This window comes from Paracoccus sp. TOH, assembly GCF_030388245.1.
Classification (GTDB): Bacteria; Pseudomonadota; Alphaproteobacteria; order Rhodobacterales; family Rhodobacteraceae; genus Paracoccus; species Paracoccus simplex.
This window is the reverse complement of sequence record NZ_CP098361.1, coordinates 607,534-662,882: the sequence shown is the minus strand read 5'-3', so window position 1 is coordinate 662,882 and position 55,349 is coordinate 607,534. Positions and strand designations below refer to the sequence as shown.

The 55,349-nt window shown below is 61.1% G+C and carries 54 protein-coding genes and 5 pseudogenes (2 of these 59 only partly in view); 22 read left to right on the top strand and 37 right to left on the bottom strand.

Annotation, left to right across the window (positions count from 1 at the left end):
* The 3 genes in view from NBE95_RS13865 to NBE95_RS13855 are tightly spaced (each overlapping or abutting the next) and all read right to left on the bottom strand, a layout consistent with a single transcriptional unit that may run on beyond the window.
* Window positions 1-685, bottom strand: the 5' portion of a protein-coding gene (locus NBE95_RS13865; RefSeq protein ID WP_289894885.1) for an ABC transporter ATP-binding protein. Its footprint begins 125 nt before the window's first position; only the first 685 of its 810 coding nucleotides appear in the window; the start codon lies at window positions 683-685; its stop codon lies off the left edge, out of view.
* The gene (locus tag NBE95_RS13860; RefSeq protein WP_289894884.1) at window positions 682-1,734 is read right to left on the bottom strand and encodes an iron ABC transporter permease; all 1,053 of its coding nucleotides are present in this window, start codon (window positions 1,732-1,734) and stop codon (window positions 682-684) included. Before NBE95_RS13860 ends, NBE95_RS13865 begins: the two co-directional genes overlap by 4 nt.
* Complete coding sequence (locus NBE95_RS13855) at window positions 1,731-2,849, bottom strand: ABC transporter substrate-binding protein (RefSeq protein WP_289894882.1); 1,119 nt, start codon at window positions 2,847-2,849, stop codon at window positions 1,731-1,733. The genes NBE95_RS13860 and NBE95_RS13855 overlap by 4 nt, the downstream gene beginning before the upstream one ends.
* 70 nt (window positions 2,850-2,919) lie before the next feature.
* On the opposite strand from NBE95_RS13855, the gene NBE95_RS13850 reads away from it, so the two are divergent.
* From NBE95_RS13850 to NBE95_RS13840, 3 genes and pseudogenes are all read left to right on the top strand, one after another.
* Complete coding sequence (locus tag NBE95_RS13850; protein WP_289894881.1) at window positions 2,920-3,825, top strand: LysR family transcriptional regulator; 906 nt, start codon at window positions 2,920-2,922, stop codon at window positions 3,823-3,825.
* 49 nt (window positions 3,826-3,874) lie between these two features.
* Window positions 3,875-4,250, top strand: a pseudogene (locus NBE95_RS13845) (IS481 family transposase); the annotation flags it as partial.
* A 62-nt stretch (window positions 4,251-4,312) separates the two neighbouring features.
* Window positions 4,313-4,432 (top strand): annotated as a pseudogene (locus NBE95_RS13840) (IS5/IS1182 family transposase); the annotation flags it as partial.
* 26 nt (window positions 4,433-4,458) lie between these two features.
* Here the strand turns inward: NBE95_RS13840 and NBE95_RS13835 are convergent.
* Window positions 4,459-5,922, bottom strand: a pseudogene (locus tag NBE95_RS13835) (Tn3 family transposase); the annotation flags it as partial.
* A 155-nt stretch (window positions 5,923-6,077) separates the two neighbouring features.
* A pseudogene (locus NBE95_RS13830) lies at window positions 6,078-7,577 on the bottom strand (Tn3 family transposase); the annotation flags it as partial.
* 259 nt (window positions 7,578-7,836) lie between these two features.
* On the opposite strand from NBE95_RS13830, the gene NBE95_RS13825 reads away from it, so the two are divergent.
* Both NBE95_RS13825 and NBE95_RS22420 read left to right on the top strand, forming a co-directional pair.
* A complete protein-coding gene (locus tag NBE95_RS13825) occupies window positions 7,837-8,382 on the top strand; it encodes a recombinase family protein (protein ID WP_289895923.1) in 546 nt (181 codons plus the stop codon).
* A gap of 51 nt (window positions 8,383-8,433) precedes the next feature.
* Window positions 8,434-8,916: a MerR family DNA-binding protein gene (locus tag NBE95_RS22420; protein ID WP_354670368.1), complete on the top strand. Its 483-nt coding sequence runs from the start codon at window positions 8,434-8,436 to the stop codon at window positions 8,914-8,916.
* Here the strand turns inward: NBE95_RS22420 and NBE95_RS13820 are convergent.
* Window positions 8,801-9,568 carry a DsbA family protein gene (locus NBE95_RS13820; RefSeq protein WP_289895922.1) on the bottom strand — a complete coding sequence of 256 codons (768 nt, stop codon included), beginning with the start codon at window positions 9,566-9,568 and terminating at the stop codon, window positions 8,801-8,803. The two genes, NBE95_RS22420 and NBE95_RS13820, sit on opposite strands and share 116 nt — an antisense overlap.
* 805 nt (window positions 9,569-10,373) lie before the next feature.
* Here NBE95_RS13820 and NBE95_RS13815 point away from each other — a divergent pair.
* Window positions 10,374-11,039: a L,D-transpeptidase gene (locus NBE95_RS13815; RefSeq protein ID WP_289895921.1), complete on the top strand. Its 666-nt coding sequence runs from the start codon at window positions 10,374-10,376 to the stop codon at window positions 11,037-11,039.
* A 48-nt stretch (window positions 11,040-11,087) separates the two neighbouring features.
* Here NBE95_RS13815 and NBE95_RS13810 read toward each other — a convergent pair whose 3' ends face one another.
* Entirely contained in the window at window positions 11,088-11,360 is a 273-nt protein-coding gene (locus tag NBE95_RS13810) for a hypothetical protein (protein WP_289895920.1), read from the bottom strand.
* A 185-nt stretch (window positions 11,361-11,545) separates the two neighbouring features.
* Between NBE95_RS13810 and NBE95_RS13805 the strand changes: the two genes are divergently transcribed.
* Window positions 11,546-12,205 (top strand): L,D-transpeptidase, encoded by a 660-nt coding sequence (locus NBE95_RS13805; RefSeq protein ID WP_289895919.1) that lies wholly within the window; start codon window positions 11,546-11,548, stop codon window positions 12,203-12,205.
* Window positions 12,206-12,311: 106 nt separating this feature from the next.
* Here the strand turns inward: NBE95_RS13805 and NBE95_RS13800 are convergent, their stop codons facing one another.
* From NBE95_RS13800 to NBE95_RS13760, 9 genes are all read right to left on the bottom strand, one after another.
* Window positions 12,312-12,842, bottom strand: coding sequence for a L,D-transpeptidase family protein (locus tag NBE95_RS13800; protein ID WP_289895918.1), 531 nt, complete (start codon window positions 12,840-12,842; stop codon window positions 12,312-12,314).
* Window positions 12,843-12,876: 34 nt separating this feature from the next.
* On the bottom strand, window positions 12,877-13,308 hold the full coding sequence (locus NBE95_RS13795; RefSeq protein WP_231564794.1) for a DUF411 domain-containing protein: 432 nt from the start codon (window positions 13,306-13,308) through the stop codon (window positions 12,877-12,879).
* Window positions 13,309-13,337: 29 nt separating this feature from the next.
* Window positions 13,338-13,949 carry an SCO family protein gene (locus NBE95_RS13790; protein WP_036743560.1) on the bottom strand — a complete coding sequence of 204 codons (612 nt, stop codon included), beginning with the start codon at window positions 13,947-13,949 and terminating at the stop codon, window positions 13,338-13,340.
* Window positions 13,931-14,407 carry a copper chaperone PCu(A)C gene (locus tag NBE95_RS13785; protein WP_052081727.1) on the bottom strand — a complete coding sequence of 159 codons (477 nt, stop codon included), beginning with the start codon at window positions 14,405-14,407 and terminating at the stop codon, window positions 13,931-13,933. The genes NBE95_RS13790 and NBE95_RS13785 overlap by 19 nt, the downstream gene beginning before the upstream one ends.
* On the bottom strand, window positions 14,404-14,991 hold the full coding sequence (locus tag NBE95_RS13780) for an SCO family protein (protein ID WP_036743561.1): 588 nt from the start codon (window positions 14,989-14,991) through the stop codon (window positions 14,404-14,406). The genes NBE95_RS13785 and NBE95_RS13780 overlap by 4 nt, the downstream gene beginning before the upstream one ends.
* Window positions 14,992-15,003: 12 nt before the next feature.
* Window positions 15,004-15,666, bottom strand: coding sequence for a thioredoxin domain-containing protein (locus tag NBE95_RS13775; RefSeq protein WP_036743562.1), 663 nt, complete (start codon window positions 15,664-15,666; stop codon window positions 15,004-15,006).
* Entirely contained in the window at window positions 15,663-16,109 is a 447-nt protein-coding gene (locus NBE95_RS13770) for a disulfide bond formation protein B (protein WP_231564792.1), read from the bottom strand. The genes NBE95_RS13775 and NBE95_RS13770 overlap by 4 nt, the downstream gene beginning before the upstream one ends.
* A gap of 63 nt (window positions 16,110-16,172) precedes the next feature.
* Window positions 16,173-17,357, bottom strand: coding sequence for a M23 family metallopeptidase (locus tag NBE95_RS13765; protein WP_052081728.1), 1,185 nt, complete (start codon window positions 17,355-17,357; stop codon window positions 16,173-16,175).
* 506 nt (window positions 17,358-17,863) lie between these two features.
* Window positions 17,864-18,298: a helix-turn-helix domain-containing protein gene (locus tag NBE95_RS13760; RefSeq protein WP_036743563.1), complete on the bottom strand. Its 435-nt coding sequence runs from the start codon at window positions 18,296-18,298 to the stop codon at window positions 17,864-17,866.
* A gap of 89 nt (window positions 18,299-18,387) precedes the next feature.
* Between NBE95_RS13760 and NBE95_RS13755 the strand changes: the two genes are divergently transcribed.
* Genes NBE95_RS13755 through lspA form a run of 4 tightly spaced genes read left to right on the top strand, consistent with a single transcriptional unit; the run spans window position 18,388 to window position 21,745 of the window.
* The gene (locus tag NBE95_RS13755) at window positions 18,388-20,643 is read left to right on the top strand and encodes a heavy metal translocating P-type ATPase (RefSeq protein WP_197056014.1); all 2,256 of its coding nucleotides are present in this window, start codon (window positions 18,388-18,390) and stop codon (window positions 20,641-20,643) included.
* Window positions 20,644-20,647: 4 nt separating this feature from the next.
* Window positions 20,648-20,875: a hypothetical protein gene (locus NBE95_RS13750; protein WP_289895917.1), complete on the top strand. Its 228-nt coding sequence runs from the start codon at window positions 20,648-20,650 to the stop codon at window positions 20,873-20,875.
* Between the two features lie 25 nt (window positions 20,876-20,900).
* A complete protein-coding gene (locus NBE95_RS13745; RefSeq protein WP_289895916.1) occupies window positions 20,901-21,272 on the top strand; it encodes a methyltransferase in 372 nt (123 codons plus the stop codon).
* Complete coding sequence (lspA, locus tag NBE95_RS13740; protein ID WP_052081730.1) at window positions 21,269-21,745, top strand: signal peptidase II; 477 nt, start codon at window positions 21,269-21,271, stop codon at window positions 21,743-21,745. Before NBE95_RS13745 ends, lspA begins: the two co-directional genes overlap by 4 nt.
* A gap of 45 nt (window positions 21,746-21,790) precedes the next feature.
* Here lspA and mntR read toward each other — a convergent pair whose 3' ends face one another.
* Window positions 21,791-22,243 (bottom strand): manganese-binding transcriptional regulator MntR, encoded by a 453-nt coding sequence (gene mntR, locus NBE95_RS13735; protein WP_289895915.1) that lies wholly within the window; start codon window positions 22,241-22,243, stop codon window positions 21,791-21,793.
* A gap of 97 nt (window positions 22,244-22,340) precedes the next feature.
* Between mntR and NBE95_RS13730 the strand changes: the two genes are divergently transcribed.
* A complete protein-coding gene (locus tag NBE95_RS13730; RefSeq protein WP_289895914.1) occupies window positions 22,341-22,814 on the top strand; it encodes an Nramp family divalent metal transporter in 474 nt (157 codons plus the stop codon).
* Here NBE95_RS13730 and NBE95_RS13725 read toward each other — a convergent pair.
* Window positions 22,811-25,702 (bottom strand): Tn3 family transposase, encoded by a 2,892-nt coding sequence (locus NBE95_RS13725; protein ID WP_289895913.1) that lies wholly within the window; start codon window positions 25,700-25,702, stop codon window positions 22,811-22,813. The two genes, NBE95_RS13730 and NBE95_RS13725, sit on opposite strands and share 4 nt — an antisense overlap.
* Window positions 25,703-25,879: 177 nt before the next feature.
* On the opposite strand from NBE95_RS13725, the gene NBE95_RS13720 reads away from it, so the two are divergent.
* Both NBE95_RS13720 and NBE95_RS13715 read left to right on the top strand, forming a co-directional pair.
* A complete protein-coding gene (locus NBE95_RS13720; RefSeq protein ID WP_354670371.1) occupies window positions 25,880-26,458 on the top strand; it encodes a recombinase family protein in 579 nt (192 codons plus the stop codon).
* Complete coding sequence (locus tag NBE95_RS13715; protein WP_088233790.1) at window positions 26,458-26,766, top strand: hypothetical protein; 309 nt, start codon at window positions 26,458-26,460, stop codon at window positions 26,764-26,766. The genes NBE95_RS13720 and NBE95_RS13715 overlap by 1 nt, the downstream gene beginning before the upstream one ends.
* Before the next feature lie 25 nt (window positions 26,767-26,791).
* Here the strand turns inward: NBE95_RS13715 and NBE95_RS13710 are convergent.
* Window positions 26,792-27,549: pseudogene (locus NBE95_RS13710) on the bottom strand (IS5-like element ISPso2 family transposase).
* 118 nt (window positions 27,550-27,667) lie between these two features.
* Window positions 27,668-28,186 (bottom strand): CYTH domain-containing protein, encoded by a 519-nt coding sequence (locus NBE95_RS13705; RefSeq protein ID WP_198590225.1) that lies wholly within the window; start codon window positions 28,184-28,186, stop codon window positions 27,668-27,670.
* A 126-nt stretch (window positions 28,187-28,312) separates the two neighbouring features.
* Between NBE95_RS13705 and NBE95_RS13700 the strand changes: the two genes are divergently transcribed.
* The 8 genes from NBE95_RS13700 (at window position 28,313) to NBE95_RS13665 (ending at window position 35,101) form a co-directional block, all read left to right on the top strand.
* Entirely contained in the window at window positions 28,313-29,146 is an 834-nt protein-coding gene (locus NBE95_RS13700) for a helix-turn-helix domain-containing protein (protein ID WP_088233789.1), read from the top strand.
* Window positions 29,143-30,141, top strand: a complete 999-nt coding sequence (locus tag NBE95_RS13695; protein WP_088233788.1) for an ArsJ-associated glyceraldehyde-3-phosphate dehydrogenase — start codon at window positions 29,143-29,145, stop codon at window positions 30,139-30,141. The genes NBE95_RS13700 and NBE95_RS13695 overlap by 4 nt, the downstream gene beginning before the upstream one ends.
* A gap of 71 nt (window positions 30,142-30,212) precedes the next feature.
* On the top strand, window positions 30,213-31,415 hold the full coding sequence (arsJ, locus tag NBE95_RS13690) for an organoarsenical effux MFS transporter ArsJ (protein WP_232816667.1): 1,203 nt from the start codon (window positions 30,213-30,215) through the stop codon (window positions 31,413-31,415).
* The gene (arsB, locus tag NBE95_RS13685) at window positions 31,412-32,431 is read left to right on the top strand and encodes an ACR3 family arsenite efflux transporter (protein WP_289895911.1); all 1,020 of its coding nucleotides are present in this window, start codon (window positions 31,412-31,414) and stop codon (window positions 32,429-32,431) included. Before arsJ ends, arsB begins: the two co-directional genes overlap by 4 nt.
* Window positions 32,428-32,850: an arsenate reductase (glutaredoxin) gene (gene arsC / locus NBE95_RS13680; RefSeq protein ID WP_088233785.1), complete on the top strand. Its 423-nt coding sequence runs from the start codon at window positions 32,428-32,430 to the stop codon at window positions 32,848-32,850. The genes arsB and arsC overlap by 4 nt, the downstream gene beginning before the upstream one ends.
* On the top strand, window positions 32,843-33,553 hold the full coding sequence (gene arsH, locus NBE95_RS13675) for an arsenical resistance protein ArsH (RefSeq protein ID WP_088233784.1): 711 nt from the start codon (window positions 32,843-32,845) through the stop codon (window positions 33,551-33,553). Before arsC ends, arsH begins: the two co-directional genes overlap by 8 nt.
* A 58-nt stretch (window positions 33,554-33,611) precedes the next feature.
* Window positions 33,612-33,914, top strand: a complete 303-nt coding sequence (locus NBE95_RS13670; RefSeq protein WP_088233783.1) for a metalloregulator ArsR/SmtB family transcription factor — start codon at window positions 33,612-33,614, stop codon at window positions 33,912-33,914.
* Window positions 33,911-35,101 (top strand): MFS transporter, encoded by a 1,191-nt coding sequence (locus NBE95_RS13665; RefSeq protein WP_088233782.1) that lies wholly within the window; start codon window positions 33,911-33,913, stop codon window positions 35,099-35,101. Before NBE95_RS13670 ends, NBE95_RS13665 begins: the two co-directional genes overlap by 4 nt.
* 511 nt (window positions 35,102-35,612) lie before the next feature.
* Here the strand turns inward: NBE95_RS13665 and NBE95_RS13660 are convergent.
* The 17 genes from NBE95_RS13660 to parA all read right to left on the bottom strand — a co-directional run.
* Complete coding sequence (locus tag NBE95_RS13660; protein ID WP_078527637.1) at window positions 35,613-36,968, bottom strand: IS1380-like element IS1247 family transposase; 1,356 nt, start codon at window positions 36,966-36,968, stop codon at window positions 35,613-35,615.
* 108 nt (window positions 36,969-37,076) lie between these two features.
* Complete coding sequence (locus tag NBE95_RS13655; protein WP_289895910.1) at window positions 37,077-38,411, bottom strand: phospholipase D-like domain-containing protein; 1,335 nt, start codon at window positions 38,409-38,411, stop codon at window positions 37,077-37,079.
* Between the two features lie 281 nt (window positions 38,412-38,692).
* Window positions 38,693-40,048, bottom strand: coding sequence for an IS1380-like element IS1247 family transposase (locus NBE95_RS13650; RefSeq protein WP_078527637.1), 1,356 nt, complete (start codon window positions 40,046-40,048; stop codon window positions 38,693-38,695).
* A gap of 54 nt (window positions 40,049-40,102) precedes the next feature.
* Entirely contained in the window at window positions 40,103-40,399 is a 297-nt protein-coding gene (locus NBE95_RS13645) for a hypothetical protein (RefSeq protein ID WP_289895909.1), read from the bottom strand.
* A 119-nt stretch (window positions 40,400-40,518) separates the two neighbouring features.
* Window positions 40,519-43,899, bottom strand: coding sequence for an ATP-binding protein (locus tag NBE95_RS13640; RefSeq protein ID WP_289895908.1), 3,381 nt, complete (start codon window positions 43,897-43,899; stop codon window positions 40,519-40,521).
* A 388-nt stretch (window positions 43,900-44,287) separates the two neighbouring features.
* The gene (locus NBE95_RS13635; RefSeq protein ID WP_058096994.1) at window positions 44,288-45,256 is read right to left on the bottom strand and encodes an IS110 family transposase; all 969 of its coding nucleotides are present in this window, start codon (window positions 45,254-45,256) and stop codon (window positions 44,288-44,290) included.
* 172 nt (window positions 45,257-45,428) lie between these two features.
* Window positions 45,429-46,997: an AAA family ATPase gene (locus tag NBE95_RS13630; protein WP_185968599.1), complete on the bottom strand. Its 1,569-nt coding sequence runs from the start codon at window positions 46,995-46,997 to the stop codon at window positions 45,429-45,431.
* A gap of 279 nt (window positions 46,998-47,276) precedes the next feature.
* Window positions 47,277-47,720, bottom strand: a complete 444-nt coding sequence (locus NBE95_RS13625; RefSeq protein ID WP_058096996.1) for a CopG family transcriptional regulator — start codon at window positions 47,718-47,720, stop codon at window positions 47,277-47,279.
* A gap of 4 nt (window positions 47,721-47,724) precedes the next feature.
* A complete protein-coding gene (locus tag NBE95_RS13620) occupies window positions 47,725-49,710 on the bottom strand; it encodes a conjugal transfer protein TraG (protein WP_088233777.1) in 1,986 nt (661 codons plus the stop codon).
* Window positions 49,711-49,735: 25 nt separating this feature from the next.
* Window positions 49,736-51,490 (bottom strand): VirD2 family relaxase/mobilization nuclease, encoded by a 1,755-nt coding sequence (locus NBE95_RS13615; protein ID WP_088233776.1) that lies wholly within the window; start codon window positions 51,488-51,490, stop codon window positions 49,736-49,738.
* Between the two features lie 243 nt (window positions 51,491-51,733).
* Window positions 51,734-52,498 (bottom strand): lytic transglycosylase domain-containing protein, encoded by a 765-nt coding sequence (locus NBE95_RS13610; protein ID WP_088233775.1) that lies wholly within the window; start codon window positions 52,496-52,498, stop codon window positions 51,734-51,736.
* Window positions 52,499-52,500: 2 nt separating this feature from the next.
* The gene (locus tag NBE95_RS13605) at window positions 52,501-52,836 is read right to left on the bottom strand and encodes a DUF736 domain-containing protein (RefSeq protein WP_058096765.1); all 336 of its coding nucleotides are present in this window, start codon (window positions 52,834-52,836) and stop codon (window positions 52,501-52,503) included.
* Between the two features lie 67 nt (window positions 52,837-52,903).
* On the bottom strand, window positions 52,904-53,449 hold the full coding sequence (locus NBE95_RS13600; RefSeq protein WP_058096764.1) for a S26 family signal peptidase: 546 nt from the start codon (window positions 53,447-53,449) through the stop codon (window positions 52,904-52,906).
* On the bottom strand, window positions 53,446-53,931 hold the full coding sequence (locus NBE95_RS13595; protein WP_058096763.1) for a DUF2840 domain-containing protein: 486 nt from the start codon (window positions 53,929-53,931) through the stop codon (window positions 53,446-53,448). Before NBE95_RS13595 ends, NBE95_RS13600 begins: the two co-directional genes overlap by 4 nt.
* Window positions 53,928-54,182, bottom strand: coding sequence for a hypothetical protein (locus NBE95_RS13590; protein WP_058096762.1), 255 nt, complete (start codon window positions 54,180-54,182; stop codon window positions 53,928-53,930). Before NBE95_RS13590 ends, NBE95_RS13595 begins: the two co-directional genes overlap by 4 nt.
* On the bottom strand, window positions 54,179-54,922 hold the full coding sequence (locus tag NBE95_RS13585) for a site-specific DNA-methyltransferase (RefSeq protein WP_058096761.1): 744 nt from the start codon (window positions 54,920-54,922) through the stop codon (window positions 54,179-54,181). Before NBE95_RS13585 ends, NBE95_RS13590 begins: the two co-directional genes overlap by 4 nt.
* Window positions 54,919-55,349: the 3' portion of a ParA family partition ATPase gene (parA, locus tag NBE95_RS13580; protein ID WP_058096760.1), read on the bottom strand. Its footprint extends 223 nt past the window's final position; the window shows 431 of its 654 coding nt (coding positions 224-654); its start codon lies off the right edge, out of view; it ends in the stop codon at window positions 54,919-54,921. Before parA ends, NBE95_RS13585 begins: the two co-directional genes overlap by 4 nt.

The following is a 55,349-nucleotide window of genomic DNA, read 5'->3' as shown; positions in this document are numbered from 1 at the left end:
GGGTGACGTTGTAGAGGCGCGAAAGCTCGGCCTCGGTCAGCATTTCGTCGGCGGTGCCGAAACGGATGGTGCGGGCATGCATCAGCAGCGCCTTGTCGGCGAGGTAGAGCGCATGCTGCGGCTGATGCGTGGTGAAGATCACCGAATGGCTGCGCTGGCGGCGAAGCTCGGCCAGAACGCCAAGAAGCAGGTCCTGATTGGCAAGGTCCAGCGCGGCGGCGGGTTCGTCCAGCACCAGCAGGTCTGCGCCGGTCGCCAGCGCACGGGCCAGCAGGACGATCTGGCGTTCACCCCCCGACAGCGTGCCGTAAAGCCTTCCAGCAAAGGCGCCGGCGCCTACGCGCTCCAGCGCCTCCAGCGCCAGCACGCGGTCGCGGCGCGACGGCAGCGAGAACATTCCCAGCAGCGCCGCGCGGGCCATCAGCACTACGTCAAGGCAACTGTGGTTCTCGCTGCCCTGCTGGTATTGGGGAACATAGCCGATCAGGCGCGGCACCTCGCGCCGGCCGCTGACAAGCGGTTGCGACCCCAGAAGCGATTTCAGAAGCGTGGTCTTGCCGCGCCCGTTTGGGCCGAGGATGACCAGCGTCTCGCCCTTGCGCATGGTAAAGCTGAGATCGCTGAAGATCGTCCGGGGGCCAAAGCGGACTTCGGCGCCGGTCATGCGCACATGGGGGGTCGTCATCTGCTGTCCCTCCCCCGCCGGGTGCAAAGCAGATAGACGAAGATCGGGGCGCCGATCAGCGCGGTCAGCACACCAAGCGGGATCTCGGCCGAGGTCAGGCTGCGCGCCAATGTATCGGTCAGGATCATGAAGCTGGCTCCCAGCAGCAGGCAGGTCGGGTAAAGCCGGGCGTGATTCTCGCCCACGATCATGCGGGCGATATGCGGGATCACCAGCCCGACCCAGCCCACCACGCCCGAGGCGGTGACGCCGGCCCCGATCACCACCGAAATCAGCATGACGATGACCATGCGCGAACGCGCGACATTGATGCCGAAGGACTGCGCCTCGTCATCGCCCATCGCCAGGACCGCGATGCGGAAACGCAGGCGGTTCAGCAGCAGGATCCCGATCGCCAGCGCCGGGGCGACCTGCGCCAGCTTGTCCCAGCTTGCGGCGGCAAAGCTGCCCATCAGCCAGAACACGATGGCCGGCAGGCTTGTCTCGGGGTCGGCGGCATATTGCACCAGCGACACCCCGGCGGCGAACAGCGCATCAATGACGATGCCGGCCAGCACGATGGTCATCAGCGAACGACCGGCGATGTTGGAAATCAGCACGACCAGGAACAGCGCCCCGAAGGCGGACAGGAAGGTCGCGCCCATCAGCAGCGCGCCGCTGAATCCCAGGAGGATCGCCAGCGTCCCGCCCAGTGCCGCGCCCGAGGACAGGCCCAGCACCTTGGGCGAGACCAGCGGGTTGCGAAACAGCGCCTGCAGGGCGACACCGCAGATCGCAAGCCCCGCACCGGTCGCCCCGGCCATCAGGATGCGCGGCATGCGCACATTCAGCACCACCAGGGCCTCGATACTGTCCTGCGCCACGCCGCGGACGGCGTCAAACAGGATGGTGACGATCTGCCATTTTGCCAGATCGTAGCGTCCCACCGTCAGCCCGACCAGGATCGAGCCCAGCAGCAGCCCACCCAGCCACAGCCAGTGAAACACCCGGACCGTTCCCCCGGCGGATATCGCCGGGGTGGTGGTCGAGATCGTGCGCGTCCCGCTCATTTCGCCGCGAAGACCTGATAGCCCTGCTGCTTGCCATTCACGTCCAGACGCAGGATGCGGTCGATCTGATCCTCGGACAGGTCATAGGCGTAAAGGAGGCCGAAGCCGTCGCGAAGTTCCTGCCGCAGGTCGAAATGGAACAGATCCGGATGGGCAAGGTTCGCCAGCCACATCCACGTGAACGGGCTTTCATGCGAGGCGCTGTCCCAGATATAGCCGCCCTGCGGGGTCTTGTAGACGCGCCTGTTCTTTGCGGCGTCCAGCTTGGACAGCAGCGAATCGTCATATATCGCCTCAAGCCCAGCATCGCCTTCCGCAGCCGACAGCAGGATGATGTCGGGGTTCCATTCCAGGATCTGTTCGGCGCTGACCGTCCCGTCCACCCCAAGGCCCGCGGCGCCATTCTGCCCGCCGACAAGTTCGATGAAGACGTTCTGATAGCTGCGTTCGCCCGTCGCGGTCAGCTTGGTCTTGGCGGAACGAAGGTGCAGGATGCGCGGCTTGTCGATCTCGCCCGCCTGCTCGAAACCGGCGGCCAGTTCGTCCATCACGCGGTCGCGCCATGCGATCAGCTGGTCGAACTTCTCCATCTGGCCGGTGATTTCGGCGGCCATGCGCATGTTTTCGCGCGCCAGTTCCTCGGTGCCGCTATTGCCGCCGCCGACCATCAACGCGACCGGCAGCCCGGCATTGCGCAGCGGCGCCACGATATCGTCACCTCGCTGCCCCCATTGGATGACCAGATCGGGATGCAAGGCGGCGATGGCTTCGACATTGGGCATCCAGCCGCCGCTTTCGGCCAGGATATCGCTGGTGATACCGGCGGCTTCCGGGAACATGACGCCCATCATCCCGCCCGCGAAGGCACGTTTCGACCCCTCGTTCATGCCGACAATGCGATCGGCCTTGCCGTCCAGCGCGATCACCGTCGAGGCGGCCGGGTTCGGCAGCGTGACGATGCGCATGGGCGGCGCCGGCAGCGTGATGGTCTGGCCGGTAACATCGGTAAAGGTGATTGGCTCGGCCGAAAGGCTGCTGGACAGCAGGGCCGTGGCTAGAAGGCTTGCGACACAGGTAAGCTTGAGCGTCACGATAGGTCCTTTCAGCAACCACAAATCTGACTATTATAATCGAGAACTCTTTATCCCACCGATCTCCCTCAGGGCAAACCGAACAAACAGGACCATGCGTGAAGTGATTTCGAACAGGCTCTCGGCGATTTCGATCCGTGATCTGCTGCTGGTCGAGGCCGTGGCCCAACGCGGCAGCTTTCGGCAGGCGGCCGAGGCGATTGGTATTTCGACCTCTGGCCTGTCGCATCAGATCAGGAAGGTCGAGGACATCTTCGGTGCCGCCATCTTCGAACGGGGCACCCGGGTCACCCTGACGACAAGCGGAAAGATGGTGCTGGAGGCGATCGCCGACACGCTGGCCAGCGCCACCCGGCTTGAGGCGCTGCGCGACCAGCCCAGCATGCCCCTTGGCGCGGTGCTGCGCATCGGCGTGATCACGTCGCTGGCGCCGGGCGATCTGGTGCGGATTGTCGAAGCCTGCCGCCGCAATTCGCCCCAGACCCGGCTGGAAATCGTCAGCGGCAAGCATCAGGGGTTGCTGCGCCGCCTTCAGCATCGCGAGATCGACCTGCTGATCACGGCCGAGGACGAATTGCCCGTCGGGCTGTGCCAGACCGAACTGATCGCCGAAGGGTTCGTGCTGCTGGTCAATCCGGCGATCGGGGTGCCGGAACTGTCTTGTCCGGGATCCTGCCAGCCGAGTCTGCTGCCGATCAGCGAGGATGATTTCGTCCCGCCGCGGATCTCGACCGGCCTCAGTGCCCTGATCAATTCCAGCCTGACTCGCGCCTTCGGTCTGAGCGTTGAGCATCGGATCGCCTTGGTGTCGGCCGGCTACGGCCATGCGCTGCTGCCCAAGGGTTGGGTTCAGGGAATCCCTGCCCGCCACACGACCGCTATCATGGATCTGCCCGCGGCGCTGTCGGACAAAAGAACGCTCCGCAGCATTTGGAGAAACTCCTTCGCGATCGGTGCCGAAGTCGCGGCGCTGTTCCACGCAGAGTTGAATATTGTTTGATCCCAGGATTTTATGGTGCGATCCTTTCGCAGGAATTGAAGGAAGCAGCATGGGACAAGTTCGTCACGGAAGCGCCACGACCACGCACGCCGTCAGAGCTGCAATAATGAGGGCTGGCTCGCCATCGGTCCGAGGGTCAGCCCGAATGATCGCAAGCTGCGCTCGCGCAGCTGAGCCGGGAACTGGGCATCAACCCCAAGACGGTGGCGAAGTGGCGCAAGCGCGCGACGGTCGAGGACATGAAGACCGGGCCGTCGGAACCGCGGTCCACCGTCCTGACCGAGGCCGAAGAGGCGGCGGTCGTAGCGTTCCGGCGCCATACGCTGCTTCCGCTCGATGACTGCCTCTATGCCCTGCAGCCGTCGATCCCGCACCTGACCCGTTCGGCGCTGCATCGATGCCTGCAACGACATGGCATCTCGCGGGCTCTGTTGCGCAAATCCCTGCGGGGATTCATCTCGTGAATCCAGTATAGTAGCTGGGCGTCATGATCAGACCCACACCCCCGACCTACCACACCATGAACTGGCCGGCCTACAATGAAGCGCTCAAGCGCCGGGGCTCGCTGACGATCTGGCTTGACCCTGAGATGACCTGGGAGGGGTCTGATGCCGGAGGGGGCAGAATCCTACGCTAAGCCCTTTTCGGCCACCTGTATTCGCCAGTGAGGAGGATATGGGCCCAACCGAGTGGCGAGGTGTGCGCCAGAAGGTTTGGTGAGCATCTCAGGCCTTCGCGTCGGCGGCCAGCGACGGCCTGGCCGAGATGTTTGGTGTTCCAGTAGATGACGATCGCGGCGAGGAGGTTCAGCCCGGCTATGCGGAAGTGCTGGCCTTCGGAGGTGCGATCACGGATTTCACCTTGGCGGCCGATGCGGAGTGCGTTCTTCAAGGCGTGGTGAGCCTCACCCTTGTTGAGGCCGATCTGGGCGCGGCGTTGCATGTCGGCATCGAGTAACCAGTCGATGATGAAGAGCGTCCGTTCGACCCGTCCTATTTCCCGCAAGGTCACCGCCAGCTCGTGCTGTCTGGGATAGGATGCGAACTTCCGCAGCAGCTGGCTGGGCGGCATGGCCCCTGACGCCATGGTCGCCACGCTGCGCAGTATATCCGGCCAGTTTGCCACAATGAGACGTTCCTTGATCTTGCCCCCGATCAGCCCCTTCAGCTCTTTCGGGCAGGAGGCCGGATCGAAGAGGTAGAGGCGCTTTGATGGCAGGTCGCGGATGCGGGGAATGAACTGGAACCCCAGCAGCGCGGTCACCGCGAAGACGTGGTCGGTGAAGCCGCCGGTATCGGCATACTGCTCGCGGATTTTCTGACCGGCGTCGGTCAGAAGCAAGCCATCGAGGATGTAGGGCGCTTCGTTCACGGTGGCCGGGATGGTCTGTGTGGCGAAGGGTCCGAACTGGTCGGAGACGTGGGTATAGGCCTTCAGCCCGGGTTCATGGCCGTACTTGGCGTTGATCAGGTTCATCGCCTCGCCCTGACGCGTTGTCGGGAAGAACTGGCCGTCGCTCGAAGCGCTCTGCCCGCCGCCCCAGAACCGCGCCATCGGCAACCTCGACTGCCCTTCGATCACCGTGGCCAGGGCGCGCGCCATTGCTTCGCTTTCGACGTGCCATCGCGACAGGCGTGAGAGTTGGAAAAAGTCGTGCGTGTTCGTGGCCCCGGCCATCTTGCTGAGGCCGAGATTCAGCCCCTCGGAAAGCAACACGTTCAGCAGGCCGATCCTGTCCTTGCAGGGCACGCCGGTGCGCAGATGGGTAAAGGCCTCGGTGAAGCCAATCTCATCGTCCACCTCCAACAGAAGATCGGTGACCCTGACTTCCGGCAGGCGGCGATAGAGATCGAGAACCAGCGCATCGGCTTCCTCGGGAACCGCGGCGGTCAGCCGGTCGATTTTCAAGGTGCCGTCCTCGATAGAGCCACCGGGGATTGCCCCGGCCTTTGCCGAACGCGCCAGGCGATGCGCGGCGTCAGCCATTCTGGCTTTGCGGTCGGCCAGCCAGGTTTCCGGCTCGAACGGCATGGCCAGCCTCGGGGTGACGCGGGCAATCTCTACCGGGACCAGCGCTTCCTTCAGATCGCCATACCTGGGGTAGGTTCCGGTAGGGGGCAGGATCGTATCACAAGACCCTGACCCTCCCTTCTTTCCTCCATTTTGAACTCTGCGGCCGCCTTCGTGGTGGCGATGATCGCGGTGCGCCCGTTTGGGAGCCGTGACGGCCGCAAGAAATGGGGCTGCATACTTCACAAGCTGGTCCTCTGGCTTCCGCGCCACCTGTATTCGCCGGTGAGCAGGATGTGGGCCCACCCGAGCGGCGAGATATGCGCCAGCAGATCGGGCGCGCAATTCAGGCCGGCCTGCTGCCGCGCGTCCACGGCATGACCGAGGTGCTTGGTGTTCCAATAGATGATGATTGCCGCGAGCAGGTTGAGGCCCGCCATGCGGTAGTGCTGGCCCTCGGTGGTGCGATCCCGGATTTCACCCTGGCGCCCGATGCGCAGGGCGTTTTTCAAGGCGTGGTGTGCCTCGCCCTTGTTCAACCCGACCTGAGCCCTGCGCTGCATGTTGGCGTCGAGTAACCACTCGATGATGAACAGCGTGCGCTCGATGCGGCCGATTTCGCGGAGTGCCACAGCTAGGTCGTGCTGGCGTGGATAGGCGGCGAACTTCTTGAGCAGCTGACTGGGCGGCATGACGCCGGTCGCCATGGTGGCCACGGAACGCAGGACGCCTGGCCAGTTCTGGACGATGACGCCTTCGCGGATCTTGCCGCCGATCAAACCGCGCAACTCGTTCGGCGCGGTGGCGGGATCAAAGAGATGGAGCCGCGTTGACGGCAGATCCCGGATGCGCGGGATGAACCGGTAGGACAGCAGCGCGGTCACGGCAAAGACCTGGTCTGTAAAGCCACCGGTGTCGGCATACTGCTCCGAGATCTTCCGCCCGGCGTCGTTCATCAGCAGCCCGTCCAGGATGTAGGGCGCTTCGCTGACGGTGGCCGGAATGTTCTGGGTGGCAAAGGGGCCGAACTGGTCGGAGACATGGGTATAGGCCTTGAGGCCCGGCTCGGAGCCGTATTTCGCGTTGATGAGGTTCATGGCTTCGCCCTGCCGGGCGGCGGGGAAGAATTGCCCGTCACTGGACGCGGTGACGCCGCCACCCCAAAACTGGGCCATGGGCAGCCAGGCTTGTGCCTCAATCACCATGGCGAGGGCTTGGTTGATTGCATCGCTCTCCACGTGCCAGCGGGACAGGCGGGAGAGCTGGAAGTAGTCGTGTGTGCTGGTCGCCTCTGCCATCTTGCTGAGACCAAGGTTCAGGCCTTCAGCCAGCAGCACGGTCAACATCCCGATCTGATCCTTGCAGGGCGCGCCGGTATGCAGATGGGTGAAGGTCTCCGTGAACCCGATATCCGCATCGACTTCCTGCATCAGCTCCGTGATCCGTATGGCGGGCAGCCTGTCGTAGAGATCGAGCACCAGCTCGTCCGCCTCTTGCGGCACCGCCGCGCTCAGGCGCTCGATCTTCAAGACGCCGTTCTCGATCGACCCGCCCGGAATGGCCCCTGCGCGGGCCGCCTTTGCCAGTCGCGCCAGCCCTTCGGTCATGCGCGCCTTGCGATCGGCAAGCCAGGTCTCCGGGTCGAGCGGCACCGTCAGCCTTGGCGCGCCCTCTACCGCTTCCGCAGGAACCAGGGCCTGCTTCAGATCAGCGTAGCGCCGGGAATGGGGGAGCCAGATGTCATCGTCCGCCAGTGTGTAGTGGTAGAGGATGGTGGCTTCGTCGGTAGGGAGGTCGAACAACGCCGCACGTTGGCGGGCGGTCAAAATGGAACGTCTTGGCATGCGTGACTGTCATTGTTAATCATTAGTCTGTTCAGGACAAAATCCGCACCAGCAAAATCAACAGCTTGCAAGGCCAAAATCCGAGGTGGTTCAACTGGGACAGCGTGCTGCCATTTACGCCCGAGTTTCGACCTCGGACCAATCCTGTGAGCGGCAGGTGGCGGAACTGTCCGCCTTCGCGGAACGCGGCGGTTATGACGTCGTCGGCGTGTTCAAGGAAACGGCCTCCGGGACTTCAGCCAATCGGGCCGCACGCAACCGTATCCTTGATCTCGCTCAGGCCAGACACATCGACGCCATCCTGGTCAGCGAACTCTCTCGGTGGGGGCGTTCCACTCAGGACCTGCTCGATACCCTCAATCGGCTCGCAGGCTGGAAAGTCTCGGTCGTGGCCATGAACGGCATGACGTTCGAACTCGACACGCCACACGGCCGAATGATGGCCACCATGCTCGCCGGGATCGCTCAGTTCGAGCGCGACCTCCTCAGCGAGCGGGTGAAATCCGGCCTGGCCGCTGCACGGGCGCGCGGCAAAAAACTAGGTCGCCAGCACGGCCAACGCCCGAAATCCGACAAGCTCGCTCCAAAGGTCATTCAGGCCGTGGAAGACGGTCGATCATACCGATGGATCGCAAGAGACCTTGGGATCTCGAAAAACACCGTCACAGACATCGTCAAACGCCACCGCCAAAATGCCTTGTGATACGATCCTGCCCCCTACCGGAATCTACCCCACTATGAGCGCATCGGGGTTTTGCCCAAGCCTGCCCGCCAGCCGAACGGACGGCGCACTTACAGCCCTGCCGATGCCGAACGCCTGGGCTTTATTCGCCATGCTCGCGAGCTTGGCTTTGATCTGCCAAGCATCCGTATCCTGCTGGCCTTGCAAGAACGGCCGGAAACATCATGCGAGGATGCGAGCCGCATTGCTCAAGAGCAGCTTGAGGCAGTCCGAAGCCGGATCGCCCGTCTACTCTCTTTGCGGGGTGAACTGGCCCGAATGGCCAGCGATGGTGAACATCGGCAGATCAGGAGCAAGTCTAGCCAGCAAGGGCGCGAGCACGACCGGCCGGGCGAAAACAACAGATCCGATCAACATAAGCGAAGGTGTGTTCATCCTATCAACATACCGGGAGCGGTAGGGTCTTTTCGTCCTTGGCGATCTGACGGAGCACCGAAATTGGGATTGCACCATTCAGGACGGTCCGTCCTATCACAAGGCCGGGGGTGCCAATGAAGCCAAAAAGATCAGCCAAGGCACGCGTTTGATCAAGTTCGGCCTGTACCTCGGGTGAGGCCATATCCTTCGCAAGCTGTTCGACATCGAGACCGAGGTCAGATGCCACACGCAATACCGAAGACTCTTCGGCAACGAGTGGCGTTCGCATGAAGCGGTGCCGTAGATCCTGCTGTCTACCCTGCCGTCCGGCCGCGACCGAAGCGCGGGCGGCAAGTTCAGATGCCGGTCCGAAAATCGGTAACTCGTGCTGCACCAGCCGATAGGCGGCGGGGTCATCAGCCAGTAATTTGTCCAGATCCTTTTCAAGGGCGCGGCAGAAGGAGCAGCGAAACTCGCTGAAATAGGCGATCGGAACGACATCGGTCGGAAGGTCGGTGCCGAATAGGGCAGGACAGGCCGCGGCGCGCATGGCTTCCACTCGCGCATGGCGCGCTTCAGCATCAGCCGATGGCGCATCGAGGCCGATCAGCGCAACGGATGCAGTGGAGGTTTGCCCCATGGACTTCAGGCGACGAAATGGCGGCACGTCTTCGATCTCGACATAAGCGAGGCTGCGGCCTGTCAGCCGCTCCCAAGGCAACGCACGCAAGCCATAAATCGCGGTGACAATGCCTCCGAGAACCAGGACATCACGTCGCTGGACTGTCATAGTACAGTCACAGAGGTTTCGACCGAGACCTGCTCGTAGAGCTGGATCACGTGATCGGTCAACATCCTGATGCAGCCGATAGGCACCGATTGCCCGATCAATCGTCCGGGGTTCGGTCCCATTGCGGATGCGGTAGCGGGTGTCGCGCCTGACGCGGTAGAGATAGAGGTAAAGTGCCCGCGCCCGAGCGGGTTCCCCGGGCCACTATCGGCGAACTGCGCATAGCGTTCAGGATTACGCCGGATCATGTGTGGTATGCGCTCATTATCGGATGCCGTGGCAGATGAATATCCTGATCCTTGTCTAGCCATTATTATTCCTGGCCTGAATAGCTTGAATCCGCGTAGGCCAACGCCAGTAACATGAGCCCGGCTGACACGCTGCCGCAGGCTAAGAACAGGGACCAGATCGGATGATGACGGCCGAGTCCCGCCATCTCCACAACGCGCGCCGCGACTTGCGCAGGACCGAACAGCACCCCGACTGCTACCGCGTCGGCAAGCGAGAGCCCTTGTGCTTGAAGCAGCGCAGCAGATGCACCGTGATCATGGTGACGGCCAGGCCAGAGGCGACGAGGACAGATTGTCGCACCCCTGCGGCGGATTGGGTGAGAACAGCATAAGCGGGCGCCAGAGAAGTCTGATGCTTACCATAGGTCAAGAGGAAAGGAAGGCACCGGCCCTAGGGTTACAGGGGTGCAATGGCACAAGCATATTTGATCTCAACAACTCGAAATGGCGGGCTGAGCAGGTTGCATTGGAAGCATGGACCGTGAGGGTATCTAAGGATAATAGGAGCTCAACAGATGCTGACAAGACGACACTTCATCCACACAACCACGGCGCTGTTTTCGGCAACTATTTCTGGGCCTCTGTTTGCGGCCTCATGGCCAACGGAAGCACAGAAGACTGCTTGGGATGCACAGGTCACCCCTGCCGGTTACAATCCCACCAGTTCGAATCCGTGGGGATTGCATCCACGCTTCCTACCCCAAAGGGTAAGGGCCAACGACGGCCTGGTGCCGGGTGACATTCATGTGGATGCTGTGGCGAAGTATCTTTACCACATCGAGGCTGGCGGAACCGCAATGCGCTATGGCGTAGCCATTGGACGAGGGGACCTATACGAGCCAGGGGTTTATACGATCAAGCGAAAGGTCGAATGGCCCCACTGGACACCAACTCAGAACATGATTGAGCGTGAGCCGGAGATCTATGGGCAGTTTGAAGGTGGAATGGAGCCCGGTCCCGAAAACGCCCTCGGCTCACGGGCTCTCTATCTCTATGTGGGCGACAAGGATACTTACTTGCGCATCCATGGAACCCCGTTTCCCAAAAGCATCGGCACTAGCGCTAGTTCTGGCTGCGTGCGAATGGTCATGACGCATATCAACGATCTCTTTCCGAAGGTAGAACTCGGCTCCACCGCGTTTCTATATTCGGCCGCGGATAGTGTGACTACGCGTAGCTAGGCCATGCCTTTGCTGGAGTTGCAGGCCTAACCATATGCCCGAGCGGCTTCAGGCTTGCGACTGCATGCAAATTGGACGGCCCTCAGGCGTGGTAAGCGGAAGAAGTGTTGTTTCCACCTGCCCCCGATGCTCGTACCAATAGCAATTATCCTCTGAAAGAAGACGGGCCGATGCAACGTCCTGCCCCGGCGCAGCTAGCGCGAACAGGTCTGGAGGAAGACTTTCGGACCCGGCTTCTGTCGTTTCTGTTCTTGCTGCCATGTTTCCGCAACCGGCAGTGATCAGGACAACTGCCAAGATAGGGAGGGAACTGTTTTTCATTTCTATCTCCTTGTGTAGTTTGCTTATCAGGACTGTCCTTCGCATTCGATATCGCGGCATTGGGTCTCAGCTGAAACGCACAGGATCTTGATCCACGCGGCATTTCGTCTTCTTGGCCAGATCCCCTTGGGCGAATAATCTTCTGCAATCGTTAGATAAACTTTTTGAAAAAAGCGAGGCAGTGAATGGTCCTGAAGGACACAGGTAGCGACCGACGGCGCTTTCTAGGTGGTCTGCTGGCCACAGCGGCGGTTCTGCCGGGCGGCGCCGTCCTGGCGCAGGGTTTTGATCCTTATACCGGGCAGCCTCTCTATGGCGGCCCCCCGACCAGCGGGGCGCCCGATCTCGGGGCCTATCAGGTTGACCCGAACGCAGATCCCAGGCGAAATCAGTCGTCGTTTCGCGCGAGACACTGGAGCGAGTTTTACCCGAGCTTGGGAAAAGGGGTGATCCTTGCGGATGTGACATCGCGTGCAGTGCACTACTGGTCAGGTGATGGATCGATCAGTCTGGTCTTTCCGTGCTCTATCCCTGTTACCGAAGATCTGACGCGCCGGGGCGAGACCGAAATTGTCAGAAAAGCAAAGAATCCGCCTTGGACACCGACGCCGAGCATGCGGGAGAAGGATCCCAATCTGCCGCAGCGTGTCGAGGGCGGAAGTCCGGACAATCCCCTGGGACCTTACGGCCTCTATCTGTCATGGCCCGCCTACTTGATCCATGGCACGCATGACACACGCAAGATTGGCCGAAAATCATCCAACGGCTGCTACGGACTCTATAATGAGCACATTACCCGGCTCTACGAGCTGGCAGAAATCGGAACGCAGGTGACGGTGTTCTAGAAGCCGATCTTTATAGAGGGACGCCAACGAACCTGGTCGCTGGCGTCCCTCCCAGAAGCCTAAAGAATGATTGAGCACAGCTTTCTGTACTCGTCTCATTCCTCTGTCAGGCGTGAATCATGATCGGGACGCCGGGCTGCAGCATGGCATAGATATCCTCGATCTCTTCGTCGCTGACGGTGATGCACCCGGCCGTCCAATCCCGTTTCTGGCGCACCAGCTGGTTGCCTTCAGGCCCGCGGCCATGGATCATGATATCGCCGCCGGGATCGCGACCGAATTGTTCCGCAAAAGCGCGGTCGCGCTCATTCGGATAGGACACGCCGACGGAAAGGTGATACCGGCTGCGAGGATTGAAGCGGTCCACAAAATAAAGCCCCTCAGGCGTCTTGCCGTCGCCCTCGAACTGCTTGTGTCCGACCGGCTGAAATCCAAGGCCGAAATCATAAGACTTCAGCACCGTCATTCCGTTCAGAAGATACATCCGGCGCTGCCCTTTCTGAATGACGACCTGGGTGACCGGGGGACCGGAATAGATCTTGAACGTCGGCTTCGGCGTCTGCGGCTTCGGAGCGCCACACGCCGCAAGGGCCGCCAAGCCTGCCAGGGAAAAATGACGCCGGTCTAAACTGGCCATTCAGGAATGCTCCGTCCTAGGTAAAATGATCGATCTAAATGCCGTCGGCAGCGGGATAGCTGGTGAACACTTCGCTGCTTCCGTCTTTGCGTATCAACAACACGTCATACGCTTCGCGCTTGTCTTCGGGGCCCATGCCGGGGCTGCCATAGGGCATTCCGGGCACAGCCAAGCCCGCCGCATCGGGCCGTTCTTCAAGAAGCCTTCGGATATCCTGGGCGGGGACATGGCCTTCCAGGAAGTAGCCAGCGATCTGGCCGGTGTGGCAGGAATAATGTTCGGCGGGAACGCCAAGCTCGATCTTGTGCTGGATCAGCAGGACACCGAAGCGGTCTTCGGAGGTCACGTCGAAACCCTGCTGTTGCAGATACTCTGTCCATTTCACGCAGCATTCGCAGCCTTGTCCCTCAACAACATGAATGGCGGGGAAGACCTCCTGCGCCTCCAAGGACAAAGGTGCTGCCATCAGGGCAACTGCAATAAGCAAGGCATGTTTCATCCGATGGCTCTCTGGATTTTGGGCACCGCGAAGCGGCGCTCCTCATGAAAATCAATGGTGCTGGCAAGTTCACCCGAAGGCCGAAACACGAACACGCCGGATGTATGGTTCATGGTGTAGTCCCCGTCATCTCGCGACAGGCGGGTGTAGGTCACGCCAAACGCTTCCGCAGCCTTGGCGACCGCGTCAGCCGAGCCCGTCAAGCCGCGAATCCGGATGTCGAAGTTCGACAAGTATTCGGCCAGGATCTCAGGGCTATCCCGTTCAGGATCGACGGTAATCATGGCGACCCGGATCCGGTCTGCGTCCTGCCCCAGGCCCTCCAGCCAATCTGCAATATCCATCAACGTAGTAGGGCAGACATCTGGACACCAGGTAAAGCCGAAGAAGACCATGCTGGCTTGACCAAGCCAATCCTGCGGGACGACAGGATTGCCTTGATCATCGATCAGCCGCCACGCCATTCGGGACAGGTCTGGCCGACCGTTCTCAGTTTCCCTGACGGCCGTCAGGCGCAAATCGCCGCTGCGCCATGCTCCAAGCCCCAAGGTAAAGCCGAATGCGCCAAGAAGGCCTGCACCGCCGAGGATCAGTTTGCGGCGTCGCATTGCGCCTCCTGCGCACGCATCGGCAGGACCTGGGTGTCGATCTCGATTGCCCCTGCCTGCTCGAAGGTCAGAGTGACAGGAAAGGTCTGGCCTTCCGAAAGTGCCGTGGTCAACTCCATCAGCATGCCGTGGTAGCCGCCAGGTGACAGGGAGACCGTTTCGCCTGCCGGAACGTCGACAGCCTCGACATGCGGCATCGTGGCGAGGCCGTCCTGGATGACGGTCTGGTGCAGCATCGGCATTCCCGCAACCGGTGTCTCGATCCCAACCAGACGATCATCGGCTTCACCGTCATTGCGGATCTCGACATAGAACGCAGCCGGCCGCTGGGCGCCTATTGTGGCACGCGACCAGGCCTTCGAGATCGTGAGATCGCCCGCCGTCACGCTGGCGCAATCGGCCGAGGCGAGTGCGGGAAGGAGCATCGCAAATCCAAAGGCAAACGCGGATACCTTCATGGTAGAATCCTTTCCTCGATGTCCGCCAGTATTTCGGCAGCAGGGGTTTCATAGGCGAACTGGCGCAACCATTCACCATCCGGCCCGATCAAATACAGCCCCGAGCTGTGCGACATAGTGTAGCCTCCGGGAGCGGATCGATCCTCTTCGCGCCCGAAATAGATCTTGAAGCTGGTGGCAGCATCCTTCGTGGCGGCATCGTCCCCCGATAAGCCCAGGATTGCCGGATGGAAGGCCGCCACATATTCAGTCAGGCCCTGTCTGCGGTCCCGCTCCGGGTCGATCGAGATGAACAAGGGCTGCACCCCGTCCGCCTTTGCACCCAGATCGTCCATGAGCTGGGCCACTTCCGACATGGTGGTCGGGCAGACATCGGGACAATTCGTGAAGCCGAAGAAGACCAAGCTGAACTTTCCCCTGAAATCAGCCATGGTGTAGGTTTGTCCGTTTCCGTCCTGCAGGGCGAAGTCTGGCCGGAAGGTTTCTGCGGACTTTTCCCGTCCTGTCCATTGCTGGACTGCTAAGGCAGCTCCCGCCACCAGGACCACTCCCCAGAGGGCCAGGCGGATTGCTCGAAGGCTCATTGGTGGTGTGCCTTATCCAAGTTCGGAAATCGCGTTCGAGACCGATGCGCGCAGGTTCTCGATGCTGAGTTTAGCCAGCCGCTCGCCATTCACGAAGAAGGTGGGTGTCCCTTCGATCTGCATGGCCTGAACATCGGCCATATCCTGATTCAGCACGCCAGTAATTTCGGGATGCAAGCGTTCGGACTCGGCGCGTGACAGATCAAGGCCGGCTTCCCCGGCCATTTTCCAAGCCAGATCCATGCGGGGTTGGCCATGAAGCGCCCAGGCGGGCTGCTGGTCGAAGAGAATGTCCAACACCGGCTCGAAGAGGTTCTGACGACGCGCAACCTCCAGGATACGCACGGCCTCATCCGAACCCTCGTGAAACGGCGTGTATCGCAAAACCACACGAAGCTGGACAGGATATTCGCGACGCAACTCATTGAGAACCGGATGAAAAGCTCGGCAGGCCTCGCAAGAAGGGTCGAAGAATTCCACCAGGGTCACTGGCGCATCGGCTGGACCAAGGATCGGCGAATAGGGCCGGATCAGCGCCTCGGGTTGTGCTTGCAGGGCGGCGCGCGCAGCTTCGGCCTGTTCGGCCTCTCGCTGACGCGTGACATACCATGAGCCTCCGGCAAATGTGCCTGCGCCCACAGCCAAGGCTCCTACAACGACGGTTCTTCGTTTCATGATGGCTTTCCTTTCATGACGTTCAGACACAGCGCGATTGCCATAAAGCAACCGAGCGAAAGATAGGGAATGGGCAGTCCCAGGATGGTCATCTGGGTGCGGTCGGAACAGGATGGCCCGTCTTGGGTGCAAGGACTGACGCCTTCCGGGATCAGCCCGGCGTAAAGTCCTGAATGCCATAGCGCGACCGCAAGTCCCGTCAGGACCAGCGGCAGTGCATAGATCCTTGCTGTCGCATCACCCCGCCAGAGGCCGACAGCCAGGATCGGCACCAGCGGGAACATCGCGATGCGTTGATACCAGCAGAGGATACAAGGGGTCTGCCCCAGCACCTCACCAATGAAGAGCGCGCCCAGCGTCGCGCCCAAGGCCATCAAGAAGGCGATGAGCAGAAGCGTCTCGGCGCGAGAGGTCGTGGAGTCACGCATGGGCAAGTCGAACATCGAACATAATCTCTGACTTCGTGTTGGGGCGTCCTGCCGGTCGGCAGCCATCTCCGGCTACCATCAGCCTTTGTTCTCCACATTCGTGCGGATGAAGAACCCGGTCGCGACCCTTGCCGTCGCAAGCATCAACAGATCGCCTGGCTTGATCGCCATGGCGTGTAATGCCGGCGCTTCCTCTATGGGGTCTGTCGGCTGGCCATCGACACGAACTTCGTAGTGCAGGTTCGGCCCGCTCACGAGGCCCGTCGCACCGACATCGCCAATATGGTCATTCACGCTCGCCTGAGTGCCCTTCTCGATACCAGGAGCGAAGCGGGACAAATGGGCATAGCGGGTCACAACGCCGCCACCATGGTCAATATCGATGGTTCGGCCGTATCCCCGCATGGTTCCTGCAAAAATCACCCTGCCCGCACCGGTCGCCCTGACAGGGGTGCCAATCTTTGCGGCGTAATCTACCCCGGTATGCATTCGCCCTACGCCAAGAACCGGGTGCTTTCGCTTGCCGAAGACCGACGACAGACGCGCACCGATGACAGGTCGAGCGGTGTGTTGCACCGGCTTGCCATTCTTGAACAGAATGGCCGGTTCGTCCGGTGGACCTGCTACCAGTTCGTAAACATGCCCGTTCAACTCCAGCCGGGCATAGGACAGCCGAGGCTCTCCCAGGATTGTTCCGTCAGGCAGAGCACTTTCCTGCCAGATCAGCGCCACGCGTTCTCCGCCCTTCAGGTCGCGGCGGAAATCGACTTGTCCCGCCAGGAACGCAGCAAGATCGACGGCAAAGCTCTCCGGCGCCTCTCGTTCTGCAAGCGCATCATAAAGCGGCCCGACAAGCACGAAGGCCTCGCGGCGATCTCGAACCTGGATCTGAGTGTTGACCAAGGCAGCCTCAAGAGGCTTGCTGAAATCGAGAACAATGTCGGTCCCGTTCTCGATCAACAACGACAGGCGCTCCAAACGGGCGGGATCCTCTTCCGACACGCTCCATCTCAGCACCTGGCCAGGGGTCAAGGTCGACAGGTCGAAAACATCCGCAATGGCCAGTGCCGCCTCGTTTCGCGTTTCTGCGGCTATTCCTGCACGAGACAGGATCGCGTCCAGCGTATCGCCCGCCACCACTTCGTGTTGCGAAAGATTGGCTGTTTGTCCCGCCAGGGGCGCGGGCTCGCTCAGGGTTTCGGCGTGTAGCGGCGCGGTCACGGCAACAGCGCCGACAAGAAGCAGGGTTTGCAAGATCTTCAAGTCTGATATCCCGTCAGATGTGGGAAGCGTCGCTTTGGCTGCAGGAAACAGCCAGCAAGCGGCAGCATTCCGGGTTCATGGCGTGAAAAGACGTCCGAGGCTTATTCCGACCAATGCTCCCAGCACTCCGAAAGCAATTGCGTGAGCGCTGGCATACTGGATCATGTCCAGTCTGTTCCCGCCCAGTTGGCGGGCGCGGATTATCCCGCGCCAGACGCCCAGAATAGCCCCGAGGAGCGTCAGCATCTGTCCACTCGATGTCCGAAAGGTATCATTTTTGTCTGTCCTGCTCGTTGCGGCCGGTCGGGGCCTTCTGCAACCTCAAGCAGCTAGAGGTTCAAGCCAAATCTGGGGGGATCACAGATTTGTCAGTTGGTCGCGGCAAGGAAGGGAGATGCGGAAATGTTCCGGCCTATCGCAATGGGGCAAAGCTTGCCGGCTACAGGACCTGGTGCGCGCGCGGTTAACGCACCAGACAATGAGCAGCGCAGGACGCGTAGCCTCCGTCAGGAAGTCGCATCCTCGATCGCGTGGTCGGTGATGCACTGGGAGTGATCGCTGAGGACTTCAATGACCCTGCAGTCGGAAATCCTGTCGCCCGCGCATTGCACCACCATGCGCTCCAGCTCTGTCTTGAGTGCGGCAAGTCGGGCAAGGCGGCTTTCGACTTCGGCAAGCTGTGCCCTTGCGATGGCATCCGCTGCGGCGCAGGGTTGATCCGGATTGTCCGACAAGCTGAGCAGATCGCGGATTGCCTCCAGCGAAAATCCCAGGTCGCGTGCGTGACGGATGAAAACCAAACGCTCATGCGCCTTGTGGGTGTAAAGTCTCTGGTTGCCAAGACTGCGCTCGGCCTCCGGCAACAAGCCGATCTGCTCATAATAGCGGATCGTGGGGATCTTCACGCCGGTCGACGATCCGAGCTTTCCGATGGTCAGCATCAAGATTCTCCTTGAACCTATAGTAGCTAGAGCACTTAAAACCCTGATTCGATGATGGCAACCGCCCTGCTTCGGCGGAGGAGAGAATGATGACGAAATCGGATCTGGCTGACGAAACCGTCTGCGACTGGACAGTGTCCGGCATGGATTGCGGATCATGTGCAGGCAAGATCAGAAACGCCGTGACCCGTTTGCCGGGAGTCACCGGGGTCGAGGTGGGCATCATGTCCGAACGTCTTCGCCTGACCCTGGACGAAAACAAGACCGGCCGGGAGCAAGTCGAAAAGACCGTGCGAGCTTTGGGATACGGGATCAAGCCACGCGGGGCCGAGAAGAAGGAGTTCGTCCTTCCTGGTGCGGCATCCGATGGCAATCACGAGGCGGATGATCACGTACGTCCCGCTGGGGTCGAGGCCGCTCATTCCGGGCATGGCAGTCCCGGCCATGTCCATGACGACCCAGCCGATCGCGGCAAGAACTGGTATCAGACCGGCAAGGGCAGACTGGTCATCTTCACCGGTCTGCTGCTGGCTGCGGCTTGGGGCGTGGAGCTGTTCGCGCCTCGCATTGGTGCCTGGGCATTCGTCGCGGCCTGCCTGATCGGCGTTGCCCCGATCGCCCGTCGCGCCTTTGCTGCGGCGCGATCCGGCCAGTTCTTCACCATCGAGGGGCTGATGACAGTCGCTGCCATCGGCGCGCTGTTCATCAATGCAGCGGAAGAGGCTGCACTGGTTGTGTTCTTGTTTGCCGTGGGCGAAGTCCTTGAGGGCGTCGCCGCAAGCAAGGCTCGCAACGGCATCCGCGCACTGGCCGATCTGGTTCCAAAAACAGCGCTGCTGGAGGAAAACGGCACGACACGCGAAGTCGCCGCCGCCAGTCTTCAGGTGGGCCAGACCGTTCTGATCCGGCCGGGCGATCGGATCCCGGCCGACGGAGACATCATCGAAGGCATATCCGGTGTCGATGAAAGCCCGGTAACAGGGGAAAGCGTGCCCGCCACACGCGGTCCGGGGGAGAGGGTCTTTGCGGGCTCGATCAACACCGAGGCTGTGCTGCGCGTCACCGTGACCAAGGCCGCCCAGGACAACACCATTTCCCGCATCATCCGTCTTGTCGAAGAAGCCGAGGAGGCGCGTGCGCCAACTGAACGCTTCATCGACCGCTTCAGCCGCTGGTATATGCCCGCCATCGTTGCGGTCGCGGTCCTTGTGGTCGTGGTGCCCCCGCTGGTCTTGGGCCAGTCCTGGGACACCTGGATCTATCGCGGGCTGGCGCTGCTGCTGATTGGCTGTCCCTGCGCGTTGGTAATCTCGGTTCCTGCCTCCATCGCATCGGCGCTCTCTACCGGCGCCCGGCGAGGTTTGCTGATGAAGGGGGGCGCTGTGATCGAGGCCGCCGCCAAGGTCTCGAAGGTCGCATTCGACAAGACCGGCACCCTGACCCATGGCCGCCCGCAAGTCACCGATCTGGTTCCGTTCGGCCACACGACCGAGGCGCAGCTGCTTGAGGTTGCGGCAGGGGTCGAAAGCGGATCCAGCCATCCGCTTGCCGTGGCTATCTTGAACAGGGCCGAAACGGCCGGCGTCCCGGCCCTTCCAGCCCGCGATGCACGCGCACTGGCAGGACGGGGGGTCGTCGCAACAGTGGGGGATGCGCCGGCTTGGGTGACCTCGCCCCGACATGCCTCCGAGAATGGCGGGTTGGATGGACTCGGTCTGCGACAAGCGACCATCTTCGAGGAGCAGGGAAAGACTGCCGTGGCCGTTTATCGCGAAGGCATCCCGCTTGGCCTTATTGCCATGCGCGACGAACCCCGGGCCGACGCTGCAGAAGCGGTGCGCCAGTTGTCGGCCATGGGCATCACATCGACCATTCTGACAGGGGATAACCCCCGCACCGCCGCGGCTATTGCCGAAGGTCTGGGCATGCAGTTCCAGGCCGACATGATGCCCGAGGACAAGCTCAGCGCCATTCGCGAAATGAACGAACAGGGCGGCGTGATGATGATCGGTGACGGCATCAATGATGCTCCTGCCCTCAAACAGGCCAGCATTGGCGTAGCCATGGGCTCGGGCACCGACGTGGCGCTGGAGACCGCCGACGCGGCCATTCTGCGCGACCGGGTGACTGACATTCCCGCACAGATCCGGCTTGCCCGCGCGGCCATGGCCAACATTCGGCAAAACGTGACCATCGCGCTTGGTTTGAAGGCGGTCTTTCTTGTGACAACAGTGCTGGGGATTACCGGCCTTTGGATTGCCATCCTTGCCGATACCGGGGCTACAGTGCTTGTCACGCTGAACGCGCTCCGCCTGCTGGGCTTCAATCCCGAGCGTGAGGGCTGAGGCCATGCTGTCAGGGTTTGGCTGGTCCGTACTGGCGCTGTTGGCGGGCTATCTGCTGCTCTTTTTCTGGGGCAGCGCCATGGCGGCTCAGGCAGCGCGGACGTCGATCTGGCTGTTTGGCCAAGCCAGGGGACGCGATCGCTGGGCAGCGTTTGGCTTTCGGGCGGCCTTTGTTCTGGGCTTTTTTGGCCCGCTGCTCTGGCTGGCTTGGCCCGGCCCTGCACAAGATTGACCCTTTTTGGACCGGGGGTGAGGCGGTGGCGATTGGCCTGCTCGGCGTCTTTATCGCCGGCACCGGCGCAATGCTCGCCTTCGCCGCGCAGATGTCGATGGGCAGCTCGTGGCGTGTGGGTGTCGCCGAGGGTGCAACGGGCACGCTTGTGTCAGGCGGGCTTTATCGTTTCAGCCGCAACCCCACCTTTGTGGGTCAGTTCATGCTGCTTGCGGGAGTGGGTCTTGCCATTCCTGCAGTTCCCACGTTTCTCGCTTCGATGCTCTTCCTTTGGTCGGCTGCCACACAGGTTCAATCCGAGGAAACCGCGTTGCAGCAGGCGTTGGGAAGAGACTATGACCATTATCTCAAGACTGTGCCGCGCTGGATCGGCTTTCACCGGAGAAACGAAACATGAAGGCGACCCCGATCATTCTCCTGATTGGTGCCACCGTGTTGGCAGATCAGGCCACCAAGACGGTGGCACTGTTGCTGCTTTCTCCAGGAGAGATCCTGCCTGTTGTTCCTGGGTTTAATGTGACGCTTGGCTTCAACGAAGGAGCCAGTTTTGGCATGATGTCGGGTGCCATGGCGGGACGGCCGCTGCTGATGGCAGCACTGACGGGCGGGCTCGCCTTGATGTTCGCGATTATGGCGTTTCGTGCGGAAAGCCTTCGTGAGCGGACAGGTCTTGCGCTGATCGTGGGCGGTGCGCTCGGCAACATCATCGATCGACTGCGGCAGGGTGCGGTCACCGATTTCCTCGATCTCTACTGGCGGAATTGGCACTGGCCCACGTTCAACGGCGCCGATATCGCAATCACGCTCGGGGCCTTGCTGGTCTTCACCGTATGGCTTCGCCCATCGAAATCCAAGGAACCTGCGTTTTAACCAGAGCAAGACTATGAAGCTGGACAGGCCGAGTTGGACGCCAGTCTACACCTGATCGGCGTAAGCCTCGAACAAAGCCAATGTCCGTTGACTGACGTGATGCTCGATGCCTTCGGCGTCCCGTTCAGCCGTCTCGGCATCAAGGCCGAGGCGGATCAAGAAGCGCAGCACAATCTCGTGCCGGCGGCGGCATTCATCGGCCAGGGCACGCCCCTTTTCCGTCAGAAAGACCGAGCGGTATCGTTCGCGGGTGATTAGTCCCTCCCTGGCCAACCGCTCCAAGGCCTTGGTCACCGTTGGCGCGCGCACACCCAAGCGCGCGGCAATGGCGACAGGCCGGGCCTCTCCGTGCTCGTGGATGAGCTCGGCAATAAGTTCGACGTAATCTTCCGCCAGTTCGTTGCGCCGTGCGCTGCGCACTTCCTGAAAGGCCTCGGCGCGACTGTCGGCGGGACGGGGTTCATCAGTGGCTGCAGTTGAAGAGCTATCACATGTCATTGGGGGAACTGTTGCACATCGTAGATTGACAGGCAAAGACAAAGGGTAAATTCTTAGCCGAGACTAACTTTTTGAGTGTTCTGGAAAGTTGCAGCCCATGTCATCAAAAGCCTGGCGCCAAGAGCGCGACACTCCTTCCCTTTCCGAGGTTTTCCGCACCATAGCTGTAGGTGGTGGAGTGACGCCCTTCCGCCGCTTTCTGTCCTTTGTCGGTCCTGGTTATCTGGTCGCCGTCGGATACATGGATCCGGGTAATTGGGCGACCTCGTTGGCAGGAGGAGCGGCCTTCGGTTACACGCTGCTGTTCGTGGCGCTGTTGTCCAACATCATGGCCATACTCCTGCAGTCGCTGTGCGCACGCCTTGCAGTGGCCTCAGGGCGGGATTTGGCGCAAGCCTGTCGAGACGCCTATCCCAGGTGGGTATCCATTCCCCTGTGGATCTTTGCCGAACTGGCGATCATTGCAACCGATCTGGCCGAGGTGATCGGCACCGCCATTGGCCTGAACCTGCTGTTCGGCATCCCGCTTGAGATGGGGTCTGATGCCGGAGGGGGCAGAATCCTACGCTAAGCCCTTTTCGGCCACCTGTATTCGCCAGTGAGGAGGATATGGGCCCAACCGAGTGGCGAGGTGTGCGCCAGAAGGTTTGGTGAGCATCTCAGGCCTTCGCGTCGGCGGCCAGCGACGGCCTGGCCGAGATGTTTGGTGTTCCAGTAGATGACGATCGCGGCGAGGAGGTTCAGCCCGGCTATGCGGAAGTGCTGGCCTTCGGAGGTGCGATCACGGATTTCACCTTGGCGGCCGATGCGGAGTGCGTTCTTCAAGGCGTGGTGAGCCTCACCCTTGTTGAGGCCGATCTGGGCGCGGCGTTGCATGTCGGCATCGAGTAACCAGTCGATGATGAAGAGCGTCCGTTCGACCCGTCCTATTTCCCGCAAGGTCACCGCCAGCTCGTGCTGTCTGGGATAGGATGCGAACTTCCGCAGCAGCTGGCTGGGCGGCATGGCCCCTGACGCCATGGTCGCCACGCTGCGCAGTATATCCGGCCAGTTTGCCACAATGAGACGTTCCTTGATCTTGCCCCCGATCAGCCCCTTCAGCTCTTTCGGGCAGGAGGCCGGATCGAAGAGGTAGAGGCGCTTTGATGGCAGGTCGCGGATGCGGGGAATGAACTGGAACCCCAGCAGCGCGGTCACCGCGAAGACGTGGTCGGTGAAGCCGCCGGTATCGGCATACTGCTCGCGGATTTTCTGACCGGCGTCGGTCAGAAGCAAGCCATCGAGGATGTAGGGCGCTTCGTTCACGGTGGCCGGGATGGTCTGTGTGGCGAAGGGTCCGAACTGGTCGGAGACGTGGGTATAGGCCTTCAGCCCGGGTTCATGGCCGTACTTGGCGTTGATCAGGTTCATCGCCTCGCCCTGACGCGTTGTCGGGAAGAACTGGCCGTCGCTCGAAGCGCTCTGCCCGCCGCCCCAGAACCGCGCCATCGGCAACCTCGACTGCCCTTCGATCACCGTGGCCAGGGCGCGCGCCATTGCTTCGCTTTCGACGTGCCATCGCGACAGGCGTGAGAGTTGGAAAAAGTCGTGCGTGTTCGTGGCCCCGGCCATCTTGCTGAGGCCGAGATTCAGCCCCTCGGAAAGCAACACGTTCAGCAGGCCGATCCTGTCCTTGCAGGGCACGCCGGTGCGCAGATGGGTAAAGGCCTCGGTGAAGCCAATCTCATCGTCCACCTCCAACAGAAGATCGGTGACCCTGACTTCCGGCAGGCGGCGATAGAGATCGAGAACCAGCGCATCGGCTTCCTCGGGAACCGCGGCGGTCAGCCGGTCGATTTTCAAGGTGCCGTCCTCGATAGAGCCACCGGGGATTGCCCCGGCCTTTGCCGAACGCGCCAGGCGATGCGCGGCGTCAGCCATTCTGGCTTTGCGGTCGGCCAGCCAGGTTTCCGGCTCGAACGGCATGGCCAGCCTCGGGGTGACGCGGGCAATCTCTACCGGGACCAGCGCTTCCTTCAGATCGCCATACCTGCGCGAATGCGCCAGCCAGATGTCACCGGATCGGAAGGCCTCGCGCAGATGGAACAGGACCGCAACCTCCCAGTGTCTGCTTGCCTCATCAGCCTCCGCATCCAGATGCCGCAACCATTTTGAGCCCCGGCGAAGGAATGTCAGTGGCAGGACCGCCGCCATCTTCGTGCCCGCGATGATCGCGCTCGCCGCCAGCAGCGGTTCTGTCACGGGCGCGGCGCAAATGTCTAATGCCCGCAGCATGCGCGGTGCGTAACGCCGGAAGCGATGATATCCGTGAACGACATGCACCAGCGGATCGGCGGCAAACGTGTCGGTCAGTTGCTCGGCCGTGGCGACAAGCCCTTTGAGGGATATCCAGCCACCGGCATTGCCGACGGCCTCTTCGAGGGAGGCCCGATCCTCATGCGCTTCCAGGAGTGCCGCTCCCAATGTCTTGAAGGACTGCAGGGTGTCCTTCAGCGCCAATTTGGCATCGTCCATCCGGGCGTCACATCGCGATTTCGCCTCGCGCCAGGTCTTGCCGACGATCCGGTCATGGGTCTCGACCACGGCGTCAGCAATGGCGCCGCGCCATTCCAGAGCACAAACCGCAAGGATGGCGAGACGGCGGTCACCCGAGATATCCCGCAGATCGCCCGCGAAGTATCGCTCTCCCTGCCGGCGAAGGCGGGCAACGCGGTGTGGCTGTACATTCGCCAGAATGCCCCGGTCCAGCGCCAAAGCCTGCAGGAACTCGAGCCGATCGAGCAGGCGGTTCATATCAGCCGAGTTCCGCCCGATCTCAAACTGACGCAACCAGACGAAGCGCGTGACCGAGCCACCCGCATCTTCGGTCAGAAGGGCATCGAGCCGCGTTCGCATGTCATCGTCCAACTGACCGGCGACCCTGGCATCGACCCGCCGTTCAGCCGCGACAAGCGCATCCGCGCAAAGCCGCTCGATGACCGTGATTCCGGGCAGGATGGTCTGAGCCGCCCGGCACTGCTCGACGAAGCGCCGTGCCAGATCCTCGTTCGACCGGGCAGTTTCGGCCGCGCCTTCAAGCCAGGCCTTCAGGTCCCGGGCGCCCCGCCCGGTGAACATCTTGTAACCGTAGATGGCGCGCAAGGCGGCCAGGTGCTCATGCCGGGTCTCCTCGCGGGCGGCGTAGCCGGCCAATTCGTCGGGCCTTATCCCAAGCTGCGCTGCCAGAAAGCGTGTGACTGCTAACGGAATGACCTCGCCCGGCGCCAGCAACCGCCCGGGATATCGCAGCGCGCATAGTTGCAACGCAAAACCGAAGCGATTGTGGGAACGGCGACGGGCATGGATGAGCTCCAGATCGTCGTCTGCCAGCGTGTAGTGGCGCAGCATCGACGCTTCATCGGTCGGCAGATCGAACAATGCCGCCCGTTGGCGGTCGGTCAGAATGCTGCGTCTTGGCATGGCGATCTTTCAGGAAATCGTGATGGACGACCGTCCGTAAGGGGATCGTTGAGAGGACGGCCAGCTTGCCCCAGAACAGGTCCGTTGAAGGCCAGCAAATGCTGGCAGGACGAAATCTCAGATGAATGGTCCGATATTTTTTGCAATGAAGGGGCGGCTACTGTTACAGATCAGGACATGACACAGATTTTGATCGGCTACGCCCGTTGTTCCACCGACAAACAGGATCTCGCTACGCAGAAGGGTATCCTTGCCAGCTTCGGGGTTGCCTCCGATCGCATCTACACCGACCACGGCTTTACCGGCACGAACCGTGCCCACCCTGGTCTCGATCAGGCGCTTGCAGCCTTACGAGAGGGTGACACCTTGGTCGTGCCGAAGCTTGATCGCCTGGCACGGTCCGTTCCTGACGCCCGCGACATTGCCGACAAGCTGGCCGCACGCGGCATCAAGCTTCAGCTTGGCACCTCAATCCATGATCCGACCGACCCGATGGGCAAGCTGTTCTTCAACATCTTGGCGACCTTTGCCGAATTCGAGGCGGACCTGATCCGCATGCGGACCCGCGAGGGCATGGCCGTGGCTCGCGCCAAGGGCAAGCTGCGCGGCAAGAAGCCGAAGCTATCAGAGCGCCAGCACAAGGAGCTGCGGCGCATGTATGACACTGGCGAGTATTCCATCAGCGACCTGGCAGAGGTGTTCTCGATCTCGCGGCCGACCGTGTATCGCACCTTGGGCCGGCAGGCGGCGGCGTGATGACAGATGACCCAAAGCCTCCACGGCCGCCGTCGCTGAAAAGCGAGACCCGCCAGACGAACTGGCGCCGCACCAACCTGCCGAAGTATCTGGCTCATCTTGCGGTTCAGCGAGCGCTTTCTTCGGGCGAACTAGAAAAGCAAGTCTGCGAGGTATGCGGCACTGCGAAGGTTGATGCTCATCACGACCGGTACGATGAACCCTTGAACGTCAGGTGGCTTTGCCGCCGCCATCACGTCAAGCTGCACCACTACGGCGAGGATATGTTTCCTGTTGGTCCGACACTGCAGCTGATGTCTAAGCGTTAATGGAAAATGAATTTAGGGTCAGGATTCATAACCAATAGATGACGAGAGCCGCGAGGGTGATGGCTGAGAGGAAGACCTTGGGACATCGGTCATAGCGGGTCGCGACGCGCCTCCAGTCCTTGAGCCTGCCGAACATGATCTCGATGCGGTTACGCCGCTTGTATCTCCGCTTATCGTATTTGATCGCCGTCTTGCGTTTCTTCCGGCCTGGGATGCAGGCACGTATCCCCTTGTCCTGCAACGCTTCTCTGAACCAGTCAGCGTCATAGCCACGATCTCCGAGTACCCATTTGACGTTTGGCAGGCCACTCAGCAGGGCCCGAGCGCCGATATAATCGCTGACCTGTCCAGCGGTGACGAACAGGTCGATCGGTCGCCCCTGACTGTCGCAGATGGCGTGCAGCTTGGTGTTCATACCGCCTTTGGTTCGACCGATCAGGCGACCACGCCCCCCTTTTTGGCGGCCATGCTGGTCGCCGTTCGATGGGCCTTGAGGTATGTTGCGTCGATCATCACGGTCGTTTTCTCGCCGTGTTCCGCCGCCAGCCCGGCCATCATCCGCGCGAAGATGCCCTTTTCGCTCCAACGCTTTTACCGGCTGTAGAGCGTCTTATGTGGGCCATACGCGGCGGGCGCATCGCGCCAACGCAAGCCATTGCGATTGATGAAAATAATCCCGCTCAGCACCCGTCTGTCATCAACCCGGGGCTTCCCGTGCGACTTGGGAAAGAAGGGAGCCAGGCGCGCCATCTGCGCGTCGGTCAGCCAGAAGAGATCGCTCATGTCACCGCTCCGTTTTCGGAGGCGTGAATCACGCAGCGCAACAGAAATCAATGCATCCTGACCCTAGGCTGCATCCGAGAGACCTTGCGGCTTCCCGCCGATTTTCGCGTGAATGCGGTTACTTGGTCGCCTGCCGGTGTTTCTTGAACAGCGACGACTGCCTATACTGGCTCTTTCCCGACACTTCGCGCCCCAACCATGTCGGCTTCTCGAATTCAGCATCCTCGCTCGGCAGTTCAATCTCGGCCAGCACGAGGCCTGTGTGAACGCCCTGAAACTCGTCGACTGTCCAGACATACCCACCATGGGGGATGAAGTACCGAGTCTTCTTCAGAATTGTCCCGTCGCAATGGTCTTCCAAGAGGGCAAGGCCATCTCTGGCAGGAATTTCGTATTCGAATTCGTCGCGGGTCAGACCCTTCTTGGGCCCTTTGACGCTGAGAGTTGCCTTGTCGTCGCAGAAGCGCACCCGGATCTTCCGTCCATCACGGAATGCCAAGAGGCCGTCACGGATCTCAACCTTATGCGTGGCGAGCTCGCGCCAAGTATCCGTGCTGAGCAGAAACTTGCGTTCAATTTCCTTCGCCACAACCGTTCCGATCTCGAAATACCGCCTGCCGTTATCACCTTTGGTCATCGAGGGGCACGGCACAATGCGCATAGCCTGAAGTAGAGGCGACAAACAGAGCGCTGCCTCGACGGAAGCAGGCCGTTACAAAACCTTCACTTGGCAGGCAATCAATAATTCAATAATACATGAAATATGGAAAAAGAGATTCCCGACCAACTGTCCACCCTCGGCCATCCGCAGCGGTTGGCGATCTTCCGGCTGCTGATGCGCCGATACCCTGACCGTGTTCCGGCCGGGGAGATCGCCTCCACGCTTGGCGTCAAGGCGAGCACGATGTCCACCTATCTGTCCGCACTGACGCGGGACCAGCTGGTGGAACAACAACGGGCAGGCACGTCGCTTCTCTACGCGATCAACATGACCACGGTGCAACGGCTGTTCGGATACCTGTTCAGCGATTGCTGCCGTGGCCGTCCCGATATCTGCATGCCTTTCAGCACAGGAACCACCCCCATGTCTGGCCGCAAATACAACGTCCTCTTCATCTGCGTGGGCAACTCCGCGCGGTCCATCTTCGCCGAGTCACTCCTGCGCAGTGCCGCTGGCGACAGGTTCATTGCGTATTCCGCAGGAACTCGACCGGGGACCCAACTCAATCCCTTCGCGGTGCAGGTCTTGCAGGACAAGGGGCATGACGTTTCCGTACTGCGCTCGAAGGACGTGTCCGAGTTTGCTCGCCCCGATGCGCCGCAGTTCGACTTCGTCTTCACGGTTTGCGATCAGGCGGCAAACGAGGAATGCCCCGCTTGGGAGGGGCAGCCAGTAAGTGGCCATTGGGGTATGCCGGACCCGGTCAAAGTCGAAGGAACCAATGCTGAAAAAGCGCTGGCCTTCCAACAGGCTTACGGGGCGCTCAAGCACCGGATCGAAGCCTTTGTCGCCCTACCGATCGAGACCCTGGACCGCATTGCATTGCAAAAAGCCGTGGACGACATCGGCCGCGCCAGCCCCGAGACACTGGCATGACCACCTACGCACTGAATGGCCTCGGTCGCATGGGCAAGCTCGCCCTCAAGCCTCTCCTCGATAGCGGCGCCAAGATCGCCTGGATCAACGACGCTGTGGGTGATCCGGAGATACACGCGCATCTTCTGGAGTTCGATACGGTCCACGGACGCTGGGATGCCGCGTTCTCGCATGACGCCGAAAGCGTCACGATCAATGGCACACGCCTGCCGTTCATCGGCGCACGCGCGATTGCCGATCTGCCGCTGGACGGTGTCGATGTGGTGATCGACTGCACCGGCGTCTTCAAGACCGAGGCCAAGATCGCCCCCTATTTCGAGGCGGGCGTGAAGAAGGTCGTGGTCTCCGCCCCGGTGAAGGACGGCAATGCGGCCAACATCGTCTACGGCGTCAACAACGAGACATATGATCCTGCCGAGCACCGGATCGTCACCGCGGCTTCCTGCACGACCAACTGCCTCGCGCCGGTGGTGAAGGTGGTTCACGAGACTTTCGGCATCAAGCATGGCTCGATCACCACGATCCATGACGTGACCAACACCCAGACCATCGTCGACCGCCCGGCAAAGGACCTGCGTCGGGCGCGGTCTGCGCTGAATTCGCTGATCCCGACGACGACCGGCTCGGCCACCGCGATCACCTTGATCTATCCGGAATTGAAGGGTCGTCTGAACGGCCATGCGGTGCGCGTGCCGCTGCTCAATGCCTCGCTGACCGACTGCGTCTTCGAGCTGGAGCGTGCTGTCACGGCGGAAGAGGTCAACGCCGCCTTCGAGGCTGCGGCCAATGGCCCGCTGAAAGGCATCCTCGGCTACGAGACGCGTCCGCTTGTCTCGACCGATTACACCAATGATCCGCGCTCCTCGATTATAGACGCGCCATCGACGATGGTGATCAATGGCACGCAGCTGAAGATCTACGCCTGGTACGACAACGAATGGGGCTATGCCAACCGGCTGGTCGACGTCGCGCTGATGGTCGGGGACTCACTGTGAGCCATCCCGCCCCGGCCCGTCCCGAAGGGCTGTCTGCCTATATCGCCGTCACGGCCGCCTATTGGGCCTTCATGCTGACCGATGGCGCGCTCAGGATGCTGGTGCTGCTGCATTTCCACACGCTAGGCTTCAGCCCGGTGCAGCTGGCCTACCTGTTCATTCTTTACGAAGTCGCAGGGATGATCACCAACCTCGCGGCAGGCTGGATCGCTCTGCGGTTCGGGCTGACCTCGACGCTCTATGCTGGACTCGGGTTGCAGGTGGTCGCGCTGCTTGCGCTTGCGCAGCTCGATCCGGGCTGGAGCATCGCGGCTTCGGTCGCCTTCGTCATGTGCGTCCAGGGTCTTTCAGGCGTGGCGAAGGACCTCGCCAAGATGTCCTCGAAATCGGCGGTGAAACTGCTGGCTCCTTCGGGCGATGGCGGACTGTTTCGCTGGGTCGCGGTACTGACCGGCTCGAAGAACGCAGTGAAGGGGCTGGGCTTCCTGCTTGGCGCGGCGCTGCTGGCGGTGCTTGGCTTCGACTGGGCCGTGCTGGGCATGGCCATCGTCCTCGGGGTGATCCTCGTCGCGGTCGTGCTGTTCATGCCTTCGGGCCTGCCCAAGGGCAGGAAGGGCACCAAGTTTTCCGAGGTCTTCTCGAAATCGGCCAACGTCAACTGGCTGTCGGCGGCGCGGGTGTTCCTGTTCGGGGCGCGCGACGTCTGGTTCGTCGTGGGCATCCCGATCTACTTCTATGCGGTGCTCTCGGACGGCACCGAGGATGGCAACCGCGCTGCCTTCTTCATGATCGGCACCTTCATGGCGGTCTGGGTCATCCTCTATGGGATGGTGCAGGCCAGCGCACCGAAGATCCTGCGCGCGGCGAGCCGCCCGGAGGGCGAGCTGATCCGTGCGGCTCGGAGCTGGGCTCTTGCGCTCTTCGTCGTGCCAGCCGCGTTGACGGTGGCCGTTGCGTTTTCGCCTGCGCCGCAGACCTGGCTGACGGTGACGCTGGTCCTGGGTCTGCTGGCTTTCGGCGCGCTGTTTGCCGTGAATTCCTCGCTCCACTCCTACCTGATCCTCGCCTTCTCGAAATCTGAACGGGTCACGATGGATGTAGGCTTTTACTACATGGCCAATGCGGGCGGTCGTCTGATCGGCACGCTCCTGTCCGGCCTCACCTACCAGATCGGCGGGTTGACCCTCGTCATGGGCACGGCGGCGGTCATGGTCGTCCTGGCAGCCCTGACCTCGGGGCGGCTGACCGATCAGACGAACGAGGTGACTGCATGAGTATTTTCGAACGCTACCTGACCGTCTGGGTCGGGCTCGCGATGATTGCCGGTGTCCTGATCGGTCAGGGCGCGCCCTGGCTTGTGCAGGCCATTGCCGCGACCGAGATCGCGAGCGTGAACCTTGTCGTGGCCGTGCTGATCTGGGCCATGGTCTACCCGATGATGGTGGGGGTGGATTTTGGCGCGGTGGCCGGTGTCGCGCGCCAGCCCAAGGGGCTTTTGGTGACGCTGGCCGTCAACTGGCTGATTAAGCCGTTCACCATGGCGTTTCTGGCTGTGTTGTTCTTTGACCATGTCTTCGCGCCGCTGATCTCCCCCGAAGATGCTGCCCAGTATACTGCGGGGCTGATCCTGCTCGGGGCCGCGCCCTGCACGGCGATGGTCTTCGTCTGGTCGCAGCTGACCAAGGGCGACGCCACCTACACGCTGGTGCAGGTCTCGGTAAACGATCTGGTCATGGTGGTGGCCTTTGCACCGATCGTGGCCCTTCTTCTGGGCGTGACGGAGCTGTCGGTGCCGTGGGAAACGCTGGTGCTGGCCACGATGCTCTATGTCGTCCTGCCGCTCGGAGCCGGGCTGATCACGCGCCGCAAGCTGGGCTCGAAGGCGGCGATTGATGCGTTTTCGGCGCGTATGAAGCCCTGGTCCGTGGTCGGGCTGATCGCAACCGTCGCCATCCTCTTTGGACTTCAGGGGGAAACGATCCTTGCCAAGCCGACGGTGATCTTGCTGATCGCGGTGCCGATCATCATCCAGAGCTACGGCATCTTCGCCCTGGCCTATGGCGCGGCCTTCGCCCTTAAAGTGCCGCACCGGATCGCCGCCCCCTGCGCCTTGATCGGAACATCGAACTTCTTCGAACTGGCGGTTGCGGTAGCAATCTCGCTCTTTGGCCTGAACTCCGGCGCGGCGCTGGCCACGGTGGTGGGGGTGCTGGTCGAGGTGCCGGTGATGCTGTCGCTCGTGGCTTTTGCCAATCGCACCCGCGCACGCTTTCCCGAGCCTGCGGCATGAGCATCGTCATCCACCACAATCCGGATTGCGGGACCTCCCGCAATGTTCTGGCCTTTCTTCGAGCGACCGGCGAAGAGCCGGTCGTCATCGAATACCTGAAGGAAGGCTGGACACGCCCGCAGCTGCTAGCGTTGTTCGCGGCGGCGGGGCTGTCCCCGCGTAGCGCCTTGCGAGAAACGAAATCTCCCGCTGAGGCGCTCGGCCTTCTGGAACCGGGTGTCTCTGATGACACGCTCCTGAAGGCGATGATCGAACACCCGATCCTGGTGAACCGGCCCATTGTCTGCACGCCCAAAGGGGTGCGCCTGTGTCGCCCGTCCGAAACCGTTCTCGACCTTCTGGACAGGCTGCCGCCCGGACCGCTGTTCAAGGAGGACGGAGACATGATCCTGAACGAAGAGGGACAACGCATTGCCTGAAACGCCGAACCTTGATGAGACCTTGCTGCGCCAGCCAGACCCGGACACGCTGTTCCCTGCGACGCGCAGCACCCATGCTCCGCGCATTCTGATGCTTTACGGATCGCTGCGCGAGCGCAGCTTCTCGCGGCTTGCAGCCGAAGAGGCCGCGCGCATTCTCGAACGCCTCGGGGCCGAGGTGCGGTTCTTCGATCCCCGTGATCTGCCGCTGCCTGACAGCGTCGGGGCCGACCACCCCAAGGTGGCCGAGCTACGCGATCTGGTGCAGTGGTGCGAAGGCATGGTCTGGTCATCCCCCGAACGTCACGGGGCCATGACCGGCATCATGAAGGCGCAGATCGACTGGATTCCGCTCTCGCTCGGTTCCGTGCGTCCGACCCAGGGCAAGACGCTGGCGGTGATGCAGGTCTCCGGCGGATCGCAGAGCTTCAACACGGTCAATCAGCTGCGCATCCTCGGGCGCTGGATGCGCCTGCTGACCATCCCGAACCAATCCTCGGTCGCCAAGGCGTGGAATGAGTTCGAGGAAGATGGGCGGATGAAACCCTCGCCTTATTACGACCGGATCGTCGACGTGATGGAGGAGTTGGTGAAATTCACCCTGCTGACGCGCGACATCCGCGATCATCTGGTCGACCGCTATTCCGAACGGAAGGAAAGCCATGCCGAACTGTCGGCACGGGTGAACCTGAAGACGATCTAATTCGACGTCGCTGGAAATAGATGTTGACGCCCGCGAGATTTGGCGCGCATCTACTTCCATGAACATCGAAACAGCTTCCCATCAACTTGACGCCCTCGGCAACGCGACACGTCTGCGCATCTACCGGACTCTGGTGCGCGCCGGTGAAAGCGGCGCTCCGGTCGGTCGGGTGCAAGACGCTCTTGGGCTTCCGGCATCGACCCTGTCGCATCACCTAAAAAAGCTGCTCGATGTCGGTCTGATCCGACAGGAGCGCAGCGGCAACACGCTGCACTGCCACGCCGAATATCCTGCGATGAAGGCGTTGGTGGGCTTCCTGGTGGACGAGTGCTGTGCAGATGAGGACGCACCCGGCCAATGATCCCGCCGCGCACAAAAGTCGTGTCTTCGCTCGGGATCGTCCAGATCTTCGCTTGGGGTAGCAGCTATTACCTGCTGGCACCGCTGGCCGGTGCAATCGCAGAAGATACCGAATGGGGTCATGCCCTGATTTCCGCCGGTGTATCGGTTGCCTTGCTCATGTCAGGTCTGACGGCACCGAAAATCGGCCGCTGGATCGGCCGGAGCGGTGGCAGAAAGACCCTCTGCCTCGGGATGGCCTTCATGGCCATTGGTCTGTTCCTTCTCAGCATGGCGCACGCCCCATGGGTCTACCTGCTCGCTTGGAGCGTCCTCGGTTGCGGGATGGCTGCCGGGCTCTACGACGCCGCCTTCTCCGTCCTGGGGGCCGCCTATGGACGTGATGCGCGATCCGCGATCACGCAACTGACCCTCTGGGGCGGCTTTGCCAGTACCGTGTGCTGGCCGCTTTCGGCTTGGCTGGTCGAAAGCATCGGCTGGCGCACAACCTGTCTGCTCTATGCTGGCATCCACATCTTCGGAACGCTGCCCCTTTGCTGGTGGGCCTTGCCGCATGCTTCCGCCACGCACTCAGCAACGATGCATGAACCAGTGCGCCGATCGGAAGTTGGCGTTCGCCGCGCCGATATCAGGTTCCTCTGTATCGTCGTCGCAGGCGTCACGCTGACTCTTCTTGCGACCATCTGGTCCATTCACATGGTGACGATCCTGACCGCCGGGGGCTACACCACGGCTGCAGCGATCGCGGTCGGTACTTTGATCGGGCCATCCCAAGTCGGTGCCCGCGTCGTCGAAATGATGGGAGGGGGCCGACATCACCCGATATGGACCATGCTTGCAGCGACCATGCTCGTTTTCGTCGGCTTCCTGGGGCTGCAGATGGGATTTCCAGCTGCCGCCGCTCTCGTCGCATACGGGGCCGGAAATGGCCTTTGGTCCATCGCGCGCGGTGCTCTTCCGCTCGCGCTCTACGGTCCGGAGCACTATGGCGCTCTAATGGGACGCTTGGCTCGCCCGATGCTGTTGGCTGGCGCTGCCGCCCCGACGCTTGGGGCATTGCTCATTGACAAGGTCGGCGCCGAAACGACGATGGTCCTTCTCGCCGCAACGGCCATCGTCCCGTTCTCGATGGCATTCTTGATCCATGTGGACTTGATGCGGGAGCGGCGCAGCGCAGAATTCCTATAGCGGAGGGCCGGTTCGCAAGACAGGAGCATTGTGGCGAGGTTACCGGATGCTCGACCCAATCTGTTCTATGTCGCCACGGATAAGAATGCTGCGAATGCTAAAAACTCTGAGCCGGGGCGGCTGGTTTGGGCTCGATGCGGTCATGCGGCGGTGCGGCAGGCCGTGTGACCATCCTGGCAGAGCGACATGGCACGCCCGGCCCACAGTCGACATTGAGTGCTCCGCGTGAATGCTGCGGTTGCAGTCCACTCTCTGGACATTCGCGGCAAACGCAAAACTTATAGCGTTAGCCTGCATTCCCCAAGTGGCGTGTCGTTTGAGGTGAAGATCGCCTGTATCCGAGCGCTAGACAAGGATTTTCTGCCGCAAGCGGCACCTGCGGTCGCGCAGACTGCTGGATCTGGACGGATCAGACCGCGAAGCCGCTGTTTCCTTGCCCAGGGGCGGCGTTTTTCAGCGCAGCGGACAGATCTGTCCAGCCGCTTTCGTTCAGTTTGAGCGTGGATCGCGATCATGCGCATAGCGGTGGCGCTCGCAATCGGCGGATAGCGGCGAGGATGGCGCGTACCATCGTGCCGGTGACAGCGACCTCGGCCAGCTGGAAGGTGATGGTGCGGGCGTGACGGACCACACGTGCCCCGATCTTGATCAGCTTCAGTTGCAGGCTGGTCAACGACCAGTCGGCCATGGCCTCGGGCAGCTCGATGCAGTGCAAGAAGGTGGCCAGGTTGTACGCCAGGGCGTGCAGTTGCAGCCGCACCTCATTGTCGCGGAACTTCCGGCACGACAGCCGCGTCCAGCGAAAGGCGTATTTGCCCTCTTTGATGTGCTGCTCGGCGGTGCCGCGCTGGTTGTAGAACCGCACCACCCAGTCCGGCTCCATCGGCAGGTTGGTGACGATGAAGCCGACACGCGGGAACAGTTCGCCCGGATGCCATTCGATCTTGGCGATCACCCGGCGTTCCTTGTCCCAGGACGCCGCCTGATACTCGAATTCCTCGAAGAACCGCTTGACCTTGGTCAGTGACGGCCGCCCGACAGGGCGCGTTAGCCGATGCGCGATCTTGTCCTTGAGGACCGCGTTTGCGGGCAGCCGGATGGCGTAGAAGAACCGCGCTTCTTCCAATCGCTCATAGATCGCCGGGATCGCGTAGGCAGCATCGGCCCGGAAGAACCTGCCACCAAGGTCGCGCTCCGCGTAGCGCGCAATGACGGGGTCGAGAACATCACGCCAGCCATCGGCGCTGTGGACGTTGCCATGGCGCAGGGCGCAGCGTTCCAGCATCCCGAACTGGTTGAACAGAAAGTTGGGGTGATAGCAGCTACAGTCGAAATGGCCATTCCAGGCGGACCCTTCCTGGTCGCCATGGGTCGGGCTGACCGAGCTGTCCATGTCCAGAACGATGTACTTCAGCCCGTTACGGTCATGGAACCGGTCGATCCATTGCCCGTTCAGGTCGGCCAGCGCGGCACGGTTCCCGGCCAGAGCCAGCGTCTCGGTCTCGAACCGTCCCATCTGCGATGCCGAGGCCGCTTGTGCATCGACCGCTCTGCCGCCGACAACTTGGCGCATGACCGGATCGCAGGCGAGACGGTTGGCGTCGTTGACATCCTCGTATCCGGCCAGCCGCCCAAAGACTGATTGCCGGAACAGGCCGTCGAGCCGATGGACCGTGTTCTTGCCAGAGCGAGTATCGCGCAGCGCCGCTGACGCCAAATCGGACAACCCGAGCGCGTCATCAAGCTCGCGCATCACCAGAAGGCCGCCGTCGGAACTGAGCTGCGTGCCGCGAAATTCCAGCCGCACGCGAGGGTCGAAATCCACCCGATCTGCCCGTTGCAAGCCCGCACCCTCTGGGTGATCCATGAAACGCGCCCCTCGCAGCCTTCAACACCATGTTTTATATAGGAAATATAATGGTCAGGACAGCGAAATCAGCGCCTTACTTGGGAAATGTGGGGTTAGCTGCTATGATCATCGTTTCTTGGCTTTGGTAAGAAAGTCACCGTCAATTTGGGGCACTTCTTTCTGCAACTTGCGCAGGATTGCTTCGCCGATTCCGGGCCCCTCAAAGTGAACCCCAAGCTCAGATGTTTGATCCTCATCACTCACCGCGGCAGAAGCCCAATTGAGGCTCGTGACAACTGCATTGTCTGCATCCCATATCAAGTACTTACCATGGATGGGAGTGCGCTTCTTCTGCGTATCCAGATGGACAAATTGCACGCCCTTCGGTTCGTACTGCTTTCGCAATGCAGTCACGTCGCTTCGAAATTGAGGCTTTCGGATCATGCAATAGATTACACGCATGTCTTCAATGTTCTTGGCTGCGTTGGCGGCCGCCACCAACATCGCTTGCTCAGCAGTTGAACCAAACCTGTGTGAACCAATAATCAGGCGCTCCTTCGCCTCTGTGGCAGCTCTTCTAATTATGGCGGCGTGCTCGTTCGCAAGTATGAGCTTGAGCTTTACGCCCACATTCTCAGCAGAAAGTGATGTAGAAACTGTGGCGTCACCCCAACGGCTCAACGATCCCAAAAAGGACACAAGATCATTGGAGAGTTTCGCCCCTATGGTAGTTCGCCGAATTACAGCCGCGACTTGGGCAACGAAAGCCGGATGCCTAACGATGTAGGACATCTCCACTGCGTTGAAAGGAGTCGAGAGCCAATTGCAGGATCCCAAAATAGCAACATAGCTACCCATGCCATTGTCAGCGATCAGAAACTTAGAATGAGAGGCGATGGAATCCTTATGCACTGATATGCGGTTCGAAAATCGGGATAAGGCGGCCCGCTTCGAAAGCTCTTGTGCTCTTGCCCCGTGCTTCGAGGCATCGTCGCCGGCCGCCCCATAGAGCAGGTCGATGTTAACGCCGCGCTCGGCAGCACGCTCAAGAATAGGCCAAAGTTGATCAACGTTGCCGATTTCAATGAAGGTTGAAAGGACCACAATTCTCTCGACCGCAGCATTTACAACGTCTTCAAACAGTAACCTTTGACTGCTTCCACCTATTACTAGGTCATCCTCATTCCATGGTACCGTCAGTTCAGGCAGATCCAAACTGTTGAGCCTGTTTTGTGGAGTAGACTTTATTGTATTGCCCGCGCGGCGGGCGCTGACAATTTTGGCGATTGCCTTGGCATCTTTTTCGGGAAGGTTTGGCAGCGTTTCGTGGCGAACTTCAACAAAGCCCTCTCTAACGTCTATCGAATTTGGATCTACTGACCGAACGGCCTCGTTCGGCCTCAGCCTCACTGTCTCAGTCAATCGATCGTATATCGTGTCGTAGTGTCCCCTGGTGTCCATCGTTCTTGTGAGATGAACTAGCAAGCCACTGTCCAGTCGGCTGTCCTTCAAAGGTACGAACCTGCATTCCCCAAGTGGCGTGTCGTTTGAGGTGAAGATCGCCTGTATCCGAGCGCTAGACAAGGATTTTCTGCCGCAAGCGGCACCTGCGGTCGCGCAGACTGCTGGATCTGGACGGATCAGACCGCGAAGCCGCTGTTTCCTTGCCCAGGGGCGGCGTTTTTCAGCGCAGCGGACAGATCTGTCCAGCCGCTTTCGTTCAGTTTGAGCGTGGATCGCGATCATGCGCATAGCGGTGGCGCTCGCAATCGGCGGATAGCGGCGAGGATGGCGCGTACCATCGTGCCGGTGACAGCGACCTCGGCCAGCTGGAAGGTGATGGTGCGGGCGTGACGGACCACACGTGCCCCGATCTTGATCAGCTTCAGTTGCAGGCTGGTCAACGACCAGTCGGCCATGGCCTCGGGCAGCTCGATGCAGTGCAAGAAGGTGGCCAGGTTGTACGCCAGGGCGTGCAGTTGCAGCCGCACCTCATTGTCGCGGAACTTCCGGCACGACAGCCGCGTCCAGCGAAAGGCGTATTTGCCCTCTTTGATGTGCTGCTCGGCGGTGCCGCGCTGGTTGTAGAACCGCACCACCCAGTCCGGCTCCATCGGCAGGTTGGTGACGATGAAGCCGACACGCGGGAACAGTTCGCCCGGATGCCATTCGATCTTGGCGATCACCCGGCGTTCCTTGTCCCAGGACGCCGCCTGATACTCGAATTCCTCGAAGAACCGCTTGACCTTGGTCAGTGACGGCCGCCCGACAGGGCGCGTTAGCCGATGCGCGATCTTGTCCTTGAGGACCGCGTTTGCGGGCAGCCGGATGGCGTAGAAGAACCGCGCTTCTTCCAATCGCTCATAGATCGCCGGGATCGCGTAGGCAGCATCGGCCCGGAAGAACCTGCCACCAAGGTCGCGCTCCGCGTAGCGCGCAATGACGGGGTCGAGAACATCACGCCAGCCATCGGCGCTGTGGACGTTGCCATGGCGCAGGGCGCAGCGTTCCAGCATCCCGAACTGGTTGAACAGAAAGTTGGGGTGATAGCAGCTACAGTCGAAATGGCCATTCCAGGCGGACCCTTCCTGGTCGCCATGGGTCGGGCTGACCGAGCTGTCCATGTCCAGAACGATGTACTTCAGCCCGTTACGGTCATGGAACCGGTCGATCCATTGCCCGTTCAGGTCGGCCAGCGCGGCACGGTTCCCGGCCAGAGCCAGCGTCTCGGTCTCGAACCGTCCCATCTGCGATGCCGAGGCCGCTTGTGCATCGACCGCTCTGCCGCCGACAACTTGGCGCATGACCGGATCGCAGGCGAGACGGTTGGCGTCGTTGACATCCTCGTATCCGGCCAGCCGCCCAAAGACTGATTGCCGGAACAGGCCGTCGAGCCGATGGACCGTGTTCTTGCCAGAGCGAGTATCGCGCAGCGCCGCTGACGCCAAATCGGACAACCCGAGCGCGTCATCAAGCTCGCGCATCACCAGAAGGCCGCCGTCGGAACTGAGCTGCGTGCCGCGAAATTCCAGCCGCACGCGAGGGTCGAAATCCACCCGATCTGCCCGTTGCAAGCCCGCACCCTCTGGGTGATCCATGAAACGCGCCCCTCGCAGCCTTCAACACCATGTTTTATATAGGAAATATAATGGTCAGGACAGCGAAATCAGCGCCTTACTTGGGAAATGTGGGACGAAACGAACGTCATTGGTGCGCACTATGCAATCGATTAGCGGCAAAAACACTGTGTTAATCGGTCTGGGGCGAATTTCTTCTTCGACCCTGGGCTCTGTCCCTGAGGCGATAATGTCTGCCCCGATTCCTGTCGCACGAAAACGGCCAACTCCATTCTCGATCAAGAGTTCTACAAGGCCGGCGCGCATCAAGCGCGACATAGTTGCCGTTAATACCTGTTCGTTGACTGACAACTGACTGCTCAGTTCGCGCATCGAAGACGGTACACGGATGAGTTTCAGAAGGACCGCTTCATGCATGACAGTCCAACGTTGTTGTCGAGCCACAAACGCCCTGAAACGCCACCTAACTGCCGGTAAGAAAACAGTCTGCATTATCCAAATCTTCCCGGCTCTAGAATGCGAACTCCGCCGTTCAATACTTGGTTCCTATCACGCAGCTCGTTCACCAAGTTCCGAACAAACGCCCATTTCGGATTATCTCCTTTTGGGTTTATACCTTTCGAGGCGAGGTCCATGAAGGTCAAGCTACTCACAATAACCAGCTTGTGTTTAGCTCGACTGATCGCAACATTCATCCGGCGACGGTCTCGTAGGAAACCTAGGCCGCCCCCGCCAACGCGGGTATTGTTGCGGACTAGGCTCAGAAGAACGACGTCAGCCTCGCTCCCCTGAAAGGCATCCACGGTCCCTACAAACCCTAAATCCTCTCGAACCGGTCGAAAACCTTCCGGCCCTCCCGTGGTCGGATATTCAATGAGGAGACGTTGGCTGATCAATTCCACCTGGCCTCTATAGGGTGAGAGTATCGCCAACGAAGGTAAGTTCCCATCAATTGCGCGTCCTTCGATGCACTTAACCGCACGAATGACTTCGTCGGCCTCACTTGGATTAGAAAGCGATTTGCCTAGACGTTTCTCGAAATTTTCTGTTCGAGCCGTGCTCTGAAGGCTTGGGAAATCGATGACAACTATCGGTTCTGAAGGAAACTTGCCGCAAACTTTGACAGGTGATTCTCGGGCTTCAGTTAACGTAGCCGTTTTGAGATCTCCACCATAGAAAACATTCGATACGACCTCTGCTATCGCAGGGGCCATTCTACGTTGTTCGGTGAGGGTGACAGAAATCCGTCGGTGTTTAGCGCCCTTTTGTTCGACAGCCTTTTCATCCTCCTCAACCATCGTTCGAAACGGTTCAAGCAGCCGATTTGCTCTACCGATTGTTGCTTGGAAACGCTCATCGTCCTCGAGAAGCGCGCGTAAGAGCGGTAAGATCTGGTCTGTATCGGTCGAAAAATTTAATCTGCCTTCAGCCATACCGAGCAGCTTCTTTGCGACCGTTGGCTCGAAGCGACGAGCTATTTCTTCAGCTTTGTGTGGAGGAAGTTGATTGTGGTCGCCAATCAAGATTTTTCTGGGGGCCAGTGGTAACGCACCCGCCAACTCTGGCCCCAAGGCGCGGGCAGCTTCTTCGACGATCAACCAGTCAAACTCCTCTGCGTCCTCTGCGAAATCACTGATCGTCAAAGAGTTTAATCCTGCGACCACTACGTTCGCAGACTGCAGAATTAGATCCCCAATACGTGAAACTGTTGGGTGGCGTCCGTCTCCAGCCTCTTCCGTGGATTTCAACGTCTCCTGAAGTGACAGTCGGAACTTTCGAAAACTATCAGATTGGAGTGCTTCGCTCTTACATAATCTAGACAGTACGTTCTGAGATTCGTCGTCTAAGTCCGCGAAGCGGTCATCGTCATTTCCAATCCTGATGATTGTGGCATCCTGGGGGATTACCTTTCTAAGCTCGTCTTGAATGTTCTTCAGCGCTTCATGACCTTGAGCGGTAACGAGTATGCGCGCATCCGGTTTGCTTTCTAAAATCTGCTTGATCGCACGGGATACCAGAAATGTCTTCCCTACACCTGGCGGGCCAACCACGTACACGTAAGGTTCTGTCTGAGAGATTAGATCCAAGGCGCGACGTTTGGGTTCATCCAATGCGCTGTCAGGCTCACCTTCTAGCTCGCTCGCAAACCGAGTCCGTCGAGCGAGCCACGGGTCATCAAATCCGACTGTGACATCTGTTCGCCCTTCAAGCAGAAGAATGTTTCTTAAGCGTCTTCGAACTTGACTTTCGGTTCTAATGTCACGTGGAGGTTTAAGAAAAAGTTTGCCCGCCGGGACTTCGTTGCATTCAAAAACATGTAACCGCGCGCCATTCGGAGCGTAATCAGATTGAATGAAGTCGATGTCGATGTCTGCAGAGCCACTCCATCCCAGCTTCGGTGAATTCGACAAACGCCAGGGGGTGTCGTCGGAGCTATCCAACAGATCCTCAAGACGCTCCGAGTCCGGCCGCAAGCCCGCTTGCTCAACCAATGCTTGGTGATCATCATCATCCAGCAACTGAAGGGCTACGCATTGATCGTCAGACGCGTCCTCAACGACAGCCACTGGAAAGGCATCAAGCGTTGAAGCAACTGCTTCAATCACTTCGATAATAAGGAGCGCGTCTAGAACATTTGCTGTTGGCAGTTGGTCTTCGTCTGGAGGCCTCGAAAATTGATCCCATTCTATGGCCGAGGGCCCCAGTTTTCTCGATAAATCAGAGGCTTCTTTCCTATTCGGAACCACAACGATTGGAGAGGCTAGCTCTCTGGGTTCGGCCGCACCTGTACCGCGGCCATCGTTGGGAATAAGCGCCTTTAAGTAGCCCACGCGCCAATCCGCGGCATGCCGAAGTGGTTCCACTACATATCGAAAGGAACTTGTTACAATTTCGCATTGTTTGCGTTGATCGTCTTCAAAGCGAGGAGCAACACGAACGTCAGACTGCAAATCAGCCTGAAGCCACTTGCAATGATCTGAGAAGTTGTCTGGATCAATTCCAGTACCAAGATGCTCGATTAGCGTAGGGCCCAAGGTCGCTGGGTTTGGCATCAGGATCAACTGTCCCTGCCTTCCACTTTCCAAGCGGCGGAGATCCAAAATCACTGTTTCGATTTCCCGTGCCACGGTCTTGGCGTCCAAAGGTTGATTGGGCCGGGGCACCGTCAATAGCCTTAAAACTCTTAACTCTTTGGATGACGTATTCAAAAAGGCCGAGTCCGATTTCTCTAAACCAAGCAAATCCGCCGCAATTATACCAAGCTGGGCCCAATCAGCTCGAAACGAGAATGTTTTGTCCGGACGATGCATCGATCTTGTCGCTCGAGATTGATCGCCCGCATCTAGTCGGACACTCCATTCAAATCCGCCGAGCCTGAAATCTGGCTGATCTCCGTCTTCTGAAAAAATGCAGTCCTGAGACAAATCTCCATGCACGATTGCCTGGTCATGAAGAATTCCCAAAGCGCGCACTAAGCGGGTAATGTTCCGCCAAACAAGGATCCTTTTTCTCCCGATTGGGCTCTCGCGAGAACGTCGCCGCCTTGCTCCTGCCGAGATTGGTTCACCACGAGCTGCCAAAACGAGTGCGAACTCTTCGTCGTCTTCCAACTCTTCCAACACATCGACAATTAGCTCACTCGCATCTCTGTAGCGCATCAACCGACGAACCTGCCGCATTTCGTATCGCCACAGCGACCGCAATTCGTCGTCGATGTCTGTTCCGGTCTTCCGCCACGTTCTTAGTAAACGTTCAGCATGCCCGTTGGATTTATCGTAGACCCTCCATAGGGCACCTCTCAAGGCAGCCTCGTCACCAACCGCAACTGCAGATTCATCAAACTCAAAGCGATCACTTATTGAACTGCTCAATACCAATTTCCCTGCTCTGAACTTCGCCGCACGTCGCCGTTGCAACTATTTCAATCTCATGCATTCGGTTTCCGGTTGCAAGTCAATGGTGATCTGCAACCGCATCCTTACAACAGGACTTCAATAGGACTTCAATTTTCCGATGCGCGCCAAACGGCCACGGACTTCAGCAACTACGAACGAAATTCCCAACTGAACATTTCCACGCCACATGGATGTCCGCTTGTCAGAGTCAGGTTCGGGTGGATGCTAACGCAGCGAAAGTCTGCAGTCCGCCCTTTTGGTGAATCCCGCGCCAGCGAAGTACATGCTCTCGCTGCATCTGCGAACGGCAGCTTCGGTCCGCACAGCGGTTGTTCGTGCGCAGGCGAGCGAAGGTCCGCAATCGCTATGCCGAATGAGTTCGACGCGCAGGCTCCCCAGTCTTGAGCACCGCGTTCAGGATGACGGCGAGCTTCCGCATGATTGCGGTGATGACCACTTTCGCGGGCTTGCCACGCTCTTTCAGGCGGTGCGCGAAAGCTTGCATCGCCGGATCGAGGCGGAGGGCAGTCAATGCCGCCATATAGAGGCTCGACCTGACCTCACGCCTGCCTCCTGAAATGCGGCGGCGTCCTTTCAGCGTCCCTGAATCCTGAGCATGGGGCGCAAGACCGACAATCGAAGCAGCCTCTCCTTTGGTCAGCGACCCCAGCTCTGGAAGATAAGCCAGACAGGCCGCTGCCGTCTTTAGCCCCACGCCGATCACAGACGTCAGCAGGCCCGACTTCTGCCGAAACTCCGGCGTTGCGGCGACCAATGCGGCGATCTGAGTATCGAGCTCCTTGATCTCGTTGCTCATGGCGCGAACATGACGCTTCAGAGAGCGTTCCACATGCTTGATTTGCGGATGCTCCAACCTGTTTTGCTCGATGCGGATCATCTGTGCCAGATCATCGCGCCGCCGCCGCAAGCCACGCAGCTCGACCGTCTCTGGGGCGGGTGGCTGCCATAGCCGCAGATCGACCGACTTGGCGGCGAATAGCGCGAGCATTCGCGCATCCACCGCGTCTGTCTTGGCAGAGAGGCCCAAGAATTTCGCGAAATTCCGTGTCCGCGTGCCATGCGCCCGATGGGCTGAAAGCCCCACCTCGACTGCGCAATTCAGAACATGGCGCTCATATCCACCGGATGCCTCGCAGATCACGAAAGGGTTGCTGCCTTTCGTCTTTGCTTTGAGCAAGCGTCTGATCGCGGGCGCGGTGTTTGGGATGGTGACCTGCCGGTCGTCGGGCAGGCTGTGGACGGTTAGGCTCGCTTTAGAAACCTCAAACGCAATGATATTCGTGCGATGGCCTTCGTGGAAGTTGCTGCTCATATGCTTGTCGTGATCCTTGATTATGCACGGCCGCGAAGGCCCCTCTACCGTTCGGATGGCCTGACAGATGTGACGGGTGGCAAGATATTTTGCGACCGCTCGTCGGGTCATTCCTCGGGGAGGCCCGCCCGTCACCAGTTCCTGGGATGGCCGTCCCAGAAACCGTCTGCCTCTACCTTCCCAGAGTGGAAAGCTGAGACAATGACTCACGCATAATCTCGGGGCTGCCATTGTTCTGGAAATCGATGACGGCGACGCCGTGTTCATCAAGGTCGTAGCCAAGGCCCTTGGCGATGCCATGAACCAGATGGTAATCGGACGGGCCCTCCACGAGAAGCCAGCGGCGTGCGAAGAATATTTCGCCACGGATCCGCCGAGCAAATGTCTCCAGCTGCTCCAGTTCCGCGTCCGAGACGAACTCCTGCGATGCATCGGATGCCTTACGCAGCGCGGCGTGGATGGTCTGTGTGTCAGGGCGTCCGCCGTAGGCGATGAGGAGATCGCGATACTGGTTTTGGGGCAGAGCGCCGGACAGCACGAGTTCGTTGAGACCGCGGTCATAAGTGATGAGGCCGGCGGAGGCTGCGATGATGGCGTCAATCTGGGGAACATGCGGGACGGGCGCGCGGAATTGACGGGGGAGAGCGCTTACAGTTGTGCCGTTGGCCTCGACACGGACGACGCGGATATCGCGGAACGGAACGTGCTGTAGGAAGTACGGCGAATGTGTCGTTACGATCTTCTGGCCTGGGAGCTCAGTGATATGACGCCAAAGGCTGCGGGCCGCCTGAGGATGGAGATGTGTCTCCGGCTCCTCAAGAGCCAGGACAGCTGTGCTTTCGGGCCGGTACAGATCGCTCAGGATCAGCTCAACGAAGGCTTTGAAGAGGAACATGACGGAAAGGCTCTGCACGCCTTGACCGTGCCGCGCCAACGGTAGCCACGGTTTGCCGCCCTCCGTCTGATAGATGACCTCCGCCTTCGAGAGGATATCCCATGTATTGAGGGGCAGCAGCCGCAAGTCCGCCTGGCCTGGGACGTCGGTGGCGGCGACGCGGCTGATATGGGAAAGACCGTTGGCAAGATTGGCCAGAAGCGGATCAGCGTCGAGCAAGCGTCGATTCAGAAGGTCGAAGATCCGCTTTGATTTCTGCTCGAGAGGTTCAGGGATTTGCACCGTCCGGAGCAACTTGCCCCAGAACTGGCTCCTTGAGGAAAACTCGTCCGTGACGTCGCGGAGCGCCTCAAGGTAGAAGACGGGCAGAAACTGGAAGAACTCCTGGAGATTGACGGCGCGAGCGCCGCGCCCGGCGAGTGGGTTCCTTTCGACGTTCAGGAATTCCCATCGTGGCACGAAACTCTCTTCGGCCGCTTCCCATGAGCAGCTGACGCGCATGATTATTGACGCGCGGCCGGTCACTGGATCGAGTTGGATGATGTCTTCGAGTTCGCCGTGGAGGTCCTCGGGCCACTCGTTGGCGACAGCCTCCTGGAACTCGACCTCGATAACGACGGGATCGCCGACTTTTGGATCTGGCCTACCGTCGCACAGATGCACATCATATTCAGTGAATCCGGTTCCGCGCTGTCCCCACCGTCTGGTAAGCGCGATGCGGATCGCTTCCAGTATCGCCGACTTTCCGGCGTTGTTGGTTCCTATAAGGACTGTAACCGCGCCAAACTGAATGTCTGCCTCTTTGATAGAGCGAAAGTTTGATATTTTAAGTCTACTTATTTCCACTGCTGAACATCCCTCCCGCCCTTGGCCAACGATACCGAGCGAACAGCGCTTTGCACAGCTTGAACCGCAAGTATCCGCCGAAGGCCGCCGCCGTGTCTTACTGATTGGGTGGATTTCCGTTCGGCAAGAGTGCGGTGTCCGCTTTCGGACATGTCGCCAGGCAGGATCGACAGCGCTGGAATGTCTACTTTGGGCCGGGTCTTCTTCCGCATCCGTGAGGGGCTGCGCCATACCGCAGTCTGCCTGAATGTCGCTGATGGGCTCGAAATGGTATACCAATCAGTGTGTCCCCGCACCCTGTTCTGATCCGGCCACATCCTCCGAGATTTCCTGCCGGAGCTTCGGCCCCTGCGCGAGGCGCCGGCCGAGTGCGGTGATGAACGCCTCATATCGTTCCGCCGACTTGGCCTTCGCGGCCTTCGCCGCTGGCTCAGGCAGCGCCGGCGTTGTCGTGACCCAGAACCGAATGAACACCGCCAGGCTTTCGACGGCGATGCCGACGTCCCGCTCAAGCCGCGCCATGCGGCGGTCGAGCTGGTCGAGGCGCTTGACGACAACCGCTTCGCGCCGCTCGGCATCGTCCGGCGACAGGAACGACGCGATGGCGGCTTCGGCGATCATGGATTGCGAGCGATCCCGGCGTGCCGCAAAGTCCGCCAGCGCCGAGGTGACATCGGGGTCAAGATAGATCGTGATCTTCGATTTCTTCCTGTGGCGTGTCATGGCGCTACAGCTCCATGCCGTCGTTCGGGTCCATGGCGACCTGCCGGGCAATCCCCTGCACCTGGCGGATCATGCGTCGGTTCCGGGCAACATCTTCTTCCACGTCATCGGAAAGATCGGGCTCGAACTCGTTCTCGATGGGCTTTTTCTTCTCCACCGGCTTCACGCGGCTGAGTTCGGGCTGCAAGCGGCGTTCGGATTCGGTCGGATCTTCATCATCCCTCATGTGGTCCTCGTCATCCTCGGCAGGACCGGGTCGCGCCGGGATCGGCAACGCGGTCCAGTCGTCGGCACGGGTTCCTTCCGGGCGCGTCAGATCAGGCGGGGAAAGAACGCGCTCCTGAAACCGGGCATCCTCAAAGTAGCGCGCCTTCGTCGCCCGGATCGGCGGGATGCCCGCCACCATGACGATCTCCTCATGTGGTGGGAGCTGCATGATCTCGCCCGGCGTGAGCAACTGGCGCGCGGTTTCCGAGCGCGAGACCATGAGATGCCCCAGCCAGGGCGACAGCCGGTGCCCGGCATAGTTCTTCATCGCCTTCATCTCGGTGGCGGTGCCGAGGGCGTCCGACACGCGCTTGGCGGTGCGCTCATCGTTGGTGGCGAAGCTCACGCGGACATGGCAGTTGTCGAGAATCGAGTTGTTCGGCCCATAGGCTTTCTCGATCTGGTTCAGCGACTGCGCGATCAGGAAGCTCTTGAGGCCGTAGCCCGCCATGAAGGCCAGCGCCGTCTCGAAGAAGTCCAGCCGCCCGAGCGCTGGAAACTCGTCGAGCATCAAGAGCAGCCGATGCCTTCCGGCATTCGCTTGCAGATCCTCGGTGAGGCGACGGCCAACCTGATTGAGCAGCAATCGCATCAGGGGTTTGGTGCGGTTGATGTCGGAAGGCGGCACGACGAGGTAGAGCGTGGTCGGCTGATCGCCGGCCACAATATCGCTGATCCGCCAGTCGGAGCGGCGCGTGACCTCGGCCACGACGGGATCGCGATAGAGGCCGAGAAACGACATCGCCGTCGACAACACGCCCGACCGCTCGTTCTCGGACTTGTTGCGCAGCTCGCGCGCCGCACTGGCCACGACCGGATGCGGCCCCGCCTCACCCAGATGCGCGGTTGTCATCATGGCGCGCAGGGTGGAGTCCACCGGACGCTTGGGATCGGACAGGAATCTGGCCACACCTGCCAGCGTCTTGTCAGGCTCGGCATAAAGAACATGAAGGATCGCGCCGACGAGGAGCGAATGGGAGGTCTTTTCCCAATGGTTGCGCTTGTCGAGGCTGCCTTCGGGATCGACGAGGATGTCGGCGATGTTCTGCACGTCCCTCACCTCCCACTCGCCGCGACGCACTTCGAGCAGCGGATTGTAGGCCGAGGATTTCGGGTTGGTCGGATCGAACAGCAGCACGCGACCATGGTGTGAACGAAACCCCGAAGTGAGTTGCCAGTTCTCGCCCTTGATGTCGTGGACAACTGCCGAGCCCGGCCAGGTCAGCAGCGTCGGCACCACCAGGCCGACGCCCTTGCCCGAACGGGTCGGCGCGAAGCACAGCACATGCTCGGGGCCATCATGCCGCAGATACTCGCGGTCATATCGGCCGAGGACTACGCCATCGGGATCGAGCAGGCCGGCGGCCTTCACCTCGGGCTTTGAGGCCCAACGCGCCGAGCCGTAGGTGGCGACGTTCTTCGCCTCGCGCGCCCGCCAGACCGACATGCCGATGGCGACCGCGATGGCGATGAAGCCGCCCGAGGCCGCGATGATGCCGCCCTTCGCGAAGATCGGCGGCGCATAGGCTTCATAGAAATACCACCACCAGAAGATCGCCGGGGGATAATAGATCGGCGTCCCGAGCAGTTCGAACCAGGGCGGGCCGAGTTGCGGCTGATAGCCGAGGCTCCAGGCGACATATTGCGTCGCGCCCCAGGTGGTGGCAAGGATGATGAGGAAGACGGTGGTGATCTGTCCCCAGAGAATTTTGGTGGCGGACATGGGCAGAGATCCTTTCCAGTTGAGGTCAGAGGCCGAGGCTGCGCTTGCGCCCAAAATCCCAATCGATGCCGCCATCGTCGCGGGCCACGCCGGAGACGTGACGGCCGATCTGCTTTTCCAGCGAGGGCGACCAGGGCACGAGCTGGAAGCCGAGACCCCCGTCAGGTCCGGGACCCTCGATCATGGCGAAGCGGCCGGAGGCGAGTGCGAAGCGCTGACGATAGGAACCGGCGACATATTCGCCACTGGCGGCGCGCTCGAAGGACATGCCGGTATCTGCCGCGAGCTTCTCGGCGAGGCTGTCGAGTTCGCGCCTGCGCAGTGTGCTGAGCAGTCGGCGCGCGAAGACAACGCGGCCGCCCTGCCGCTCGGCATAGCCCTCGCCGATCAGATGCTCCGCGCGCTCATCCAGAGCCTGACGGACCTCGGCACCAAAGCCGCTGTCCGATAGGGCGATGGGCTCGCGGGCGATGGCCTGCCGATCGAGCCAGGTCGCACCCGAGGCGCCGATCTGCGCGCCGAGATCGAGATCGGAGCGGACGGCAAGCGCGACACGGCGCGCGCCTTGCGCATCCTCATAAGCGCGCAGCTCGACAATCGAGCCGGGCGGGCTGTCGCCAGCGGCATCCAGATGCGGGAGCCTGATATGATGGCTGCGGCCGTCGGCACCATCGACCACGGCATAGGCGGTCCCCTTCAACTCGTCATCAAGGCCGCGTTCGACCAGACGGCCGATAACCGGAACGTCGAGGCTTTCACCGGCGAGGACATAGCTGGCGGAGCCGCGCTCGATGCCGCGTTCGGTCAGGGCGCGGTGCATGCGCTTGATGATGTCACTACGCTCGCCAAGCTCGCGTAGGACCGCTTCAGCCTCGGGCTTGATGAACCACTGCGACTGGCCGATCTGATCGGCCAGCCCGAGGATTTCAAGGGTGCGCAGCCGACCGACCTTCAGCGTGTGGAACTCGTCCTGCGGGTGATCAGCGAGCGGGGCGAGATCGACGATACCGGATTTGCCAGCGTCGCGGGCAAGCTGCCGGTCGAGTTGTGTCCAGCGTTCCGCCTCGATCTGGGCCTCAAGGCTGCGGCGGATGTCGAGATCGGTGCGCGGCCCCAGATCCAGGGTGATGAGATCGCGCGCCCGGTCCCGCATCCCCTCCTTGATGTAGTCTCGGGAAATCACGAGATCCTGCCCGTCGTCGCGGGTGCCGCGCACGATCAGATGGACATGCGGATGCGCCGTGTTCCAGTGATCGACCGCCACCCAATCGAGGCGCGTGCCGAGATCCTTTTCCATCTGGCCGACAAGATCGTCGGTGAAGGATCGGAGGTCGGACATATCCAGCGCGTCGTCAGGCGAGACGATGAACCGGAAATGATGCCGGTCATCACCGCAGCGCTCCGCGAAAGCGCGACCATCGGCATCCTCCGTTCCCGGCCCGAACAGCCTTGCCTTCTCTCCGTCTCGGGTCACGCCGTCACGGCGCAGGTAATCAAGATGCGCACCAAGCGGCGCCGACGACGCCATGTGGCGAACGACGCGTGCCTTGACGACGGCGCCGCGTGTACGGGAGGTGATGAGGCGGTTGGCCTGTACGCTGGCGCGCTGGCCGCGCCCGAAGCGGGAACGATTGCCGGATGTGACGCGACCGGATCGCGAGACGCCGCCTCCGGCCTTCTTCGCGGCGGCAAGTGCCTGCGCGATGAAGGGCCGGGTTTGCTGCGCACGAGTTGAGCGGATGCGCCCCGGACGGATGCGGAACTCGTGCTCATCGGACATGGCACATCCCCGCACGGTGCAAAACAGAGAATAAAATCAGGAAGATGGACGCGAAGCACACGGTGCGCGATAGCGCCGCACGGTGCGAAACGCGCCAGAAACATGAACAAAAACAACCGCCCGCCTGAGCCGCACCGTGCGCGCTTTTATCCTGCCATCTTTCGGTCGTGGTGCCTGCCGCCACCCTCTGCGCCCTCCATGACACGCCAGCGCCCGATGGGATGCGAATTGCGGTGCCGCTGCTCATGGCCGGTCCCCACCGGCATCGCGGGCGACGAACAGCCCCTCCGACTGCAAGGCGGTGAGTGCGTCCGGTGCCGCCGGGACGAGCGAAGGGGCATCGTCCGGCGTGCGGTCGGGGGACGCGGGATCGGCAGCGGAAGCGCCTATTTCACGCGCGACGAAGAGCGCCGCCTCGCGCCAGTCGGGCGGCGGAGCGACCGTCGAGCCGCTGCCGGAAGGCCGCTCGCCGAGCAGGATCGGCGTCAAAGCAGCGACATAGGCGCGCGTCTCGGCAGGCAGCGGACGAGCCGTCGCGCGGTATTCATCGTAGCGACCGGGACCGGCATTGTAGGCCGCGAGCATCGCGGCGACATTGCCGTAGCGATCCCACATCTCGCGTAGGTAGGCGGTGCCCGCGAGGATGTTGTCGCGCGGCTCGAAGGGGTCGCGGCCGAGAGCATGGCGGATGCGCAGCTCCGCCCAAGTCGAGGGCATGACCTGCATCAGCCCCATCGCCCCGGCGGTGGATATGGCGCGCATATCGCCCGCGCTTTCGACCTGCATCACGGCGATGATCCATGACGGCGGGATGCCGAAACGCTGCGAAGCCTCCTCGATATGCGCGCCGTGCGGATGCGCAGCGACCGTGCGATCCGGCACGGTGGTTTGCGCCAGACCGGACAGCGGGGCGATGGTGGAGACGAACAGGCCGGAAAAAAGAAGGAGGATGATGCGGCGGCGGACACCGCATCTCCCCGAAGCGGGACGAGTGCAGGACGTGACCATGATCACCCCTGTTCGTCGCGCTTCTTCGGACGGGTCCAGTGCAGACCCCACTCGCGGCCATCTTCGTCCGACTGGAACAGCCGGGCGCGGATCGGCTGCTGAAAGACGGGATCGTCGAGAAGGACGGAGACGAACGGTCCTGCGCGCTCGCCAGAATGTTTCCAGCCTGCGCCGACTTCCGGCCCGTCTTCATCCCCAAGCCGAATTCGATAGGCGGGCGCGTTCTCTGACTCGACATCATCGATCGGAACAAAGGTCAGCTCAAGGTCGAGCGAGAGGGTGCGAAGCTGCCCGAAATAGCCGGACGGGGTGCGGGTAAACTGGCCGATCTGTGCCATGGAAGGCTCCTTTCCTATGCGGTAGAGAAGACGCGGGCCGCTCGCACGCCCCGCACTGGACGCGCCGTCACCGCATCGGCGCGCGCCAGACAAAGCGGCCATCGCCGTCTTCGTCGGTGAAAAGCGGGATCGCGTGGCCGATCACCGCGGAGGCGGGGAGCGGGCCGAAATAGCGGCCGTCGAGGCTGTCGCCGACGTCCGGGTTCATCAGGAAAACCTCGCCCTCGGCGATGACGCGGCAGCCCAGCCAGACCGGCAGGTCTCGGCCGAGGCTGTCGTGGTCGCGCGCCTCGCCGAGCGGAACGCCGTTGACGGAGATGGCGCGGCCAGCGCGACATACGCGCTGTCCGGGCAAGCCGAGGACATGCTTCAGAAGCGGCACGTCGCGGGCGACATAGCCGCGCTTGACCATGAACGAAGCGATGGGTTCGGGTGGGATGACGGCGACCAGATCGGGCACCTCGATCCGCTGAGTGGGCGTGACGGTGTAGAAGCCGATGGGCACGCTGGCCGATGCGTTCCAGACCAGCCTTGGCGCGGTCGGAACGAATCCGGTAATGGCGATCCCGAGCGTGGCAGCCGTTGTCGCCATGACATAGCGAAAGCGCGTCATGGGGCGATCTCCCGGCGCCGGAGCCATGCCTGATGGCGCTCGGCGGTGTAGGGTCGCGGCGCTTCGCCCGCGTTCATCCAATGGGCAACGTGCCGCCAGTGATCGGGATCGACCTGGGCGGGATCGACGCCAATGGCCTCGATCCCGTCGACATGGCGGAGGACGGCCTCGACCTTCGGCCAGCCTTCGATCTTCAGCAGGATTTCGCCGCCCGGACGGGCGAAGGGCAGCGTCTGATAGGACTCGCCCGGCGCAACCGCGCGCAGGATGTCGAGGCGCGAAATGATCGTGCCGTGGTCGTTCGCCGCCCAGCGGACGAACGCGAACACCGCGCCAGGACCGAAAGAGACGATACGGCGGTTGCGGTCGAGGAGCTGCGTTCCCGCCTCATGGCCGAACCTGATCCAGTATTCGGTCCTGCCTTCCACCCAGGTCAGTTCCACGCGGGTCAGATCGTCGTCATGGGCGTCGATGCCGTTCATGGGCGGTCTCCCGATATGTCGGGAAACTCGCGCGCCAGCAGGTCGCGCAGCATGTCGGCGACGGTGATGCCGCGTCTGATCGCGGCGATCTTGATCCGCCCGCGAAGCTCGGGCGTGATGTCAATCGTCAGCCGGGCGGAATGGGCGGTTACGGCGCCATCTCGCGCTGGTCGCGCATCGCCGGCCCTGATCCAGCCTTCGGGATCGGCCGGGCGGGCGGCGAAGCCGCGCTTGTCGGTGCGCGCCGTCATGACGGGCCTCCGTCATGAAACGGCAGCACGGTGGCGATGCGCGCCCGCGCGCGCTCGGCCATGTCGGGGTCGATCTCGCAGCCGATATAGCGCCGGCCGGAAAGCCGGCAGGCTTCCCCGGCCGCGCCGGAACCGGCGAACCAGTCGCCGACCAGGCCACCTTCCGGGCAGCTCGTGCGGATCAGAATTTCCAGGAGCGCCGCAGGTTTCTCGGTCGGATGGATGGCGCGGCCATGACAGTTGCGCAGGTAGATGACCGAGCGCATGAGGCGCGGCCCGCCGTCATGGCTGACGTAATGGCCGGCGTCGATCTTGCCGGTATGGGGTGGGCGCCGCTTGCGCCGGACGGTGCGGGCTGTTGCGTCGGGCGTGGTCTGGACGTCGTTGTAGATGTCGCGCCATGTCGTCTCGGCGGGATAGAACTGCACCGCCAGTTCATGCACGCGCTTGAAGCGGTCGGCATGAAAGCCGGTGCCGTTCTGCTTCTCCCAAACCACCTCCTGCGCGATCCGCAGGCCCGCATCAGTGAAGCGGTCCGCTGTCGCCATGAAGCTGCGCAGCGAACCGAAGACCCAGAGCGAGCCGGTCGGCGTAAGCGCGGCGCGCGCCAGCCCGACCCAGCCCTCGACACGCCGATCCCAGGCGAGCGAGGTGCCGCCATAGGGCGGATCAGCGAGGATCATGTCGTAGGGTGCGTGCCAGGGCATCTGTTCGCGGCAATCGCCGGTGAGAATCGTCATGCCGACGCCCTCCCGATGCCCAGCCGTTCGACCTCGGTAGCCAGTGCTGCGATCTCGCGCGCCGCAGGTGATCGGGCGTCGATCTCACTGGCGAGCCGCCCGGTCTGCGCGGCGTCGGCGAAGACGACGCGCTGGCCGATGGCGCTGGCGAGTAGCGGGGGGTCGTGGTCCGCCAGCGTCTCGGCCGTTTCGCGGGCAATGACGGTGCGCGAGCCGCAGCGGTTGAGCACGAAGCGCGCGACGAGCTGCGGGCGATAGATGCTCGCTTCCGTCAGGAGGGCGAGCATCTCGGCCGAGGCCCAGCCGTCGAACGGCGATGGCTGCACCGGGATCAGCACGAGATCGGCGGCGAGCAGCGCCGAGCGCATGAGGCCGGCGACGCGCGGCGGCCCGTCTATGACGATATGATCGACATCGCGGGCAAGCT

What these genes read in the sequence shown, in the direction of transcription:
- NBE95_RS13860 (WP_289894884.1), bottom strand. Translation starts at nt 1,734, where the DNA reads ATGAGCGGGACGCGCACGATCTCGACCACCACCCCGGCGATATCCGCC.
- NBE95_RS13730 (WP_289895914.1), top strand. Translation starts at nt 22,341, where the DNA reads ATGTCATCAAAAGCCTGGCGCCAAGAGCGCGACACTCCTTCCCTTTCC.
- NBE95_RS13705 (WP_198590225.1), bottom strand. Translation starts at nt 28,186, where the DNA reads ATGACCAAAGGTGATAACGGCAGGCGGTATTTCGAGATCGGAACGGTT.
- NBE95_RS13660 (WP_078527637.1), bottom strand. Translation starts at nt 36,968, where the DNA reads ATGGATCACCCAGAGGGTGCGGGCTTGCAACGGGCAGATCGGGTGGAT.
- NBE95_RS13655 (WP_289895910.1), bottom strand. Translation starts at nt 38,411, where the DNA reads ATGGACACCAGGGGACACTACGACACGATATACGATCGATTGACTGAG.
- NBE95_RS13595 (WP_058096763.1), bottom strand. Translation starts at nt 53,931, where the DNA reads ATGAACGGCATCGACGCCCATGACGACGATCTGACCCGCGTGGAACTG.
- NBE95_RS13755 (WP_197056014.1), top strand. Translation starts at nt 18,388, where the DNA reads ATGACGAAATCGGATCTGGCTGACGAAACCGTCTGCGACTGGACAGTG.
- NBE95_RS13670 (WP_088233783.1), top strand. Translation starts at nt 33,612, where the DNA reads ATGAACATCGAAACAGCTTCCCATCAACTTGACGCCCTCGGCAACGCG.
- NBE95_RS13585 (WP_058096761.1), bottom strand. Translation starts at nt 54,922, where the DNA reads ATGACGATTCTCACCGGCGATTGCCGCGAACAGATGCCCTGGCACGCA.
- NBE95_RS13695 (WP_088233788.1), top strand. Translation starts at nt 29,143, where the DNA reads ATGACCACCTACGCACTGAATGGCCTCGGTCGCATGGGCAAGCTCGCC.
- NBE95_RS13775 (WP_036743562.1), bottom strand. Translation starts at nt 15,666, where the DNA reads ATGAAACGAAGAACCGTCGTTGTAGGAGCCTTGGCTGTGGGCGCAGGC.
- NBE95_RS13770 (WP_231564792.1), bottom strand. Translation starts at nt 16,109, where the DNA reads ATGTTCGACTTGCCCATGCGTGACTCCACGACCTCTCGCGCCGAGACG.
- NBE95_RS13590 (WP_058096762.1), bottom strand. Translation starts at nt 54,182, where the DNA reads ATGACGGCGCGCACCGACAAGCGCGGCTTCGCCGCCCGCCCGGCCGAT.
- NBE95_RS13810 (WP_289895920.1), bottom strand. Translation starts at nt 11,360, where the DNA reads ATGAAAAACAGTTCCCTCCCTATCTTGGCAGTTGTCCTGATCACTGCC.
- NBE95_RS13850 (WP_289894881.1), top strand. Translation starts at nt 2,920, where the DNA reads ATGCGTGAAGTGATTTCGAACAGGCTCTCGGCGATTTCGATCCGTGAT.
- lspA (WP_052081730.1), top strand. Translation starts at nt 21,269, where the DNA reads ATGAAGGCGACCCCGATCATTCTCCTGATTGGTGCCACCGTGTTGGCA.
- NBE95_RS13760 (WP_036743563.1), bottom strand. Translation starts at nt 18,298, where the DNA reads ATGCTGACCATCGGAAAGCTCGGATCGTCGACCGGCGTGAAGATCCCC.
- arsB (WP_289895911.1), top strand. Translation starts at nt 31,412, where the DNA reads ATGAGTATTTTCGAACGCTACCTGACCGTCTGGGTCGGGCTCGCGATG.
- NBE95_RS13725 (WP_289895913.1), bottom strand. Translation starts at nt 25,702, where the DNA reads ATGCCAAGACGCAGCATTCTGACCGACCGCCAACGGGCGGCATTGTTC.
- NBE95_RS13805 (WP_289895919.1), top strand. Translation starts at nt 11,546, where the DNA reads ATGGTCCTGAAGGACACAGGTAGCGACCGACGGCGCTTTCTAGGTGGT.
- NBE95_RS13715 (WP_088233790.1), top strand. Translation starts at nt 26,458, where the DNA reads ATGACAGATGACCCAAAGCCTCCACGGCCGCCGTCGCTGAAAAGCGAG.
- NBE95_RS13615 (WP_088233776.1), bottom strand. Translation starts at nt 51,490, where the DNA reads ATGTCCGATGAGCACGAGTTCCGCATCCGTCCGGGGCGCATCCGCTCA.
- NBE95_RS13610 (WP_088233775.1), bottom strand. Translation starts at nt 52,498, where the DNA reads ATGGTCACGTCCTGCACTCGTCCCGCTTCGGGGAGATGCGGTGTCCGC.
- NBE95_RS13795 (WP_231564794.1), bottom strand. Translation starts at nt 13,308, where the DNA reads ATGGCAGCACCTTTGTCCTTGGAGGCGCAGGAGGTCTTCCCCGCCATT.
- NBE95_RS13605 (WP_058096765.1), bottom strand. Translation starts at nt 52,836, where the DNA reads ATGGCACAGATCGGCCAGTTTACCCGCACCCCGTCCGGCTATTTCGGG.
- NBE95_RS13720 (WP_354670371.1), top strand. Translation starts at nt 25,880, where the DNA reads ATGACACAGATTTTGATCGGCTACGCCCGTTGTTCCACCGACAAACAG.
- NBE95_RS13815 (WP_289895921.1), top strand. Translation starts at nt 10,374, where the DNA reads ATGCTGACAAGACGACACTTCATCCACACAACCACGGCGCTGTTTTCG.
- NBE95_RS13625 (WP_058096996.1), bottom strand. Translation starts at nt 47,720, where the DNA reads ATGACACGCCACAGGAAGAAATCGAAGATCACGATCTATCTTGACCCC.
- NBE95_RS13820 (WP_289895922.1), bottom strand. Translation starts at nt 9,568, where the DNA reads ATGACAGTCCAGCGACGTGATGTCCTGGTTCTCGGAGGCATTGTCACC.
- NBE95_RS13665 (WP_088233782.1), top strand. Translation starts at nt 33,911, where the DNA reads ATGATCCCGCCGCGCACAAAAGTCGTGTCTTCGCTCGGGATCGTCCAG.
- arsJ (WP_232816667.1), top strand. Translation starts at nt 30,213, where the DNA reads ATGCTGACCGATGGCGCGCTCAGGATGCTGGTGCTGCTGCATTTCCAC.
- NBE95_RS13620 (WP_088233777.1), bottom strand. Translation starts at nt 49,710, where the DNA reads ATGTCCGCCACCAAAATTCTCTGGGGACAGATCACCACCGTCTTCCTC.
- NBE95_RS13700 (WP_088233789.1), top strand. Translation starts at nt 28,313, where the DNA reads ATGGAAAAAGAGATTCCCGACCAACTGTCCACCCTCGGCCATCCGCAG.
- NBE95_RS13635 (WP_058096994.1), bottom strand. Translation starts at nt 45,256, where the DNA reads ATGAGCAGCAACTTCCACGAAGGCCATCGCACGAATATCATTGCGTTT.
- mntR (WP_289895915.1), bottom strand. Translation starts at nt 22,243, where the DNA reads ATGACATGTGATAGCTCTTCAACTGCAGCCACTGATGAACCCCGTCCC.
- arsC (WP_088233785.1), top strand. Translation starts at nt 32,428, where the DNA reads ATGAGCATCGTCATCCACCACAATCCGGATTGCGGGACCTCCCGCAAT.
- NBE95_RS13780 (WP_036743561.1), bottom strand. Translation starts at nt 14,991, where the DNA reads ATGAGCCTTCGAGCAATCCGCCTGGCCCTCTGGGGAGTGGTCCTGGTG.
- NBE95_RS13790 (WP_036743560.1), bottom strand. Translation starts at nt 13,949, where the DNA reads ATGCGACGCCGCAAACTGATCCTCGGCGGTGCAGGCCTTCTTGGCGCA.
- NBE95_RS13785 (WP_052081727.1), bottom strand. Translation starts at nt 14,407, where the DNA reads ATGAAGGTATCCGCGTTTGCCTTTGGATTTGCGATGCTCCTTCCCGCA.
- NBE95_RS13800 (WP_289895918.1), bottom strand. Translation starts at nt 12,842, where the DNA reads ATGGCCAGTTTAGACCGGCGTCATTTTTCCCTGGCAGGCTTGGCGGCC.
- NBE95_RS13750 (WP_289895917.1), top strand. Translation starts at nt 20,648, where the DNA reads ATGCTGTCAGGGTTTGGCTGGTCCGTACTGGCGCTGTTGGCGGGCTAT.
- NBE95_RS13645 (WP_289895909.1), bottom strand. Translation starts at nt 40,399, where the DNA reads ATGCGCGAACTGAGCAGTCAGTTGTCAGTCAACGAACAGGTATTAACG.
- NBE95_RS13600 (WP_058096764.1), bottom strand. Translation starts at nt 53,449, where the DNA reads ATGACGCGCTTTCGCTATGTCATGGCGACAACGGCTGCCACGCTCGGG.
- NBE95_RS13650 (WP_078527637.1), bottom strand. Translation starts at nt 40,048, where the DNA reads ATGGATCACCCAGAGGGTGCGGGCTTGCAACGGGCAGATCGGGTGGAT.